Origin of the sequence: Streptomyces natalensis ATCC 27448, from assembly GCF_000935125.1 — a bacterium.
GTDB lineage: Bacteria > Actinomycetota > Actinomycetes > Streptomycetales > Streptomycetaceae > Streptomyces > Streptomyces natalensis.
In genome coordinates this window covers 1-57,671 of record NZ_JRKI01000031.1, presented here as the reverse complement: position 1 = coordinate 57,671, position 57,671 = coordinate 1, and the positions used below count along the sequence as shown (strand labels likewise).

Sequence of the window (57,671 nt, the reverse complement as noted above, 5' to 3'; positions counted from 1 at the left end):
CAAATGGCGCCTGACGGAAGGGCGGAACGCCTAGCGTGCAGAAATGGCAATCCCAGCGGCATCCCAGTGTTGGTACCATCATTGCGAAATCTCCGTCAGAAATCGGAGCTGTAAAGTGAGATGATGGCAAATCTGGGACAGAAAGATATTGCGGGAGCACCTTTTGGGGGACCTTTGGAGTGTGGGGGCGAATTTCCGTAATTCCCCCGCCTTCTCTGTATTCCACGTCGTACATATGCGGAACGTAAAGCCCGGGTATCTGTGCGATATGCTCTAGCATATCTTCCCGTTTACCGGTTGCGCGCGCCGTCGGCAGCTCTTCGATTAGACGTCGAACGGATACTTCGGCCTCTCCCAAGGCAATCACGTCAATGTAGTCGCCAAGCACCTCAGGGTTAGCAAAGCCGGCACTTCCCCCGACGATGAGTGGATGCCGACCGGGTTGACGATCCTCTCCACGTCGAGGTATGCCTACTAGATCCAAAATCTTGAAGGCTGTAGCTAGATTTCCAGCGTTTGTGATGCTTAGCGCCAGGATGTCAGCATCAAGTACGGGGGCGGGGTTTTCTATCGTTCTATAGGTACTTTCCCCTTCGGGCAACTCCAGCCTGTTTCCATCACGCACGAGAGAATCGTAAACCAAGGCACGTTCAGCAACCGCGCCGAGTTTGGCGTCGCGGTTTATCATGTCATACAGTGTCATTGTCCCCAGTGAAAGCAATGAATATGCGTGCCCGTAGGGCATAAAGAAAACGCACCGTAGTGGATCAGATGGCTTCTCGGAGAGGGGATATGCGTCATCCAAATGAATCTCACGACTGATGATTTGATGGATTTCATTAATGAGAGCCGACATAGCAGTACTCCTCAATTGGCGGTTCGGGAGATCGATTGAACTGTTGCAATAATCGCTTCACACATGGATTCGTTCTCCTCGTGCTCCATCAGTGGATGGAGGGCGGGGCAAAAGAGGCGCTCGGCAACAGACTCAGCAAGGGGGAGTGAATGGCTTCCGATGTGCTCACGAATCCACGGATGTGTTAAGTAGGTGGGGGGGTCGGCAACGATGCTGCCAATTCCGTGGTTTCGATTGAGTGTGAGCATCACTTCGTTTCGAAGCTCGCCTGCCCACGCAGGAGGGACCAGCAGAGCGTAGCGATAATATACGTGCTCTCTCCCTTGGAATTCGGGCGGTAGTGTCAGTTCTGCTACGTGACGTAGCAATTCATTGCGTTGCTGTGCCAACTTGATGCGCTTCATATTCATAGCGTCAAGACGCCTGAGCTGCACCAGGCCAACAGCAGCCTGAAGCTTCGTCATTTTGTAGTTGGAGCCCCACTCTTCATTCTTCCCAAATGAACGGAGACGTCGAAGTCTCTTCGCGAGATTTACGTCCTGAGTGGTGACCATGCCTCCTTCTCCGAGCGTGGTCATAAGCTTCTTTGACTGGAAAGAGAAGATCGTCGCCCAACCGCGAGAACCTACGGGTCCTTCACCATCTTCGGCCCCACAGGCGCGTGCGGCATCTATGATCAGCTTAGGCGGGCCAAAAACCGGATGCTCGTGCCGGGCAGCCAATCGCTCTAAAGCCTTCATGTCTGCCGGCATACCATTCATGTGCGTGACAAGAATGGCTCGTGTTCGATCGCTAATGCGACGTTCCACATCCGCTGGATCGAGGTTGAGAGTAGCCGGATCGATCTCACTGAGCACCAGCTTTCCGCCCTGTCTGATCACCGATACGTGAGCACCAACGAAGTTCAAGGCACCTGAGATCACCTCGTCACCTGGGCGTAGATCCAAACAGTGAAGCACCATGTCCAGGGCTGTCCCTGCCCCGTTATAGGCAATCGCGAACTGAGCCCCACAATAGGCGCCGAAAGCATCCTCGAAGATCATCTCACGGTTTTTGGCGCGGAATCCTATGTGCGGATCCATGGATTCATGCAGTGCAGCCAAAACCGCGTCAACTTCCGCTTGTGTGTATACGGCTCCTAGCGCCGGCTCGTTCGCCCAAATCTGATTTTTGCTGACCACATGTGGAGGAAACAAGTTGAATCATTCTCTCGTAAAGTCACACTCTTTTGAAATCTGATTCCAACGGGCCGACTTTAATTGTCTTCTGGTATTCACTAAGCGAACCGTTGAGGACCTCCGTCACTGATACTGTCCGTCCAGCAATTGCTGATTCGTAGAAAGCGAGTGACGTGGCAAGAGTATTCAATGCTGTATCCGCGCCTATCTCAACTTGCGCACCGTCACGGATGGCTAGCAAAAACTCCGCGCATTCAATTGCGAAACCGTGGGTCAATCCAAAGGGGAAGTATTTCTCGTGCTCGCGAGGTGACAATGATGCGAGGAAGTCCTTGTGGAAATCGCGCAGCGAGCGACGATTTCCGCCCCTGGCGTGAACTCGGGCTTCAGGGAGGGGGGCATGGAATAGCTGCCCTCCATCGTCCACTATTGCCCCTGTGGTTCCTCTAAGGGCGAAGCTGAAATCGTCGGCATGAGGGAGCGAACTAACGCAGGAGAAAATTCCTGTGGTGCCGCTCTCGAAGGTCATTAATGCTGAGAGAAAGTCTTCTCTCTCGTCAATTCTGGTATCTCCATTGGCATGAAAGACAGGCGTATTATGCAGTCTTTTAGCCACAGCTGTAACGCTGCTAAGTGGACCTACAATGTAAGCCAAGCTGTCAATGAGATGGGCGCCATTGTCGATAGCCCAACCGCCACCTCCCAATGCCCTTTGCGTTCGCCATCCCGTTCTCGTTGGGTTTGGTTCGTAGCGCACTCTCTGGGCTTGGATGAGTTCTGGTGTTCCGATAAGCCCAGTCTCATGAACCAACCAGCGTGTGGTCCGGATTGCGGCAGTTCTTCGGTGGTCTTCCGCCATGCTCAACACTCGGTTGGCGCGCACTGCGGTATCCCTCATCCTCCGTCCTGCTTGGATAGTCATGGCTAACGGCTTCTCAACCATGGCATGCACACCAGCATCGAGGGCTGAGCATGCGACTTGCTCATGCAGGTAGGTAGGTAGACAGATATCGACTCCGTCGATTGATCCGTCCAAGAGGTCTTCGTAGCTTGTGTGGACAGTGACTGGTGTCGTCTGCCATCGGCGCACCTCTAGAGCGGAACTCTCGGCCAGCGCCCCGTTGCTATCGCAGACAGCAGCTATCTCGAAGTGCTTACCTGCCACGCGAGCAACAGCTCGCCATGCTCGGAGATGTTCTGCACCGATAAGTCCACAGCCAACAACTGCAATTCGGACCCGTGAGCTCACCTTCCACCACCATACGCAATAGCATGCAGCTTAAGAGAATGGCGTACTGCGTCGCCGGCACGGAAGGCAGTCTCCGCGGCGGCCAATGCGGGCATGGCGTGCAGCTGTGGATGTTTTAATTCTATGGAAGCAGGCCCTCTATAGCCGAGACCAAGGAGAGCATTGAGAAACCCTGATAGGTGAATAACCCCGGAGCCCGGTAACTCGCGCATAGCATCCGTCAGGCTCCTGCGGTCTCCGGCTGGAGCATCGTTGAGGTGAACGAAGAGGGGAATGTCAGTCGGCATATCATTGATCTCGTCCAGAGTCCCGCCGGATGTGTACCAATGGAAGGAATCCAGCAGGATCCCTAAATTTGCGCGCCCTACTAGACGCACTACACGAAGTGCCCCCGTTAGCGTCCGATACGAAGCGGGGAGTGGTTTTTCACTACCGACGCCCATAAACTCGATAACCAAGGATAGCCCAGAGCGCGATGCGAGGTCGGCAGTCCGGCCGATACGTTCGAGCATCTCCTCCTCAGTCATGCCATGGTTTACTGTAGATAAAGAAGGAGGAAGTACCAATGCCCCGCTGCGACTTCCCCATTGGGCAGCGAAGTGCATTTCTTTCTCAGCTACTAATAGGCCCTGTTCGAACTTTTCCCTCGACCAATTGAGTCGCAGCGACCATCCCCCATGTACGGGGATGATCGCGCGATCTTCCAGGAGATTTCGGGCTTCTTTGTCCGTCTCAATTGTCTGGATTAGCCGTTTGGCCGACATCTCCACATATGTAAATCCTGCAGCATGCGCTGATCGGACTACTTCAGCCGGCGGTACGCTTGGATTCAACACGGCCCTATTTAGGCTGAGCTCAATCACGTATCCCCCTAGTTATGAATGTGCGCATGAATGCGACGAGAGCTCGACCGGGATGAGCGCGGTGTCGTCGATACGCGAACGGCTTTATCCATGGCAAGCGGCTACGCATCCACATCGTCCCGTCCGAATGGCGCATTTTGAGCCACTCGGTTAGCCTGGGTGCCTGATTCTGAATGAGATCGCCAAGCAGCGGACGGTGACCTGCGAGCGATGCGAACGCTATTTGTCCGCGGGTGCTGCGGTGACCGCCATTTGTGTAGGCAGGTCTTGGTATTGTCGAGTCGTGACTGGTGATCGCCGATGACCGGGGCTGAATGTTTACTGTGTCTGTATCGCGATCGCGCCGGCGCCGGCGAGAGTAAGTACGCAGTGCCAACTCGGAGCGGGGTGAACGGGCTGGCCCCGCCCACGGCCTGGTTTTGAGTATCTCCCCCGAGGCGGGCGACCAATAGAACTGGCGAACCAGCCAGCGTGGTGGGCTCCAAGGGTTTCGCACTCGCCACGTTCCACGACCGTGTTCTCGCGCTCCTGCGGAGCAAGCAGGTCGGGCACTTAGAGAAACCCAGTAGGCGCGTCGACGAATTCCCGCGCTGGGTGCCAGGGCCCTGCGCCATCCGCCTGACCTGGCACGCCGCTCACGGCTGCGAGGAGGGGAGGGACGTGGTTGGGATGCCGGCCGCCCTCCACTGGCATCTTGATTGCCGACGCCTTTACTCCCAACACCCGCTATGGCTCCGCGCTCTTCCTCGGCGCCTTCACCCAGGTAGCGTGACGTTCTACGCGGACCCGCGAAGGATTGGTCGCGCTGTAATGGAAGTTTTCCTAGACGATGCGTTACAGCATAGCTGTGGACCTTGACCCTCGCCAGGGAAATCAGGGAATATTCATCCAGATCTCGGCGGGTTAACTTCCGGTCCGTTCCGGCATCCTGAGCTTCGTGTGCGACCTGACGGCGTTCTTCACCGACAACCAGACTGAGCAGGAATTTAGCCTGGCCACAGTCCAGATAAGGATCTCCAACAGTTAGCTCATTGGGCGCTCGCAGCTGTTCCCCCCGTAAACACGGCATCAGCCTCTCACCGTCCTCCGCGACTTCTTCGCCGGAAACGCCCTGGTTGCCTCCCGATCACGTGCACTGAATCATGATCGTAGCTTTATCCATGCAACCTGGCCCTGTAGTGAATGTCAAGTGAACTCGGACAAGCGTCCGTTTTGCGTGGCTTCGCTATCTTGCGTGAAATTAAGGTCGCGTGATCACTGTTGACAGATCGCCTGCTTGTTGATCTGCTACTGCAGATAACGGTTAGGGGGAGCGGTAGTGGTCGTGTTACCGGGGTTCAATGCTTGGTCGCTGATCGAGGTTCAGGCGGCATTGAGTCCGAAATTATCGGCTGTTCTTAGCTGTCTAACGTCCGCCTTCGCCAGCCTTGTTCAGGCACCTCCTAGTTTTAGCCAAAAGTATTTGTCCCGCGTCCCGCTCGGACCTATGGTGACGCTCAATGCCCCGGATCCCGAAACTGAGGCTGTCGTCATCTTCCTCCGGCTCCGTGGAGGCATTGGGCCAAAAGCACGTCTGGCTCGGGTGCGTCGGAACTGCCGGTCCCAGGGACGTGGGCTGGAACTCGATGTGATTCCCCGAGGTCAGGTATCACTTCTACCGGGTGACCAACAGTGATGGGCGAGGGCGTCCCGATGGCACGGACGCATCCGCTTGTACTCGACTGGCTGTCTGCGGCCGCGGCACGGCGGCCGGAGGCCATCGCCGTCCGGGATGAGTGGGGAGCCTGGACCTACGGCCAGCTAGACGCCTACAGTTTTCGCGTGGCGCGGTGGTTGCACGCACGCGGAGTGTCACGCGGGGACCGCGTCGTGGCGCAGCTACCTAACTCCCGCCAGGCTGTTGCCCTCTTGTACGGGGCGTTGCGCCGAGGCTCGGTCTTCGTTCCGCTCAGCCCGGACCTGCCACCGTATGTGACACGGGGACTGCTAGCGGATGCCAAGCCGGTGCTCGTTGTCCATGACAGCGACTCAGAGATTCCAGCCGCCAAGGCGACCCACGAGTCCGCCGAGGGCGTCGGTGAATCCTTCCTCCGGGTCTCCGTCAGCCATCTCTTCGCAGACTTAGGTTCCGGCGGGTGGCGAGATCAAGATGATCACCGGCAGGAGCAGTCCCCCCAGCCCTCTGACACAGCGCTGATGCTGTACACCTCCGGCTCGACCTCCACGCCCAAAGCGGTGGTCTGTCCGCACGCCCAGGTGGCGTTCTCTGCCGGAGCCATCTCTCAACGGTTGGGCTACGAGGCCGACGACATCGTCTACTGCCGGTCGCCCTTCTCCTTCGACTATGGCCTATATCAGATCTTTCTGTGCGCCATTGCCCAGTGCGAACTGGCACTGACGGGCCGACAGCCCGAGGTAGCCCTGTTACGAGACGCTAGCTCCTACAGAGCAACGGTCCTGCCGCTGACTCCGTCGCTGGCCCGGACCGTGATCCGGCTATCGCGCCGTGGGGCGGTTCCGGCACAGATCCGTTTGGTGACCAGCACGGGAGAGGAACTGACAGCCAGTACTGCTCGTGCACTGCGATCCGTGCTGCCTGGGGCTCAGGTCGTCGCTATGTACGGCATGACTGAATGCAAGCGTATCTCCATCGGGACACCCGACGCCGATCTTCACCACCCGGGGACGGTTGGCACCCCGCTAGCCGGCACCAAGGTGACGATCATCGACGAAATCGGGCGCCCGCTGCCTGCGGGACGTACCGGTCAGATCGTGGTGAGGGGCCCCCACGTCATGGCCGGTTACTGGCGGGCTCCGGACTCCTCGGCCCAGCGATACCGCCTTTGGCCGGCGACGGACGAGCTGGCTTTGTACACAGGCGACTATGGATGGCTCGACGAGAAGGGCCTGCTGACTGTCGTGGGGCGACGCGACGACATCTTCAAACGGCGCGGCGTCCGGATGAGTACCGCGGAAATCGAAGCGGCGGCACTCGACATCCCCGGCGTCAGCGAGGCAGCGGTGGTGGCGCCTGACGGTTCGGGTGAACTGCGCATGTGGGTCGTCAGCGTGCTCAGCGGCCCAGGGGTGCTCAAGGAACTCTCCAAACGGCTGGGACCGTTTAAGGTCCCGGACCGTTGCACCGTGCTGGCCAGCATTCCTCGCACGGTCAATGGAAAGGCCGACAAGCAGCGACTGGCTGCCACCGACAACACGGATGCGTTATGAGAGCACTGGCCAGAAAGTTCGGCACCCCCCTCTACGTCTACCAGCTAAACCAGATCCGGCGGGCGGCCGAACTTCTGCTCCAATCGATCCCCGAAGAGGCAGTCCTCTTCTACTCACTCAAGGCCAATCCGCACCCGCACCTGGTGGCCGAACTGGCCTCGTTCGGGCTTCGCTCGGAGATCAGCTCCCTGGGAGAACTGAATGCTGTCCTGCGCGCGGGGCTGTCGTCCGCGGGTTGTCTGTACACGGGGCCGGGGAAGTCCCCGCATGAGATTCGTACTGCGCTCGCCGCCGGCGTCCGGTTATTCTCCGTGGAGTCACCGACGGAGTACGAGCGGCTGGCAGAAGCAGCAGCCGAGAGCGCGGCGGATGTGCGGTACCTCGTGCGCATCAACGCCCCGCAGGCGGGGGGTGGAACCTCCGGGCTCCGCATGACGGGAACTGCCTCGCAGTTTGGCATCGACCTGGAAAGTGCGCTGGCCAGCCCGCACCTGTTCCAGGCTCGAGGACGGCTCACCCCCATCGGGCTTCATCTCTATCCTGCCACCAACATCGCGGACCCCAACGTCTTGGCCCGCGAATTCGACATGAGCATCGCGACCGCCGCTCAGGTGCTGTCCCGGACGGGGCTGCAGGCATCGCTGGTGGATGTTGGAGGTGGGTTCGCGGCGCCCTACGCCAAGCCGGGAGCGCTGCTGGACTACCGGCAACTGCGGGCGAAGCTCTCAACGTCATTGGACACCCACCTGCCCGGCTGGAGGCAAGCGCGGCCGCAAGTGGCCTTCGAATCGGGCCGCTATTTGACTGCGCACAGCGGCACCCTGATCACGACGGTGCTCGACGTGAAGCAGAGCCAAGGCAAGACATTCGTCGTCCTGGACACGGGCACCCACACCCTGGGTGGCATGTCAGGCCTGGGCCGCATCATGGCTCCCGGTGCCCAGCCGTCGGCGCAGGAGTCGTCGGCCACCGGGCGAGACCTCCAATTCAGCCTCGTTGGACCGCTTTGTACACCGCTGGACGTACTGAGCCGTTCCGCCTCACTTCCCGAGCCCCGCGTGGGCGACGTACTGACCATTCCGAACGTGGGTGCATACGGGCTGACTGCTAGTCTCCTCGGCTTCCTGAGCCACCCCGTGGCTGCTGAGGCGGTCGTCGACGGGGAAGCTGTCCGCACCGTGCGTCGACTGATCCTGCAGGAGACAGAGATTGAGGGAGATCGGCATGAGTGACCCCTGGGATGCCCAGTTCGAGGACATGCTGCGACCCGTACTGCAGCATCTGCCTCCGGGCGAGCCGCTGCGGCCTGACACCGATCTGGCCCAAGCTGGGCTGGACTCCATGGGCACGGTGGAGCTATTGCTGTCTTTGGAGGACCACTACTCCATCTCGCTGCCGGACGAGATGCTGCAGAGCAGCACTTTCAGTACTCCCGAAAGCGTGTGGAAGGCCATTACCGCCGTCCGTGACCAGGGAGCGGAGGCGTGAGCACATCCCGTCCGGACCACGAAGTAGCACTGGATCAAGTGCTGCCAGTGCTCCGCCGACACGCGAGTGAGGTCGACGAAAACGCCAGCTTCCCTTCGGAAAGCCTGACTGCGTTGCGGACCTCCGGCCTCCTGGGCTCTGTCATACCGTCGCAGCACGGCGGGTGGGGCATGTCGTTGTCGCAGTTCGTGGAGACAGCCCAACTCCTCGCAGGCGCCTGCCTGACCTCTGCGTCGATCTGGGCCATGCACTGCCAGCAAGCAGATGCCTTGGCGCGCTACGGGAACCAAGGGTTCACCGATGAGATACTTCCGCAGATAGCTGCCGGCCAAGTCTATCTGGCCTCGGTCACCACGGAGCCAGTCAAGGGCGGGCACGCGCTCTCCGCCCACTCCGCCGCTCTCCACAGTGATGAGTACTTGTCGTTCGACCGGAAGGCACCAGTTGTCACCGGTGGCAGACACGCCGACGGATTCCTCATCACGCTCCGGGCCTCGGCGACAGCGCCCGAGACCCAGGTCTCCCTCATCTACGCCGATCGGAGTCAACTGCGGATTGAGCAGTCTGGTGACTGGCGGACCCTGGGCATGCGCGGCACGGACAGCGTCTCACTGCATTTGAAGGGAAAGGTACCCGATCGCCAAGTGATCGGCGGCCACGGAGGCTTCCGGGAGGTGGCTGTGGAGAGCTACCTCCCGATGGCCCATATTGGTTGGTCAGCCTGTTGGCTGGGGGCCGCCAAGGGCGTCTTCGCCGAGCTCGTCCAGGAGCTCCGGCGGCCGGGCCGACGCGGAGGCCCTCAGCTGTCGTCGGATCTGGTACGGGAACGCCTGGCCAGAATCAGGCTAGATTTGGAACTCGTGCACAGCTATCTCCAGCGGGTTGTGTCAGAAGTTGAACAATGCTGGCGTGCAGGGCAGTCGGTCGGTGAGCCTGTGCAGCAGATTCACCTCAATTCTCTTAAGCTCTGTGCTTCTGAGTTGTGCTACCGGGCGGTCGACCGCATGATCGAACTTGCCGGGCTGTCGCTGGGATACTCCAAGGATTCGGTGGTGCCGCTGGAACGCTGCCTGAGGGATCTGCGTTCGGCCAGTCTGAATTACTCCAACGAACGTCTGCTGACCGTGACCGGTGCCATGACCCTCATGGATCGTTCGGTGCGACTGGCCTGAGAGGACTCCGGAACGGGCACGGCCGAGGGTGGCCAGATGCGGGCCTGCCGTCGGCGACCGTTGATCAGGAGCTCCGGTGCTCGACAACTCCTCGGAACGGGGGATGCGACCAGACGTTGCCCTGATTCGTGCCACCCAGATGGAGCCGTCCGGCTCGTTCAGCACGACCGGCATTGCGGACAGCCAGCTACCCGCGGCGAATCAACATCTTTGGGCGTCCCAGTTCATTGCAAACCTCGGCCCCACCGGCAGCCACCACCTTTCGACGTTTCGCCGTCGGTCTGCCGGCCGCCAGGCTCACCCGGCGGTCGGCAGCATCCAGCGTCAGATCGGTTCCTGGTTAGCCGAGGGAGCCTTCTCCGTGTCCGAGTAGCCGTTGGCCTGCTTGGCGAAGAGATCGGCATACCGTCCCTGGTTCGCCATCAGTTCCTGGTGTGTTCCGCACTCGGTCACGCGTCCAGAATCCATGACGACAATTTCGTCCGCCATGTGGACTGTACTGAAACGGTGTGACACCAGAACAGTGATTCTTCCGGGGCAGGCGCGGGTCTCCTTCGTAAACCGCTCGTACAGGTCCTGCTCGGCTTGGGGATCGAGTGCGGCGGTCGGCTCATCCAGCACGAGCAGTAACGCACCGGTACGTACCAGAGCTCGGGCAAGCGCGATCCTCTGCCACTGGCCGTGCGATAACTCCACACCCTCGTGCACGAGGCCGAGTTGAGTGTGAATACCCTCAGGCAGCCGTTCGGTGAAGTGCGCGGCACCGGCCCGTGCCAGGGCATCGTCGATCACCTCTGGGCTCACCGCCGGGTTGAGACGTCCGATGGCCACAGCGTCTCTCACGGGCACCTCGAACTTCACGAAGTCCTGGTATGTGGCTGAGGTACGGGTACGCCAGGCAGCAGCATCCAGTGTGTCCAGGGAGGCACCCTCGACAGTGACGGACCCCTGGTCCGGCAGGTACATTCCCGTCAGCAGCTTGACCAGGGTGGTCTTCCCAGCACCGTTGTCCCCGACGAGGGCGACGGTCCTTCCGGGGCTCAGGGTGAGGTCGATTGCGTCTAGCGCCGGCTTCTTGGCCCCCGGATAGGTGAAGCTCACGTCCTTCAGCACGACCCCTTCCCGCAGCGCCGACGGAGGCTCATCGGCCGCGGCGTTCCTACGCTTCGCAGCATACGAGGTGAGCCACCAGAAGTGATTCGTGGCCTGACCCGCCTCTGCGAGACGCATGAATGTGTCGACGGCGACGCGGACCTGCCACCGCATGCGCATGCCGAGTGCCAGAACCAGGGCCAGGTCACCGACCGACGCCTCGCCTCCAGCTGCCATTTTGACGACGAGGGCCAACGTCATCCCGAATCCGCCTGCATAGCAGAGCCATCCGACGAGCTGCCACATGGTTGCTCGGAGTTCAGCCGTCGTCCGGAGGAGGTTCCGCTCCTCCCAGGATGCGGCTGCCTCGTCACTCAGGATGTGCCCCGCTCCCGCTATTCGGATCTCCTTGTTCCGTGCAGGGTTGACGAACAGGTCGTGCAGCGCCTCCTCTCTCCGTTCATGCTGTGCGCTCGCATCGCGCGCCCGCCGTATGATTCTCTGCCCGCGGCTTGCAGCCCACAGAGGGGGCACCGCAAGAATTGCGAGCAGCGCGAGAGTCGGATGCACGCCGATCAGCAGCCAGAGAGACAGGAGAATGCTCGCAACTGCTGCGGCGGCGTCCGCGAGCCGCCAACCCACCGCGGCGAGGGAGTGGGTTCCTCGCCGCAGCACGGAGATCCGGTCCAGATAGTCGGGCCGTTCCAGGTGTTCGATGGTGGGCACGTTCGCCACCATGTTCAGGACGTCTTCATTGACTTTGACGTCGACTCGGTCCGCAAGGTCAGACTGCAGATTGCTTTGATATCGTCCGCCCGCCGCCATGACGGCGTGAGAAAGAGCGCCCACCAACACCGCCGAGAAGAGGCCTGTCACGGTATCGAGACCGGCCGAGTCGATGAGCCAACGCTGGCTGAGGCCGTTCATGGCTACTGCCCCGGCCTGCAGAACCCCTAACGACGTCACGAGCAGAGAAGCTCGCTGGTCTACCCGCCATGTCAGGGATATCATGAGACGCAGAAGTTGTTGCTTTCTATTCATGCTTCCTCTAAATCTGCTTTCACCAGCGAGACTTGGACGTCTCCCGCCCCTTTGCGTCACGAGGACCGGGCCGGCGCCTCGGAACTTTCATGCCCCCTGAAACGTGCTGCCTGCAGTTTGAAAAGGCGGGCATACTCTCCGTCAGCGGCCATGAGTTCCTGATGGCTTCCGCTCTCCGCGACCTTCCCATCGCTGAGCAGGATGATCCTGTCGGCGTGGCGAATGGTCGACATGCGGTGAGAGATGAGGACCACGCTCCTGCCTCGCACCTCGGTCACTACCCGTTGGTAGAAGGCGGCCTCCGTCTCCACGTCGAGGTGCGCAGTCGGCTCGTCCAGGATGATCAGGTCTCGACCATGCTGGGCAGCGAACATCGCTCGTGCCACAGCGATCTGCTGCCACTGCCCCCCGGAGAGGTCAACGCCATCGGGCTGTTCCCCCGAGAGCACGGTGTCCGGGCCGAAGGGGAGTGATCCTGGCAGCGTGCCACCGCTGATCCGGGTCATGGCTCGTACGGCTCCTGCGGTGTCATGCATCGCCTCTGGTGCTCCCAAGGCCACGTTCAGAACCGCGCTGAGCGGGTAGCGATTGAAGTCCTGGAAGACGACGGCGAGCCGACCGCGCCAAGCCTCTGCGTCGATCTCCGACAGGTCTGTCCCGTCCACGGTGATCCGGCCCTCATCGGTTTCGTACAAGCCAGCCAGAAGTTTGATCAGCGTGGTCTTCCCCACTCCGCTATTTCCGACGATGGCCAGGACTTCTCCCGAGCTTATGTGCAGGTCGAGTTCGTCCAGCACAGCCTGGTCGGAACCGGGGTATCGGAAGGTCACCTTCTCCAGTCTGACCTCCGCCGGTGCGGTCCGGCCTTTCTCCGGCATGCCGCCACTGAAGGCTAAACCGTCTCGTCTGCCGCGATTTTCGAGGCGCTGCAGGGCTTGAACCGCGTCAAATCCATACTCGATGTCGAATGCTTCCATGCCCATGAAGCTGACTTGGAAGATCACCCATGCCGCCGTGAGACAGGTCATGAGCTCGCCGGCACTGATCTCGTCCCTGCGGAAGGCGAGCGCAGGGAAAAAGAGGGCGGAGGCGGCCGAGCCCAGAGCTATCCCGATCGTCCACCACTGCTTCCCCAACACTTCGGCCCTGGCCTGCCACAAGTCGGCCGCCGACTCCAGTGCCTCACGGGTGCGACGCCGGACCGCCCACGCGACGAGCCCGAAGAGGCGCACCTCTTTCGCCGCCTCCCGGCCGCCTGCCACGTCCGTCCAGTACCGGACGCGACGCGCACCGCGTTCGCCGGCGCTCATGACGGAGGCGAGGTACATCCACTGCCTGCGGATGATGGACCGCATGAGAAGAGAGGCAGCGAGCAGCCCAAGAGCAAGCACGGGAAAGTAGAGGGAAAGGAGAATAGTCGCTGCGCAAGCCGAGAACACGCGAAAGGTCAGCAGAATCTGTCCGACCGCGGCCTTCCCCGGTGAACGGAAGGTACCGGCACCGATGTTCGAGGCGCGACTGACGTCATCTAGGTACTCGGGGTCTTCCATGTGGCTGATGAAGCGCGGCTCCATGACGAGTGCACGGACCCGTCTGCGGGCACGGCCGTCCAGACGCCCTGCGACGACCAGTTGGAGCACATCCCGGAAGGCCACTGCCAGCTCTTCGGCGAGCATTAGGAGGACGAGGACAGCCAGGGGAACCGTCATCGTGCTCGCATCGGCGCCTCTGCTGACAACGGAGCTCAGCCGTGCGGTGAGCCAACCAATCGCCATCGCATTGACCGTGGGCAACGCTGCAGCCAGCAGATGAGTACCCAGCAGGCCAGCCAACGTGCGACGCTCCGCCCGCACTAGTTTCAGCAGTTCCATCCGCTCACGGCTGATACGACCACACCGCGCCACCTCACGAACGACAGGGCTTAAAAGTGCCGCCCACTTCACCTGCATACCAATTCCTTGCTCATCTCTCTCGCGCCGAACAGCTGCCAGGGAGGGGAAAGCCACTGGCTCATAGCCCCCCGTCTCGCGCGCCCCTTGTAGCCGACCGACGACCAGGTCCGAGAAGCGACCCTGAGCCACCCACCCTTTGTGACCGAAACCGTCCATGCGGGTGACGGGGTATTGCTTCGCTAGGCGATTGCGCGTCCGCCGCCACGCACCCACTGGGTGTGTGGCGGCGGACGGCAACAACCATACCTGCGCACTGCGTTGCTGTTCGCGTCATCAGGAGAAATCTTTTTGCGCTCCAGGCAGGCACATTTGGCGCTATTGAGAACATGGCGGGCGATGTGACTCCGTCCATAGGCCAACAGCGAAATAAGGCTGCTGATTAGCCGATACGTCGGGATCCCCCATTCCCTCTTGGCGGCATCGCAATGGGGGTCTGGCCTCTGGAGGTGGCGTGACATTCAGCCCTGTTGAACGCATGGCCTGGAGGCTGCGTCATCGGTCCGGACGCATCGATTGACCGCCGATTGGGGGCATGGCTACCGGGGTCTCACCTTGGATGATTGATTCCGACGCGTTGGCAGCTCGTGGACCAGCGGTTAGCTTATCCGAGCGGCGCGGCTGCTGTAAGGGCGCCGGACCGCGCCGTCGGCACCCTGCTTCTCCGTGAAGGTCGAGGGTGAGTGTCGCGAGAACCTCGTCGGTCTCAGCTAAGTAGCGGTAGACCGTGGCGATCACAAGGCTGAAGCCAGCCACGATCTGAGTGCACGGGTGTCGACGTGCCGATGGGCCAGGCCAGGGCCTGCCGGCCCGATGGGACGTGCAGTAAACCGCACCAACGGCACCAGAAGTTCAGCAGATCAGACGGGAATCAAAGGGTGACTAGACAGGTTGGGCCCTGATGGGTAGACAAGCACGCGATGCTTCATGCGGACAGGTCGATCTTGTGAACAGCCCATCCAGCAGGAGCTTCACTTCTTCCAGCGGTCGTTTTCACGGCAACTCGACTCGGCGGCAGTCGAGCTGAAACACCTCGCTAACGCCAAGGCGGGCGAGGGTTGGATATTGCGGCCATTACAAGAAAGGCCTCCTGTAAGAATGAAATACCGTCAAGCTGGAGATGCCGGTCCACTTCTCCCGGTCGTTTCGCTTGGTTTGTGGCAGCGGTTTGGGGAGGATGGTGATCCGCTTACGCAGAGGGCAATTATTCGGGGCGCACTCGAACTTGGTGTAAATCATTTCGATTTGGCAAATAATTATGGACCACCCCCGGGGGGTGCGGAAATTAGGTTCGGAAAGGTGCTGCAGTCGGACCTAAAGCGTCAGCGAGATTCAATAATTATCTCCACTAAGGCCGGGTACCCCATGTGGCCGGGCCCTCATGGTGCAGGAGGGACGAGGAAGCACCTCCTGGCGTCGCTTGATCAGTCACTTGGCCGCATGGGATTAGATTATGTCGATATCTTCTATTCACATCGACGCGACATGGATACCCCACTCGAGGAAACGATGAGTGCGCTAGCTCTTGCCGTTCGTCAGGGCAAGGCTAGGCATGCCGGTATTTCATCTTACAATGTTGCGGATACGCACACTTGCATTCAGATTGCGCGGAGATTGAATATGCCAACATTGATCCATCAACCTTCGTATTCAATCGTAAACCGCTGGATCGAAGAAGACGGGCTACTCGACGCCTTAGGTAAGGAGCGCGTAGGGTGCGTCTCCTTTGCGCCGATGGCTCAAGGGCTACTCTCGAATAGATACCTCCAGGGAATTTCACGTGATTCCCGTGCAGCCCTTGGCAAACACCCCAAACCTAAAGTCATTACTGTGGATTTTCTTGATAGATTGAGTCTACTTCAAGCATTGGCGGATAGGCGAGGTCAAACCCTTGCGCAATTATCTATTTCCTGGGCCCTCAAAGATCAACGCGTGACCTCGACAGCGATTGGGGTCTCAAGTGTTGCTCAATTGCGCGAGAACGTTGATGCCATCAACTCCGTTCAGTTCACCACGGGTGACCTTTCCGAGATAGACGATCTGTTCCTCGATTGGCAGATGAACATGTGGCGCCCGTAGCCGGAGACCCGCTCTGGTTCCAGTCCCGCAGCCGACGCCAGCAGGTCATCCCGGAGCCGAAGCCGAGCTCCTGCAGCCACCAGTCCCGCTGCATATCCGTGTGCAGCGGGAATAGGACACCTTGCAGGCACTTGCTTGGCTCCCTCCCGAGTGCGAATCGGCAGCAGCGGTTCGATCCGACCCCACATGTCATCCGTCACCAGCCGCGGCGGGCCCTGTTCCTTCCCTATCCAGCACTTGCACGGCTCGTCCCCGTCTTCGGGCGGCTGGGCTATCAGCCGGCTCAGACCGATCGTGCCGTCCGCGGCGGGTTTGAGCCGACGTCCGGCAAGGCTGACGGCACCAGCACGAAGGGTGAGCTCATTGCGGCTTTGGAGCCCTTGCGCCAGGTCAGGATCCGTCCCTGGCCTTGTCCTGTGCCCAGCATGTGGTCACGCAAGGACACCGGCCGACTGCGGTAACGCGGAAGGGACCTGGGCTCAAGTCCGTTGTAGGTGGGCTGGTGGAGTTCGGTGGCCTCACCATGGGCAGCAGCCCCGCAGATACCAGGCGCCTTTCTCACTCTGATCCCGCCGCACCAGCTGCGCGAACACCTCCCCGGCAAACTCCTCGAACCGGCCCTGACGCGCAGCAAGTTCCCTAGCCCTCACACAACCAGCGGACTACCGTGGCGGGGATGATGACAGCTCAGAAGCCAGAATGCGGCTCCGGCCGCGGTGCTGTCCGTCGTCGTGAACAATGGTCGGCGTCGGCCGAAGCACCTGCCCTCATCTGATCGGACGGACATCTCCGGCCGGCGTCCTCACCCTCCGCGCGATGATGGCCAACGGAGACTTCAAGGAGTACTGCCGCTTTCACGCAGCCCATAAACGGAAGCGGCTCTATCCTTGCGCTGAGCAGGGTGATTGAGCACACGGCGCCTGACTGACAAAGTCACTCGAAACGAGCCGACCCAAAGGCCCTCAGCAGAAGCCTGGTGGGTCCTCTCGGGGCCGCTACCCAGGGCAGCCGGGATCGTGCGGGGTCGGCATCCCACCGCAGAACGGCCTGTCCCCTTTGATCCGTCGCTCGTCTTTCGAGCCCGGAGTCGCGTAATCGCCAAGGCGCTCGACGTCCACGACAAGGCTGCCACCGCGCGATTGCCGAAGCCTGTGGAACGGAGTTGATAGGGAACGTGTTCGGCCGTTCTCAAAAGTTCCTCCTGCGCTGGTGGTTAGGCTGCGGCCGACGATCTTCAGAGGATTGGTGGGCGGCCCAACCTGGTCATCTGCCACACGGTGCGCCACCTCATCGGCTCGCGCGGGCCGCACGACGTGCGCATGCCCTCGATGAAGCCGCCCCACCATGCTTTCAGGCCGAGGAGGGACCGGATACGTGCCATGGTAAGGAAGATCCACACTCCGAGATAGATTGGAATCAAGGGAAGAGGAAGCCGGCGGCGGGCGAGCCATACACGGTTCCGGGCTGTGAACCGGTAGTAGGCCGGATGCCGGGCTGGTGATGTCTTTGGGTGCTGAAGGACGAGTGCCGGCTCGTAGAGAATTTTCCATCTTGCATCGAGCGCACGCCAGGCTAGGTCGGACTCTTCGTGCCCGAAGAAGAACTCCGACGGCCATAGACCGATCTCGTTGAGCATGTGCATCGAGAAGGCGTGTCCGCCACCGAGGAACGCGGTCACCAAGCCACGGCGCATCGGATCGTCAGCGCGCAGGCGGGGCACCCAGCGTCGCTCTGTGTGCCCGTGCTCGTCAGCAACCCTGAAGCCGATGATGCCCAGCTTGGGGTCCTCCGCGAACAAGTGCTGGACCTTGCGGAACACGTCGTCGGCAATGAGCAGGCCGTCGTCGTCCAGCTCGACCACAACATCGACGTCGCCCGACTCTTGCAACATCTTCAGACCAACGTTGCGGCCGCCGGGGCAGCCCAGATTCTCATTCAGCGGGATCTTGGTCACATCAGCCGAGATGTCAGTGAGGGGCGTGGCGTTTCCAACCAGCACTACTCTCGCGGCACGCATGTCCTGCTTCTCCACTGAGGCAAGCAGATCCTGGAGCTCTCGCGGGCGAGTGCCCATCGTCACGATGACAACTCCGAGGCGTGGCAACGACATAGCAGTGAACTCCAGTAGTCGACGAAGATACTGATGCTAACCGCGTACGAGGCCCCTTCCGTATGCCACTCACGGGTGATGGCAGAGTTGTCACTGGGACCGGAGCGAAGGGCGGAACTTACAACGTACTGTTCAGGTTGGCTTCGAATGCTCGGAGCAGGCCCCTGACCTTCGCCAAGCAGCCGGGCAAGGCCGCGGGCATCCGACTGGCCGTGGCTCTTAGACCGTGTCCTACATGGTGAGGCGGACGAGACGTTTGTAGCAGCACATGGCCGCGGCAAGTTCGAGAAAGGCCAGGTAGTTGCGGGGATTGCGTTCGTAGCGGGGACTGAGGCGGCGGTAGCCGGACAGCCGCGACATGGTCGGTTCGATGACCCAGCGGCGTCGCCCTAATCGTTCACTGGACTCGATGCCTTTGCGGGCGATCCGTACTCCGATGCGCTTCCACTGAAGCCATTTGCGTAGTTCAGCACGGTCGTAGGCTTTGTCCGCGTGCAGGCGCCGGGGCTTGAAGTACCAGCCGCGGTGAGGGTCGTGTCTCGTTTGGTGACCCTCGACCATGGGCTCCAGTCCTTCGGCTGTCGTGAGTGTTGCCAGCCGAGACGCCGACGAGGAGGGGCAGTCCGTTCGCGTCCGACAGGATGTGCATTTTGGAACCCGGCTTGCCCCGGTCCACGGGGCTCGGACCTGTGTGTTCACCCCCTTTTTAGCCCTGACATGGGCGGAGTTGAGGACCACGCGGGTGACATCGATCAGGTCGGCATCGTCGAGCCGGTGCAGCACCGCTTGGTCAGACGGCCCCAGACACCAGCTCTGGACCAGATCAGGAACCGGCGGTGAGCGGTCGACTTCGAGATCCCGAAGCACGATGGCAGGGCCCGCCAGGCACAGCCGCTGACCAAGACGTAGATGATGGCCGCGAACACCGTCTCATCAGGCGTGTCCTGCGTCCCGCCGCCTTGCGGCCGCACCTTCGACGGTGGGATCCTGGCCGGCCTCCACTTACGTGCCTCGATGATCTGGATCAAAGACCTCACGCAGACCACCTCCTGATCACAACCCGATACGCGCCCTAGTGCAGAGAAGCACGGTCCGTTACGTCGGGCTGTTCTTGGAGGACCCTCACCGTGCCATGTCTGGTGGTCGGCCCTGGCCGCGCAGTTGGGCGTCGAGGATCCGTCGTGCGTGAAGCGGTACGCGGAGCGGTCGAAGACGGCGTACGAGCACGCGTGGGAGATGCGGGACTCGTACGGCTACCGTCCGTATGAGGACGCCGAGTGGGGCTGGAGATTGTGTACGTCCTGCATAGGCGGGCGTGGATGCACGCCGAGTGGCCGGTGCCCCTGTTCAGCCAGGCGGCGGGCCGGCTGCGCCGTCGTCGCGCGCTGTTGCCCGAGGTGTCAGTGCTGACCTGGCAGGTGTCCGAGGCCCGGACGGTCGCAGGAGAGGCGCCTACACGTCACAGTCGCCAAGGCCGCTTGCGGCGTGCGGGACATCTATCCGACGAGCGCCTGGGTGCCGATCTCGGTGAGCAGGGCGAGGCGTTCGGCGTCCTCGGTGTCAGGTTCGGCCGTGTAGACCAGGATGCGCAGCTCGCTGCCCGCGACGCTGAGCAGGTCGCAATCCAGCGTCAAGGCGCCCACCTGTGGGTGATCGACGGTCTTGTGTGCCGCCACGTGCCGGCCTACGGCTCCGGAAACCGGCGACTGTTCGCGCGTAGATCCCGCGACCAGACACCGCAGCCGCTGGTCCGACGGATATCGACTCATCGCCGAACGCGACTCGAAGACCTGAGCGACCTCGAGCTCGCGCCGGTCCTGGGGAGTGTGGCGAACGCGGCCGCCCGAGCCGAGGAAGGTGCGCCACACCGCGTTGCGCTCGTTGCCGTGAACTGGCCCATCAATGCCGTGTACAGCAGGTTGGCCAGCGGCAGCGTCCACGCCACGTCGGAGACCGCGACGGGCGTCCGGTCAGCCTGCCCAGCATCCGCCAGACAGACCTTGGCGACGACGGCCACGCGCCGGATTCCCCACGTCAACCGTGCCTTCGCATGCAACGGCTCAAGAACCAATCGTCATCCCCGGCAGCGCCGCCGACAGCGATGCCATCCGCGCCGACCTCGGCCCGGCCGACAACACACCTACGGCCTGACCTACACCATGCAACCCGTGCACGCAGGACGTCGACAGCGAGTGACGACGCCGGTGGCGGTACGTGGGGAATCGTCACCGGGTGCCCAACCCGTCGACTGGACAGCAGTGAACATGGTAACTACCCACCGCCCGCCGTCTGCTGCGGCTGTTATCGGCCCGCCACGAGTTCGCCGAGATCGCCGACCAGGCGGCCAAGGACCAGATGGCCTACCGTGGCTTGCTCGCGGAGCTGCTGATGGCGGAGTGCGACGAGCAGCCCGCAGGGCGACGCGTGCCGGGCCGATGCCAGACAAATCGCCACTCACACCGTCTCCCAGGCGGTGTGTGCGAGCACCAGGTGGTGGGTGCCTGTCAGGCGCTGTACCTGGTTGACCAGTGGGTGGGTGAACAGGCGCTTTGCTGAGGTTTCGCCGTATGAGTCGATGTGGTCGAACACCACCTGGTGGTCCTTCATTGCCCGCACCCGCCAGGTGCGGATCTGCTCGGGGGTCAGGTCCTCGAGGACGAGCCGCTCCTGGTCTGCGTCCTCGGCCTGCGGTTCCGGCACAGCCGCCGGGCGCGGCGTGGACAGCACGGCCGAGGCCACAGGCGTGTCCAGCTTCGCCACGGCATTCTGACGCGTCTGGAACTGCTCCCGGTACCGCGCCTTCGCATAGGCCTCCGCGGCGACAACCTCGTGCAGCCGCCGCTCGGTCTCCGCCTGGCGCTCCGGCTCGGAGGCATGGGGCATCGCCGCGTCGACTGTGGCTGCGACCCGGTGCCGTCGGGCGCGGCGGTAGCTGATGACGTCCGCGCAGGTCACGCACTCCCGGCCCGAGTCAAGCAGCAGGCCCTCGTCGCAGCGTGCGTCGCCGCAGGACTGGCGCTGCGGCAGGCCCCGGCGGATCATCCAACCGACGGGATCAGCCACTGCCGTCGCCCCGCCCTGGGCCACGAGGCGCCCCGCCACTACCGAGGTGGGCGCACTGCTCCCTCTCGATCATGCCCACGAGCGGGAGCTTGAACTGCCTGCTGGCCAGGATTTCATCCACGGCCCGGCATTGCTGCTCGCGAACGTCGTTCGCATCAGTCATGATGCTGTCCCCCGCATCTGAGTGTTTACCGAAGTGTGCAGGTGTGGCCAGCATGCCCAACCTAGCTGGCCATAGACAACCACTGCGGCGGTGGCTTCGGCGAAGCGAGGACGCGGCACGTTGACCGACAGCCCTAGGTCGAGCCGCTTGTCCACGTCGAGACGAAGCGCCTGGGCACGCGGGTACACCATGCCAGATCGTGGGCTAAGGCCGGATCGCCGCTGGTGGGAATCTGACGGGCTGTTGGTGCCGGGACTGTGGTGTGGTGCGCGCCAGCCGCGTCATGCGGTCGTTGACGAAGAAACTCCGTACGACTGCTCTTCTGTTCCCCTGGGGATGGCGCGCCCACCACTGCTCACGACGCTTGTGGTCGCTCGCTGCACGTCGCTCCAGGGCCCTTGCCTTCTGTTTCTCCCAGCGGCGCCGCAGCTTCTCCCTGGTGGCTTCCCAGACGGTCGAGAAGGCCCTCCGCTCCTTCTCGATCCGGGCCGCCGTCGCTGCCTTCCTCTTCTTCATTGACCGCAGCTCCCTCGCGGCCTGTCCGGTCAACTCCCACCCGTTCTTTGTCGACCGCGCTACGCGGAGCGTGCGGAGCGTCTGAAGGCCCGTTTCTACGTTCGCCAGCTGCTGGCGGGTCGGGTGGGGCGTGGGGGTGTAGCCGCTGAGGTGGAAGAGCTGGGTGACCGTGTGGGGGCGGGGGTGGAGGGCCAGGGTGGTAGCCAGGCTGAACCAGGAGCGGCTGCGGGGGGCGGGGGTGTGACTACAAGGTGGTTCAGAAGTTTCAGCACGGAAGTCGAGGGTGAGCAGGTTCAGGCTGAACTCGTGCGATGCCTTTGGGCCCATGCTCTGGTCGTAGGTGCGGGTGCGTATGAGCACGCCAGCCGCGGTGAACGCCTCCAGGGCATCCCGGATCGTGTTCCTGGACTTCCCGGTGTCGTTCTCCAAGTCCCGCTCCGGCAGCGGGCGGCAGGCCAGGCCCTGCCGTGCCATGCGGTCACCGATGGCCGCCAGGATGTGTTCCCGGCTGTGCCGGGTGCTGGGCGTCCAGTTGTCCCAGAAGAGCGTGCGTACGCCCGCCAGCAGCGGGCCCGTGAGGCTCTTCCAGCGCGCGGCCGGCGACTTTCCGGTACGGCCGCGGTTGCTGTCGACGTACTGCACGGCCGGGTTCCAGGCGTGCTTGACCCACCAGCGGTGGCCGCGCTGCCGGGCGCGGGCGAAACCGCGGTGCTGGGGGTTGGCGACGACTTTCCAGGCCGCTTCGTTGTCGTACCCGGCGACGATCAGCCGGGCGGTGGAAAGCAACTCGCTCAGCGAGCGGTCCAGGTAGTAGTCGGCGCCAGGGGTGCGAAGGCGGTCCCAGAACTCACCGTTGGGGATTGCGGACAGGCGCCGCTGCCTGGGAATGGCAGGAGTTACCTTCCCGAGGGTGGCCGGGCGGCTGACGCGGGGCATGTTCATCGCCCATGTCGGCAATGCGTCAGCGGCGCCCTCGATGGACTCGGGAAGGTCGACACGGCTGGTCTTGCGATGTGGTGCAGACAACGGCCGCAGAGTGCGGCGCCAGTCGATCTGCCGGGCCGTCGCACCCCAGTGGTCCCGGATGGTGTCCACGGTCGCCTTGAACGCGTCCCGCGCGGCCTGGCTGCGGAGGCAGGCAATGAGGTGCCAGCGCCCTGCGCCGCCGCCGGACCGGCGCTTGATAGACCAGCCGCCGAGTTCCTCGGCGTGGTTCGTCAGGTGTTCGAGCGCGGAGATGCTCCAGTCCTCGTCCTCGTCCTCGTCGTCGCCGTCGATGTCGATGGCGACGACGCTCTCTCGGAGCGTGGCGACGTAGGACGCAGCCTTGCCGGTGCGTACGAGGTCAGCGGCCTCACTGAGGAACCTCAGCGGCCGGTCCGTGACGACCTTCGAGTTTCCGCTGTCGATGCAGAAGACCGGAGCCGCGAAGAGCAAGTCGTCGAGCAGGAGGGCAGCCACCCGGGCTCGCTCCTTCGTGCTGTCTGCCGAGCGCTCTGCCTGCTTCGGCGGGGCGGTGACTGTGAACAGCGGCTCGGTGACCGCCGTCTGGTAGGGGACGGGCGCGGCTGTGAGTATGCCGATGAACGGTGCGTGATACACACCGTCTTGAGGCAAGGATGTGCCGGCCCGGGGACCTGTGGCTATGATGGTCTCCAGAACTGAATGACGTCAGGCAGCACAAAGCCCGCATCGGGCGATACCGCCGACGTCAGTGGAAGAGGCTCTGGTCAGCTCACTGGCGACCAAACCGATCGCTGACAGTGCCTCGGATTCAGTTTTCGTATGGCCCCGCGGGGTGCCCCCCCGGGGTGTGTATCAGTGACTCTTCCGCGCGTCACGAATCACGCGGGTCACCCTTATTCTTGATCACCTCTCACAGGTCATGTCCAGTTTGTGTAATAGGGTCGAGGGCTCGGTTGGGGGGTAGAGATTGGCGCTGGGCGCACCCTGAGGGAGGCACGCCCAGCCTCCTCGGTGGGGCTCCTGAGCGAGGCGTGGGCGCAACACGCCTGGCGGAGCGCCTGTTGGTGCATTGGGATGGGTGTTGCATAACTCGGGCTGAGCCTGCGGTGGCTATTGGAACCACCACGTCTTACTTGCGGTGCCTGGCCGGGACTGGTCGCAACAGTCCCGATGCGGGATCGGTGTTGTTCAGTGCCCCACGCGAGCGCCTCCGTTCATGGGAACGATTACCTCGGTGGTCGAGGTACTGGGAGTCGGGAAGTAGATGCCCTGCGTTGCTTCGGAGGGCATCGCGAGGCGTCGTGGCTGGTTCCGGTGCACGATGTTCGCCTGTTGATCTTCAGGCAAGCTCGTCGCCATACCGTCCTCCTATCGACGAGTGGCTGTCGTCATCTGTGGTCAACGGGCAGGTTTACGGCCGACGGCCGCGTACTTCGAGTCCTCCAGGTCGCTGATCTGGAAGGTCCTGACGCGCGACATCACGGGTGTGCCCTCGATATGCGGCACCACGATGTCCTGTCGCCAGGAGTGGCTCATGACCAACCCGGGGCCTGTCAGGTCAAGTCCGCTGTCTGTGAAGAACCGCAAAATTTCGTCGCGGCTTCGTAGGTGCAGGGGGCCTTCGTCGCTGTTGGCGTTGTAGACATCGACCACTTTGCCCATGTCGCGCAGATCGCCTGTCGGATGGTTGAGCGTCATGTAACTCCCGGGCGCCAGCGCGTCCACGTAGCGGGCCACGAAATCGTGGGGCTGGGCGGAGTCTGGGATGAAACACAGCACGTTGTTGAGCAGCAGGCCGATGGGCTGGCTCAGGTCCAGCATCTGGGTGACCTGGGGAGAGGTGAGGACCGCCTGTGGGTCGGTCACATCGGCGTACAAGAACGTGACGTGCTCTGCTGGGCTCGTGCTCAGCTCGATCTCCCAGTAGTCACGCACGAAGGGGTCGGAGTCGACGCAGACCACCCGTACATCGCGGGACACGTGTCGGGCGATCTGATGGAGGTCGGGCTCTATCGGGTAACCGGCGCCCAGGTCGAGGAACTGTCGGATGCCGAGGTCCTTGGCGAGGTGGTACATCATGCGCTCCGAGCAATGACGTGCCGACCAGGCGCTGGCCCGGGCGTCGAGCCCGTGTTTCGCGTAGTCCTGGATGATCCCCTCAGCGACCGCCATATCGTCGCGGAAGAAGCCGGGGGTCCCGAGCAGCGCGAAGTAGACCCCTGCGGGGCGCTGTGTTCGGGGCGCTCGCGCCTCGTTGTCGTCTGCGGATTCGTGGCCGCTGCTCGTCATATTTCCTCCCGTGTGTGCCCGTTCCTCCTCACCTCGTCAGCCGTCACCCGTCCCACAGTTCGCGCTGAATCACCCGCAGGACGTCCGGGGTGTCGCGGAAATCGGTGGAACGGCTATTCGTGCGGTCGAGATGTTCCAGGTAGGCGCTTGTGATCTTTGGTTTCTCAAGGTACTCACCTCCCTCCAGGTTGAAGCGGACGACGACGTCAGGAAGGTCGTACAACCGGAACCGGAACAGGTAGAAGGGCTCCCCCGTGCCGAGCGACGCGCCGGCGTTGTGAGGCAGGACCCGAAGGCGGATGCTTGCCTTGGCCGCCTTCTGCTCCCAAGCCCCTTCCGCGAGGTCGATCAGGTGCTGAAGCTGCGCCCGCATGACCTGGCGGCCGCCAACTGCGCGCCGCAACACCGTCTCATCCAAGATCAGATACAGGACCTGAGGTTTGAAGTCGCCCTTCTCCTCCAGAAGTCCGCGCCGCCCCTCTCCCGACAGGAACCGCTGCTGACGCTGGACGTTCAACTCGACACGGCGCTCGACCGCTTCGGCGTCCAAAACCTGATCTTGAGCCTGGAGCGCGGCGCGGGCGTAGTCCTCCGTCTGGAGCAGATCCGGAACCGTTTGCGGGGCATATCCCCGGATGGTCTGCGCGGCTTCTTCCAGGCTCAGGAGGCGCGTGCAGGAGGGGGGAACGACGTCCTTGTAGTCGTCTTCCCACCACTCGGGTTGCCTTGCCGCGCGCACGTCTGCAAGGAACTCGGCAGATTCTTTCTCGTTGAGGCCATACCGGGCCAGCAGGCTAGCGACGTAGGGGATCTTGAAGGCGCTTTCCGCGTTTTCCATCCGGCGGATGGTCATGTGGCTGGTGCCCAACAAGGCTGCGGCTTCTGAAAGGTCGACGTTCGAGTGCTCGCGCAGGGCCTGGAGCCGTCGCGCGATCACCGTCTGCGCCACGGTCGCCTGGTTGCTCATCGGCACCTGGTGTCCCCCTTCACGATCTCCGTGCACCCGCGAGTGTGCCACGGGCATGAAAGTGAATACCAGAATGTTAATCACATTTTCCGTGTGGGATAGTAGGCATCGGTTCCACCCGGACGCAGAAGGCGCGCTGACGGTGGTCCTTGCTGGGCGCCACAGACATGCATCGGACAGCTCCAGCACCCAACTCCACTGACTCCCGCGGAGCTTTCGTGTCGCTACCTGATGCCGGCGGAACCGGCCCGCACCACATACGCGACATCGCCCTCACCAAGGCGGTGCATGACGTCGGCCCCCGTTTCGAGGAGTACGTCACACAGCTCGCCGACGAGTTGATCGACGTCGTCGGCCCGGCTGGCCGGGCCGACCTGATAGCCGACTACGCGACACGCCTGCCGCTTTTGGTCGCCATGGGGCTGCTCGGCATGGACGAGCGCTACGCCGCGGCGGTCCAGCACAGTGTCCGAGACATATGTGATCGGCGGCCGCGTGCTGCCCGTTCGTCGGCAAAGCTCAATGATCGCCTCCGCCAGCTCGTCGCCGAGAAGACGTCCGTGCCGGGGCCGGATCTGGTCTCCTGGATGCTGCATCATTCCCCGGCTGCCTCTGCGGACGAGATCACCTGGCAGGCCCGCACACTCTTGATGACGCTCAGCGCCGATGCGACAACGTGCATCGGGCAGGCTCTCGACGATGACCTGGTCGACGAGACCGCGCGCGGCGCCCAGCAGCCTCCGACGGAGACAACCACCACCCCACCGCGCAGCCGCCTTCAACCGACAACGAGCCAAACCACGGCCAACCGGACCCACCATCATGACCAGGCGGAAGAGGCAGCGCACCGCGCCTTGAGCTTGCTGACGGAGACGACCGTTGAGACGGCGGTCTGCGCACTACGCAACCGCCTCCGCCACCTTCGCCTCACGGTTCCTCGCCGTGAACTGCTCTACGACCCGACACGATGGGGGCCCTGCCCCCGGAACCTGCCCGTGCGGTTCGTGCCCGCGAAACCGATCGTGACCGGCCCCGTACGCTGGCTCCCCGATCCCATCTTCACCACGCAACCACCCGCTCCTTAAGCCCTGCATCCGCACATGCATCACCCCTTCGTTCCCGAGCGCGCCGCGCATGGTCGAGCCCTGCCTCCCTTGCGAAGCCGGCCCCCCAACCCCCCATACGGAGAGACCTCCATAACCAGCTCGCAGTCATGCCCCCATCTGCTCGATCCGAGCATCGGCGAGGTGCACGCGGAGACGGCGCGCCTCCGTGAGCACGGACAGTTCGTCCCCGTTGAGCTGCCCGGCGGAGTGGCAGCGTGGACAACTACCGACGAGGAGACGGCCCGCCTCGTCCTCGGCGATGACCGACTCGCCAAAAGGATCGAGATCTGGCGCGCCGTCCAAACGGGCGAGGTGCAAGAAAACTGGGAGTTGTTCGGCCTGGTCGGCGGGCGGGGGATGCTCTTTCAAGACGGCAAGGATCACCAGCGGATTCGCTCCCTGGTCCATCCAGCCTTCACCACGGCCCAGGTCAAAACGCTCACCCGACCGCATCACATACGTGGCCGACGGCTTGCTGGAACGCCTGGCCATCGCATCCGCGCAATCGCCCGGCGTCCCCGTCGATTTGCGGGAAAGCTTTGCCTATCCCCTGCCGGTGCGCGTCATCTGCGACTACATGGGCGTCGACGACCGCTCATCGACCCTGATGCGCGGCCCGTTCGAGGCCCTGCTCTCGGTACGCACTCAAGGCGAGGCCGCGTCCGCGATGGCATCCATCCGCCAGGTGCTGGGCGACCTGGTCGCCCAGCGACGCCGCGAGCCAGGCAACGACCTCACATCCCGACTCGTCCGGGCACGCGACGACGGCGACGGCTTCCGCAGCGACGAGGAACTGATCGACAACCTACTGCTGCTGATCAGCGCGGGGCACGAGACCACCGTCAATCTCATCTGCAACGCCGCCTACGCCCTGCTACAGCGCCCGGACATGCTCGCGCTGGTGCTGGACGGCACACACACCTGGGCCAGGGTGGTGGAGGAGAGCCTGCGGCACACCTCACCGGTGCGCTACGCGCTCATGCGGTACGCGACTGAGGACCTGGTGATCGCGGACGCGCACGTACGCCGCGGGGATGCGGTGATCGTGGGTATCGCGGCTGCCGGCTACACCCCGGACGAGGAAGGCGCTGACACCTTCGACCTGTCCCGCGCCGACCGGAGCCATGTGGCGTTCGGATCCGGGATACACCGCTGCCTGGGCGCGGAACTGGCACGAGCCGAGGCAGAAATCGCGCTGCGCCGGTTGTTCACCCGCTTCCCCACCATGCGATTGGCCAAAACGCCGAAGGCGCTCAACTCGATCGCCTTGCAGGGCATTGACAACCTCTCCGTCCATCTCGACACCACAGTCTGAGGCGCCGTACAGGGGTCGGCACCTCATATGGGCCGTGGCAGGTGACGGACGACTCATCACCTGCCACGGCCCCGTTGTTGCTAGTGATCGCGGGCGACGATCCGCATGGGTACACGGTCGGGGTGCGCCATGGCGGAAGCGGCCTCGCGGGTGGTGTGCTCCCCGGTCGGCCGCAGTTGCCAACGGGACAGGAGCGTCGCCAGGGTGATGGTGGCCTCGGTCCAGGAGAAGGCGTCGCCGATGCATTTGCGGTTGCCGCTGCCGAAGGGCACATAGGCATGGCGCGGCAGGTCGCTGTGGCGCTCGGGCTTCCACCGGTCGGGGTCGAAGCGGTCCGGCTCGGGGTAGAGGGCCGGATCACGGTGCAGGGCGTAGAGGCTGAAGGCGATCTCGGCACCGGCGGGCAGGCTGTGGCCGCCGAGATCCACCGGTTCGACCGTACGGCGCATCAGCAGGGTCACACCGTGCAGGCGGATCGTCTCGTCCAGCACGCGGCGGATGGTGTGGAGCTGGCTGACGTGCTCGATGGTCACGGGTCCTGTCCCGACGACGTCGTCGATCTCGGCGAGAACTTCCTCCTCCACCTGCGGAGCGTGCGCCAGCTCGTGCAGCGCCCAGGTGAGGGTGGAGGCGGTGGTCTCGGTGCCGGCGAAAAGTATCGTGACGAGTTCGTCGCGGACCTCCTCGTCGCTCAAGCCCTCGCCTTCGTCAGTGCGCGCTTCCAGGAGCAGAGACAGCAGGTCGGTCCGTTCGCCGCCCTGGGCCTGGCGGGCGGTGGCGATGACCTCGTCGATGACCTGTCGCATGGTGCCGGCGGCGCGGTCGAAGGCCCGGTTGGGGCCGATAGGGAGCCAGTCCAGGAATGTGGGGGATGCGGCGCGTACGAGCATGGTGCGCAGGATGACGGGCAGGTCGCGGCGGACCGATTCCACGGCCGAGCGGCCTATGTCCGCGGAGAACATCGTCGCCGCGAGGGTCTCGATCGTGAAGTGCCCCATCACGTCGAGGAGTTCGATCCTCTGGTCATGGCTGAGGGATTCGGACAGAGCGCGGGCCCGGTCGCTCATGATCTCGGCGTAGGCGGAGATGCGCTCGTGGTGGAAGACCGGCTGTATCAGCCGCCGGTGGCGGCGGTGAGTGTCGCCGCTCGCTGTGGCCAGGCCGTTGCCGACCAGGGGCTGGACCCGGTCGTAGAGGCGGCCCTTCTCGAAGGAGCGGGCCTGGGTGGTGGTGATCTCGCGGATCAGGTCGGCACTGGTGGCGACGTACATCGGCATCGTGCCCAGATCGACGCGTACCAGGTCGCCGTTGTCACGCAGCGAGCGCAGGAACGGCAGCGGACCGCGGGCCAGCTTGAGGGTGTGGCCCAGCAGGGGCAGGCCGCCCGGGGCGCGGGGTACGCCCAGTGCGTCACGTCGTGACACCGAAGAAACCTTCCTGTTGATGGTGGGTGAGCCGCCCGGTCATGGGGGCGAGGTAGGCGGAGACGGTCTCGTGCGAGGTCGCGGGCAGCAGGGACCACCACTCGCGGATGACCGGGATGTCCAGCGGGTCGTCGCTGTCGTCGGTGGGTTCGCTGCGGAAGGCGCTGGGCAGCGGCGCCGGATCGTCGGGGGTGGTGTACCGCAGGGAGGTGATGCCCCAGTCCTGGCTGGCGCGGATGAACTGTCCCAGGCTGTCGAGGTATTGGCACAGCTCTGGTCCGGCATGGGCTTGCAGGTGTGTGCGCAGGCGCAGGAAGAGGCGCAGCACGCGGTCGCGCTGGGCCACCGCAGTGGCGAGGGCCTGGTTGGTGGTGCAGCCGGTCTCGTGCTCCAGGACGCGGATGACGTTGAGGTAGTAGTCGCCTGAGTGATGCTCCTTGTGGTGGCTGAGCAGGTCGTTGTCCCAGGTGATGACGAAGGAGGCCATCTCGCCGGCGGCGCGTACGGCTGGGTGGTCGCGTTCGTCGGCGTCCAGCGCGTAGCCGTGGCCCATCTCCAGCAGCGGCAGCACTACCGTGGTGGCTCCGTCGTACAGGCGCATCAGGGTGTAGTCGCTCAGGCTCGGGACCGTTCCCGCCGCACGGTGGTGAGCCTCCCAGACCACCGACCAGAAGTACTCGCGCAGCGCATCGACCCAGCGGGTCGCCTGGGCGGGGGTGGCGTGGCGGTCGACACGGCGGCTCAGGTCGCGCAGCGCCGCGGCCAGAGGATCGTCGACGAGCATCGGCGCCTGGGGCTGCTGGGCTATGCGCAGCAGCTCGTGCAGGGTGGCGGTGAGTTCTCCCGGTCTTCGCCCGAGCGTGCCTTCTTCGCAGTGGCCGTCGTCGACGCCGAAGAGCCACAGCACGAAGTCCGACAGCAGCGTGATGACGTTCTCGTCGCCCTGGGGGAGGATACGTGCGGCGAAACGGCCGATGTCCTGGGTGACCAGGCGGCCGCGCAGCTGCGGGGAGCCCACCTTGTAGGCGTGTGCCCAGCGGGTCGTCGCGGCGTTGATGTCCGCGTGCCGGGGGTGGATTGCCGGTGGGATGGGAGCCCACAGGGCGGGTATGAGATCGGGCCCCACGGCTGCTTCCTTCATCTCGACGCCCTGTGGTCTGCTCATGCCAAGGGTGATTGTCCGGTCGGCATCGTACTGATCGACCGGAATCTCAACCACTGTGTCTCACGTGAAGACGCGGGAATCATGAGGCGTCAGATGAACAGGAGGTGTCAGCTTGACGTGCCCATCAGGCGCTTCCACCACGGGCGACGTGCACCCTCGTCAACCCGTGCGGGGGCCGACTGCGCGGGCACCGGAACCAAGGTCCCGGCCGTCGGAGGAAGAGGCAGGCGGGTTTTCGTGTCCTCGGTCTGCCTCGGCGCGAACTGCACCGGGAGCCCCTCCTGGCGCTGAGTCAACCATGAACTCCGCGTGACGAGTTCCCCCTCATCCACGGCGAGGTGCAGGTCGGGAAGCCGCGCCAGAAGCGTGTCGATGGCTCCCTCGGCGATCGACCGGCCGATGTCCCTGCCAGGGCACTCATGCGGCCCGCTGCTGAAGGCGAGGTGCGCCCGGTTGCCGTGCAGCGGCTTGGCCAGGTCGGGACGCTGGGCCGGGTCGACGTTGCCGGCCGCGAGACCCAGCAGCAGAAGGTCCCCCTGCTGAATCTCGTAATTGCCCAGCATGACCCGTTCTTTCGCCACGCGCCCCGGGACCACCGACATCGGCGGGGCGTCCCACAGGACCTGATCCAAGGCATCGGGCAGCGTCATCTGCCCGCCCGACAGGCTCGCCCTGAAGCGCCGGTCGGTCAGCACCATGCGCAGCGTGTTGGCCATCAGGTTGACCGTGGTCTCGTTCGCGGCCACCAGAATCAGCCGCAGGTGCTGAAGGACCTCATCCTCGGTGAGCTCGGAGTGGTGAGCCAGCAGCATCGACGGCAGGTCATGGCCCGGCTTGTCCCGCCGGCGCCTGACCAGGTCACGCAGCGTCTCGACAAGGAACGCGTTGGACTGCATCGCCGTTTCGCTCAGTCGCATCAGGTCCAGGGCCGCACTGACCAGCTGGGGACTGTTGGCCTCCGGCATGCCCAGCAGCCAGGTCATTACCATCATCGGCAGCCGCTCGGCGAACTGGCTGATCAGATCGGCCCGGCCGTCGGCGGCGAACTCGTCGATCAGCTGCCGGGCGTAGCGGACGGTGTAGCGGCGGATGCCGCGCAGCGCGAACTGCTCCAGGCTGTCGGTGACCGCCCCGCGCAACCGCGCGTGTTCCTCCCCATCGGCGAAGACGCACACCGGCTGGGGTTGCAGCGTCGGCCGAAGCGGGGAGTCGGCCGGCACCTGGCCACGCTGGAACATGGACCATTGGCTGGAGTCACGGGTGAACTGGAGAGGGCGGTTCGTCACCTGCTTGAGTTCGTCGTAGCCCAGCACCAGCCAGGCCGGCAGATCCCCATGCAGCAGCACCGGAGCCACAGGCCCGTGCTCACGACGCAACTCCTCGTGCAACGCACGCGGATCGGCTTCGCCCTGCCCATACAAGCGGCGTATGCCGTCCTGTCCCAGATTGTGTGCGGGACATCCCGGAGGCGGAACGATGCCCGTGTTGTGGGGATCCAAGTGATCAGTCACGAGTTCTCCGAGCCCCCGATAGCAGCGGGCGATGCACCGGTGTCTGCGGGCAGACACAGTCTGGTGTCACCGCGCACGCTCCATCGCGGTAGTCATACAAGATGATCAGGTCCAAGGCAGCATAGCGCCGTAGTCTCAGCCCTATTGGCGCCCTTGCGTGTCTCTGACGCCGACGACATGTGCGGGACTTCCGCCGTTCGCGTCACGGTGACGTGGGCGGCTTGGGAGACTGCTGTGCCGCTGGGACGTGCAGGGCCGCGATCTCTCGCACGATCGCGTGGATTGCGTCCTCGTCGCCGGGGCTACCCTTGCGGATCTGCTCCAACAGGCCTGCCTCTGTGTCGACTTCACCACGCTGCACGGCATTGAGATAGGCGGCCGCCATCTGGCACAACGCCTCCATGCCGGAGTTTTCAGCACCTTCTTCCTGGTGTCCACTGAACCGGCGAGTCAGGTCCTGGTAGCGGGCGGGGGGCAGCGCGGCTTCCGGTACCACCTTGGCGTACGGTGTGCGGGCGCTGGCGCCGGCATGGAGGACGATGTCCTCCGCCAGCAGATGCAGCAGGTAGTCAAGGCCCCCGCATCCCCACGCGGACCGTACATTGCGGTGCAACAGCAGCACCACACGATGGTCTCCCGACGCCGTGCAGGCTGCCATGTCCTCCGCCACAGATTGCAGCTGGGAGCGGTCACCGTCGTTCAGTGGCTTCACCAGGTGCTCCTCCTCTGCCTGCGCCGGTCACTTGCGTCAACCCTGCCACATCACGATCGGCCACCGACCTGGGCCAGTTGCCGACGAAGCGTGAGGCCTCGGCTCTGATCCGTTCGACGTCCGCCCACGGCTTATGACTTAGGGAGTGTTATGCCCATCTCCCGCATGGCATCGGACGCCGGGCCGCCTTCGGAGCGTTCGGTCTTGTAGCCCTTGGCGCGGGGACTGACAGTGCGGGGGGCGACGGCTTCGGAGGGCGCGCCGGTGGCGTAGAGGCCGTCGGGTTGCTGGTCACGGTCATGGGGGTAAGACAGAAGACGCGGCGCAGGAAGGTGCCGGACGCGCGGGAGGCTTTGGCGGCGGGGCCGAGGATGGCGTAGCCGACGAGCCGGCCGTCTCGGTGGTAGGGGGATGTCGGCGTCGGCTGGGGACGCGGTCGAGGCTCTAGCGGACGTAGTCGAGGGAGGTCGTGTCCTCGAGCCACACGAGGTCGGTTTCGTGCGTGAGGTCCTCGGGGTCGATCAGGGCGCTCACGCGTTCTCCTCGTTGATGTCCGCGATCAGTCCGATGCCTGGGTAGTACTTCTTGGAGCTGGAGGTGGCCATCTCCTTGGGGGAGGTCATGCCTAGCGTCTCGCGGACGCGGCCGGCGAAGGCACGGGAGGAGACCGTGGTGGCGCCCTCAGCTTCGCACCAGCGGGTGTAGGCGAGGTAAAGGTGTTCTTGTTCGGCACGCAGTCCGGGGTCGGTTTTGCAGTTCTCGGTGAGGACGCGTCCCATGTGGTCCTTGGTCTCCGCATACGCCGTTGTCGCTACGCGTACCCGCTCAGGTCCAGTCAGATCCTTCTCGCCAGCGAGGTAGCGGGCTGCGTCGTTGACGAGCCAGGTCAGGATGCCGGGGCCTTCCAACGGTGATGAGGATGCCGACCTTGCCGGCGTCGGGCACGACGTGTCCGAAGGGGACCAGGTGCATGCGGCGGGCCTTGATGATGTCGCCGCCGGTGAGGAGTTTGACGCGGGATTCGAAGCGGTCGCCTGCCATGAGCTCGGAGCAGACAATGACGCGACGACCGTGGCGTTCTGCCAGGTCGGTGAGGTGGCCGTCGAACTGCTTGGCCATCAAAAAGCCTGGTGGGGCGGCGTCGGCGTAGTCGCCGAGGAGTTTGACGATGACATCGAGCAGGACGCTCTTGCCGCTCTTGCCCAGGCCGTAGAGGAAGGCCAGGATCTGCGCGCCGACATCTCCGGTAACGGAGTAGCCCAGCAGCAGGTGCAGATAGTTGATCATCTCTCGGCCCTCGGTGTCCTCGCCAAAAGTGTCGGTGAGGAACTGGCGCCAGCGTGATGTGGGCGTCTTCTGCGGCGCGGTGCACTCCACCAGATCTCGGTCGGCAGTTGCCTGGCGCCCTCGCTCCGCCGCGCCAACCCTGACCGCGACGGAAGCTCTGTGGTGTGCCGCCCTCGCGGCCCGCTTGCCATCCGGCGCATTGAAGAGGTGGTCGACGAGGCCGGAGGCGGCTCGGCGGCGGTGGTAGTGGGTGATCTGGCCGAACCACTGCCGGGGAATTTGGAACCGTGCCGTGGAACGAAGATCGGTTACGTTGGCCGCGCCGAACACGGCATGAATCCACAGACCCACGCGGGCGCACTCGGAGCGCCCGACCACGTGTTACAGAGGCAGCTGTATGCCGAGTTCCTGCATGGCGCGGGAGGGTGGGCCACCTTCGGAGCGTTCGGTCTTGTAGCCCTTGACGCGAGGTTCGAGGGTACGGGGGTCGACGGCTTCGGCGGGGGCGCTCTTCGCGTACAGCCCTTCGGGCTCGGTGTCGCGGTCGTGGGGCAACAGCCAGAAGACGCGGCGGCGGAAGGTGCCAGAAGCGCGCGAGGCCTTGGCTTTTGGGCCGAGGATCGCGTAGCCGACCATGCGACCGTCGCGATGGTAGGGCGGCTTGCCCTTGCGGGTGGGCAAACGGTCCAGGCTCTGACGCACGTAGTCGAGCTGGCTGACGTCCTCCAACCACACAAGCTCGACCTCGTGGCTGATCTCGTCCACATCGATCAGGGAACTCATGCGCCGGCGTCCCTCTCCTCGTCGGTGAGCAAACCGATGCCCGGGTAGTACTTGCGCTGGTTGGATACTTTCATCCCCTTGGGCGAGGCCAGCCCGACCAGCTCCCGGGTGCGAGAGGCGAAGGCGCGCGAGGACATGACCAGTGCGCCTTCATTCTGGCACCAGGCTGTGTAGGCGGCGTAGAGCGCCGTCTGCTCGGCGCGCAGGTCGGGGCCCAGGCGGCAGCACTCCTCGTAGAAGCGGCCGGTGTGATCCTCGGTCTCCGCGTACGCGGTCGTCGCGATCCGGACGCGCTCGGGGCCGGTGAGGTCGCGGTCGCCGCCGAGGTAGCGGCGGGCGCCGTCGATGAGCCAGCCGAGGATGCCGGGGCCTTCCTCCATGACGAGGAGGTCCGCCAGGTTGTCGATCTTACGGTCGTCGGGGACGACGCGCTCGAACGGGATCAGGCGCATGCGACGCCAGAAGGCGAAGCCGCCCGTGCCGACTTCGGGCTTGTGGTTGCCCAGCAGCCAGAGCTTGTGGGTGGGTCCGAAGCTGAAGGGGTCCTGCCTCATGCGCCGAGCCTTGATGCGGTCGCCGCCGGTCAGCAGTTTGACCCGGGCCTCGTCGAACTTGTCGCCGGGCTTGATCTCTGAACAGACATAGACGCGCCGGCCGTGGAGTTCGGCAAGGTCGGTGGGGTGGCCTTCGAACGGCTTGGCCATCAGGAAGCCGGGCGGGGCGGCGTCCGCGTAGTCGCCGAGCAGTTTCATCATGACGTCCAGGAGAACGGACTTGCCGTTCTTGCCCGTTCCCCACAGGAAGGGGAGGATCTGGGCTCCGACGTCACCGGTGATCGAGTATCCGAGCAGCAGGTGCAGGTAGTCGATCATTTCCAGGCCTTCGGCGTCGTCGCCGAAGGTGTCGGCCAGGAAGCGCTGCCAGCGCGGGATGGGCATCTGCTGCGGGCCGACGGTGGTGGAGCGGGAGTGGAAGTCCTTGTTCGGGTCGGGGACCGTCAGCAGCCCGGTGCGCAGGTCGACGACTCCCTGCGGGGTGCACAGGGCGTAGGGGTCGGCGTCCAGGCGGTCGGGTTTGAGCACCATGCCGGGCGCCGACCTGGCCTGGGCGAGCATGGCGTTGATGCCGGAGGTCGACATGGCACGGGTGCGGTGCTTGTGCAGGGCGGTGCTGGTGACCAAGCCCCGGGGGTCGTGGGTAGCGATGCTCTCGGCGAGGTCACCGGCGGCCCACTGGACGGTGTCGTCCTCGTCGATCTGCCAGCGGGTGGTATCCCACCGGTACCAGCCGATCTTGGGGACGTGCCGGTAGTCGTTGGCGTAGAGCTTGACGAACAGCTTGGCGTTGCCGCGGTCGGTCAGCGTGTCCGGCAGCAGACCGTTCGCAGTGGCTTCGCCCACGGGCCGCTCGGTGGTGGACTGGGCAGGCAGCGGTACGCCGGCCGCCTGGTTGCGGATCTGGGCGGCGACAGCTTCGGGGTCAAACTCGAACAGTGTCTCGTTGCCCGGGGACGTCATGGGCGCCTCCCAGCGGCGTGAAGGGGCTTTGCCAGGCCCGCGGCGATGCCGCTGCGGATGATCTGCTCGATGCGCAGTTCCTGACCCGGGCGGGCCACGGCCGCGGCGTCCTTGAGGGCCTGCTCGGCTTCCTGCTGGGAGAGACGGCCCGCGGCGATGAGCCCGCCGAGAGTGTAGGCCGCGCGGTTGAGGACGTCTGAGAAACCAGCGCCCTCGGCCACCTGGCCGCAAGCCTCGACCGGCGCGAGGACAGCGGCGAGGGTGCGCTCGGCGCGGCCGCCACCGGCGGCAAGAACTGCGTGCTGGGCGCGCGGCGGGACAGGGCGGGGAGCGGGAATGGTAGGTGCAGGGAGGTGGCCGGTGCGGTCGAGTTCCTGGGCGAGCCACAGGGGAAGCGCGGCGGGTTCGCGGACCTTGCCGACGGGAGTGTAGGTGCCGTGGTGGGTGGTGGTGCCGGGAGCGATGATGTAGCTGCCGTGGGCACGGACGTCGACCTGCCAGGCCAGGGCTCGGCCCGGGCTGGAGCCCGCGGAAGACTTCCACTGGCGGTTGCCGGTTGCCCGGTACCACACGTGCAGGCCCCCGGAGGGGGTGCGCACCCGCAGGGTGGTGGTGTCGTCGGCGGGGCTCTGCTGGCTGCGCAGGGCTGCGAGGACGGCGAGGGTGTGGAAGCCGTTGGCGAGTCCGGTGAGATCGACCTGGTCGCCGATGGGGATGCCGGGGAGGATCCGGTCGCGTGCGGGGGGCTCGGTGTGATGGGCGTCGATGTCGATGACGACCAGGCCGGCCGGACCGCAGGAGACGCCGGTGCCGAACTCAGGGTGCTGCCCCCACCAGTGCTGGATGCGGTGTTGGTTGAGGGTGGCTGCGTGGAAGCTGTGGCACCAGCGGCCTGCGCGGATGCAGGGGCAACTGGCTGGCGCGTGGGAGCTGGCGCGGCACTCACTGCAATTCGCGGCTGGCGTCTTGCGCCCTGAAGCCAGGGGATGCACGGGCCAGCCCCGGCGGGCACACGCCTGCGCCACGGCAAGGGGGGCAGCGGCTGAAGACGCGGGGACGGCAGGATCCCTTGAGTCGCTGCGGGAAAAATGCAGCTCAGCAGGCATCTGCACCCCCCATCAGCGACCGAAGCGACTCAACAACGGACACAGACTAGCGAACGTGGCCGGTGTGGTCGTGGAGCACATGCGAAGCATCGGTGACGCCGTGTCGATGATGGGACCGGCGAGCATTCGCTGAGCGACCGAAAAGAGGGCGCAGCGACTCAGGGGCGTTCGGTCGCTGCTCGTTGGCCACGGCAAATGCACAGGTCAGACCGGGGTTCCAGCCTGAAAAGCGACTGAAGCGACTGAAGCCTGCTGTATATCACGCACACGTGCACACCGTTATGGCACTCACATATGCGCGCCGTGAGTCGCTTCGGTCGCTACTCCCCTAGAGGTGATGCGGTGACCTGCAGTTTTCCTCTCTGGCCCGGCAGCGACCGAAGAGTCGCTTGGGTCGCTGACTGTTCGTCGCTGCCCCAGATCCAGGGCAGCGACCCAAGCGACTGAACCTCGGACACGGCCACTAGGTCGACGGCGATGAGGGCCCGCCAGGCGCTGGGCGGCCCGAGCACGCTGTGCGATCTCTTCGGACTCAGCGTCGTCAGCCCCCGCACCGTGCGCCCCAAGCTTTGACAAGCCCAGTGCACAAACGCCGCACCCCGCTGCTGACTGTCGGTGTGGTCTGCTCGCCTGTCATGCCGATCCGGAGATCAAGGCCGCCGAGCCCGAGCGCTTCACCGAGCAGCGACGGGCCCGGTATGCACCCACAGGTGGCCAACCTCGCCGCCAAATACTGAACACCCCACCCGGGCCGTCCAGCAGGCTCCTGGACGCGAAGCGTCCATCCCCAACCCCAGGCGCTGCACCCCTGGTGCAGCGCCTTCTTCGTGCCCGCCCTCGATCAAGGCCGGTAGCACTAGGTAAACCGGCTTGTTCTGGAAGGGCAGAACAAACGAAGGGAGCGGCCTGTGGCCGACGTCGACCGCGAGCAGCGACAGCCGGTGACGGAGGACAAGGCCGCCAGCTTGGCGTAGGATAGCCGCCGGCGGCGACGTTCCTCGCGCAGGAAAAGGGACAAGTCTCCCCACTGCCGAGCCCGGAAGCGGGACCGGCTTCTCCGGCCGTGCCATGCTGCGCAGATCCCGACTGAAGCGCTGGTGCCTGTAGGGCTCGCAGTCCGCGCGCCACGTGCACCAGGCTCCGGCCCGCGAGCCCAACGAGCTCGACAGCGATTCCACCGGCCACAGCCAGCAGCTGAGTGGTCCCCGTCGGAGACACCCCGCCAGTGACAGGTGCTCGATACGCCAGGGCAGCCTCGACGAGGCCGCCGTCTGGTGCCGCCCAAGGCGGGCGTTCTGCGGGACCGGGGTAAGCCGCGAAAAACGGCGACGACCAGCATGTTCGGCTTCCTACCCGTACACCGGCGAGGGGGCCGGACGTTCGTCGAGCCCCCTGGGCGTTCGCTGCGGGCAGCAGGTGGCGCTACCGCTCGCCAGCCCGTTTCAGGGCGAGTTCGGCGTAGTGACGGGCGGTTGGAAATCGGCGATCTCCGCGGTGGCTTCAGACGGCCCGCATTTGCGATCACCCTCCGGGCGGTGAAGCAGAGTTCTCTGCTGCCCGGCTACCGCGTGTCTAACCGGCCGTCAAAAGACCGCCGCTAGGATGGCCGAAATGCATTCCTCGGTTGTCTTTTCGCTGGGCATCGTGGGGGCGCTGGCGCCGGAAATCGTCCGGCTCTACGGAATCCGCGAGGATCCCGCGCGCTTCACGTGGTCGTGGTTCTACCTTGTGGTGACGGCGGCCTTCGCGGCGCTTGGTGGGGTGCTGGCGCTGGTGATGCCCGCTACCACGTACTGGGGGGCACTGTACGTCGGGGCATCTACTCCCGTGCTCGTCAACTCATTGGTGCGTAAGGGCCGTCAGGCATCCCAGCAGCAGCTGCGGTCCGGTGAGAGCACCCCGCCGCCTTATGGCGGTGCTCCGGCGCGATACGCCCCCGTCGATTCGTACCTGAACGGGTTGTAGCGTGAACCTCGGCGCGGTCCACGGGACCCGTATCGGCGTCGGCGACACGGTAGTGGTATGCCGCCCCGACCAGCTGCGCGAGGCGGCAATCGTAGTGTCGTGCCTGCCTGCCGACCGCCTGACGCCCGTCGTCACCGTCGAGCCGCCGCCGATGTCGGAGGCGGAGTACATCGTGCTGTACGCCCGGATGCGCGAGTCCCAGAACGGCTTGCAGCAGAGAATCGGTACGAAGCTCGGCAAGGCCGAGGAGTTCTCCCGCGGCGAGGGTGCGCGGCGCTTCGCCACCGACTTCGCCACGACCCAGGAGCTGGGTCAGGCCGTCGCGCCGTACCGTTCCTGGCTCAAGCGCAATGGGAGGGTCGCGTCCCTCCTCGAGGAGCTGGGCATCCAACGCGCCGCACTGCTGGGTGACTTCGCGCCCGGGGAGCTGAACTCCTGCGATCCCGCGCTGCGCGCGGAGTATAGGCGCGCAAAGGCTGCGCTGGCGGGCGAGGGAGACGTTCCCGATCGGACCTGTCCGGGGATGCTCGACGATGTGCCCGTCCGGCTGCATGTGCCGTGTACGGACCTGGCCGGTCTCACCTCGTCCGCGTGGCGGCTGCTCCGCGACCCGGACGGCGCACCGGAGCAGGTGATCGAGGTATCGGCCGGTGAGCGGGCGGGCTGGGTGGCTGCACTGTTCACCGCCCTGCGCACCGGGGCGGTGCTACGTGCCGTCGACCGTCCGGTGGCGGGGTGGGGGCCGTCCTTCTCGGCGGCGAATCCCGACGGAGAGGAGGCGGTGCTGGTCGAGGAGACCGGGCACCCCGACTCGCTGCTGGGGGCGGTCTACGCCCACCACCGTGCGGCGCGCCTGGTGATCACCCCGAGGCCGGAGGTGGAACCGGTCCGGGCGGCGGTCGCCGAGCAGCAGCGCCGGGTCACCGCGGCGGCCCGTTCGATCGGTGAAGGGGTGCGGGGCACCGCGTTCGCCGACGCGCTGTGGCGGGTGTTGTCCGGGGGCGGGCGCGATCCGTTCGCCGCGCTGGAAGCCGCAGTGACCGCGCAGGTGTCACCGTCCGCCGTCGCTGAGGTGGGCGAGCGCAGGCTCACCGCCTTCACCACCGGGCTCCCGTACTCCTTCGTCCGCACCGAGACGGCCGATTGGTCCCGCAAGCCCATCGGGCATGTGGCGGCGGACGCCGTGCTGATCATCCTGAACGAGCTGTACGGTGCCGCGGTGCCGCAGCCAGAGGCCGCGTTCAGCCTGGTCTTCGACCCGGGGTTCTTCCGGGTGTCGGAGACGGACGACGTGATGCGCACCGTGGGCGCCCACGTCACCCATCCGATCCTGCTGTCCGGGCCGGCGGCCACGTGGGAGGGACTAATGCTGCCAGCGAGCCTGCCGGTCGAGCTGATCTTCTTCAACACCCATGGTTCGGACGACACGATCGTGCTGGGCGAGCCGTTGCCCAATTGGCGCATCCCGCAGTGGGTGACCCTCAGCCACCGGCCCATCATCTTCAACAACTCCTGCCAGTCCTGGACGGGTGTGGGCCGGGAGTTCGTCCGGGCGGGTGCGCGCGGATACATCGGCACCCTGTGGTCCATCCGCTCCGACCTCGCCGCCGACTTCGCCCGTGTCGTGGTCAGCCGGCTCGCCGTGCAGGAGATGCCCGCGTGCGAGGCGATCGTGGACACCGGGCTGCGGGCCGGGATCGAACGCTCCTACCTCTATGTAGGAACCGCCGCCGGGCGGCTGGACCGGTCGCGTGGCCGGGCCGTCACCAGCGGCGAGACTGCGCTGGCCGCCTGTGCGATGCTCGCAGACGCCGCTATTGACTCCTCGCGCGAGGTGGCGCGCGTACTCCTCCGGGAGATCACGGTCCTCCGGCGGGCTGCCGAGGGCACTCCGCACCAGGACGCGGCAGCGTATGTGGATGCCCTACTCGGCGAGTTGGGCACGCTGGCCGAGCATCCACTCGACCCGGACGGCGACCGTGCGGCGGAGAGCGAGCTGACCGCACGGATCGACGAGGCCCTGCACCGGCTCGACCTGCCGTCGGAGGCGGTCGATTCGCGCTGGGCCGACAGATTCCGCCTCACCGGCAACCTGCATCTGCAGCGCGACGAGTGGGCGGCCGCGCTGGCGGACTTGGGGCGCAGCGTCGGCTACGGCGAGGCGTGCGAAGACCGAGCGGACCTGCTGGCGCGGATGGCCGAGATCCATATGCGGCTCGGAGACTGGGCACAGGCAGAGCATCTGGCCCGCTCCGCGCACGACCTGTGTGAGGAGCAACACGACACCGGCGGAGCGATGCGTGCGCTCGGTCTACTCGGGCAGCTGAGCAAACGCCACGCTCGGTATGGCGAGGCGATGGCATACGCCGAGGAGGGTTACGCCCTTGCGGTCACACTGCGTGACCGCAAGGAACAGGGCATTTTCAAGCTGGACCAGTGCTCGCTCCACCACCTCCTGGGAGACTTCGACGCCGCGATCGCCGCGGCCACCCGGGCCCTGGAACTTTTCCGCGTCGTTCATGACGAGCGGGCAGAACTCTTCGCAATGGGCCAGCTCGGTGGGTGCCACCTCCTGAAGGGTGATCTTGCCGCCGCCGAGCGGTACGTCGTTCAAGGTCTGGCAGAGGCCCGCAGCTTGGGTGTCTCCTCCGAGGTGGTGAGCTTCGCGTCCGACCTTGGCGAATTGCTCTTGTTGCGCGAGCAACCCGCCGACGCGCTGCGTTACTACCGTGAGGCGGTGGCCGTGGCGGTGGAGATCGGTTACTGGGACCTGGGCACAACGCTGCTCGCCGAGCTGGTGGAGTGCGCGAGCCGGCTGGGAGACCCGGAGACGCTGTGGTCGGCGGCCATGTGGGGGAGCCGCATCTGCCGCGGAGCTGCTGACAAACGGCTGCAGTCCCAGGTCCTGCCGGTCTGTGTCGACGCCCTGAAGAACGCGTTGCGGACCGGATCGGCAGACTCGACCGCACAGGGATTCAACCAGGTTTTCCCACTGGCGGTCCTCGACTCCGAGACCGAAGAGACCGAACCATCCCCCCACGAGCAATTTCTCAGCAACGTTGTGCTGATGCTGGCCCAGTGGACAACGAACACGGAAACCGGACAGCTCGGCGCATTTGCCCGCGACCTGGACGCCCAGACCGGGGGTGCACTGGGCCTGGCAGAGTTTATCGCTGACCCGTACACGGCTCCACGGTCCGGCGGCCAGCGCCGTGGGCGGTGGTGGCGGCAGGGGTAGGCACCATAGCTGGGTCGACGCCGAGCACGTTGTATCCGAGATCATGAAGATGCTTGGCGAAGCCGCCAGTGCCACAGCCGATGTCAAGGGCGAGGCGTCCGCCCCCGGGGGCGGTGCGCCGAGCGAAGGCGGCGGCTTCGTCGTCTGTGACGGGCCGGAACCCGCGGCCTGCGGCGTAGTGGGCGTTCCACTCGTGTGCAGCGATGACCTCACGCATGGTCTTGTCCTCGGTGTGCTCGGGCGGTTGCTTGGCGGGCGGCTTTACGTACCGCTGGTGGGTAGCCGAGTTGTTCGGCGACCTGGTCGAAGGACAGCTCCGGGGCAGCCGTCATGACGTCGGCGATGCGGTCGCCGCGCACCTGGGCAAGGGCATGCTGTGCCGTGCTGTAGGCGATGCCCAACTGCCTGCGGACTTCGTTGATGGTGATGGCTGGCTCTACGTCGAGCAGTGAGGCGATCTCGTCGCGCAGTTGGTTGCGGGGGATGGCGTTTCCGCTGCCTTTGGGGCGGCCGGTCGCGGCTTGCTTACCCGGCCGGCTGTTCTTGAAGGCATGGATGACGGCGCGCGGACAGTGCTCGACACCGTGTACCACGATCAGGTGCGGGGCGATCTGTGGCCCCGTCTTGTAGTCGTCCCAGGTCTTCGGCGTGACGTTGAGCTCGCTCGCGGCTTCCTGGCGGTCCAGGAGGTCGTCGTCCGCGCCGGCTGCTGGAAGGTCGGGCACCGGCTCGCCAGCCAGGAAGGCGCCGGTCTGCTCACCATCCCACAGCATCACCCGTGCCCCTTTTGGGCTGATGGGCGCAGGGAAGCCCGCTGCCGCGTAGGGCTTTTTGTTGCGGAAGGTGCCCATGGCCATGCCCATGTCTTGCGCGAGCTGTTCCCGTGTCCGTACGAGGTGCGTTCGTCCGGCGCGGATCATGTGTCGTGTCCTCTCAGCTTCGGCGCGGGGCGGGGTACTGGGGTGGTCGTCGGCACCGGGGCGGCACGTCTTGTCTTTCAGAACGAGACATCGAAGTAGTCGATATCCGTGAATTCGACTTCGAGGTGGTCGGCGCGGCGTCCGCCGTCCTTGAAATAGATTTCCTGGAGCCCTTCCGCAACGATGTCGCGCATCTGCTGGTCGCTTGCACCCTGCTCGCGGGCGTCGAACAGACGGCGGGCGTACTCCGGCGGGAGGTGGACGGTCAGGCGGCGAAAGCGCCCGTCGTCGGTGGTACCGATCGGCGCGGTGTAGCCGAACCGGGCCCTGGTTTCGACGGTGATGCCTGTGGCGGTGGCGGCCTGCTTCTGGCGCCGTTTGCGGACCTGCGGCTGCCAGCGGGCGCGCACCGCCGCGTCGATCCGGTCCGTGATCTCCTTGGGCGGGTGCTTGCGCTCGCCGGTGCGGTAGCGCTTCACCGACCGTTGGCTGACCCCGATCTCGCTCGCGACGGCCTTGGTCGTCTTGAACTGCTTGACCAGGAAATTGATCCGAGCCTTCAGGCCCTTGGGAGGTTCGCGGGTGAAGATCTCCTGGTCCGCACGCTGCAGGGCGTCGTGGACGTCTGTCACGGCTTACTCTCCTTCGTCCATGACGGCGTCGCCGCCTTTGATGTGGCGGGCAGGGTTGAAGCCCTTCTCCATCAGGTCGACCGCCCAGGCCATCTCCTGGACGCCCTCCAGCTTGGCCAGGCCTGGCGTCGGTCCGAGGCGGAACCCGCCCGGCTGCGGCTTGCCGGAGGCGGCGTACGGCAGGAAGTCCAGCGGCGAGGGCCCCGGTGAGGGGTAGACGACGCAGTCGGACAGCACGGCCAGCGGGAACAGGCCCGTCATCTTGGCCATGTTGGCCAGCTTGCGGTGCATGTTGACCCGCGCCTTGGAAATAACGGCGGCGCGGATGTCGGGGCGCCAGGTCGGGCGCTCCAGGGCCGGCCACCGCTCGCCCTGCTTGTAGTGCCGCCCCTGCGGGCGCTCGCGCAGCTTGCCCACGCCGCCCTTCACCGTTGCTGCTCCGAAAGCGAGTACTGCTCTACAGGTGACCGAGGCGTCAGGACGGCTGTCCCACTGGCTCGTACCTCTCATCGATTCGGCGAGGAGCAACTCCGAGAACCAAGTTCTCCATGGCGTGAGGCATCTGGCTCTGTCGATGACGAAGAGCAGCGTTTCTCTGGCAGTTCGGGAGGCGCTGCCCGCGTCGAATATCGACGGCTTCGGACAGCAGCTCGGTGCCGACCGGCAAGACGACGTGTGCCGCTCGTCCGGAGCCCGGGACAAAAGCGCTGGCTACGGGCGCAGGTGGTGGCCGCCATCGCGCCGTTGCCGAGTGCCGGCGGGTGCCTCCCGTTCTCATCGACATCGAGATCCGGGTGCGGTGGGTGCCTTCCGAGGACGTCGACAACTGCTGTCGTGTGACGTCGATAGAGCCAGGCATCGGTCCGAAGCTGGCAACCCAGGTCTCGACGAGATAGATCACGCCCACTTCATCGATGCCCAGGAAGAACCGGCCGTGGTCCAGCTCGCCGAGCGGGTAAAGATGGCGCCCGATCGCTTCGCCCCACTCCGTGAATCGGTCATCCTCGCCCCAGGCCAGCTCGGGGTCCAGCTCGAACGGCGTGCGTGCACAGCTGATCCCTGGCCCACTGACGTTCACAGTCAAACCACCGAACTCTTGCAGGAAGGCTTCCGCAGCGTCGTGCATGGCAAGGCCGACCGCTTCGAACACGGACCGCCAGCGAGCCGTGTCTACCTTCCGTCCAGGCGTCCATCCCGACGCCTCCAACACCTCATCTATCTCTGGCGACCAGGTTCTCATCTGGGGCCCCGGCTCCTCAGCTATGGGTAAGCAGCGATCATCTCAGCGGCCGACGTCACTGAACAGCGTGTGATCACTTCACGGAAAGCGAGCCAGAACCCGAGTTTCGACAGCGCCGATGAACGAGCCGCTACCGAGTGCCGTTGCAACGTCTCCGGCACCCGGCTGCTGAGGCAGCGGCTTGGCACGCCCGCAGGCGGCGCTCAACTAGGCATGAGGGGCCCAGAACGCGACCAACCGCCCGATGCCATGCTCAACGGCCTGCCAGGAGCCGTTGAAGGTGAGTACGGCCACTGCGGAGGTGGGAAAGCCACTGCGGTTCACTCGCGGCAGCAGGTCGCCTTCCGCCTCGCCTGCGAGGGCATCAGCGAGAGCGTGCATGCCTGGGTTGTGCCCGATGAGCCCCAGGTCTTGGACCTCGTCGGAAACCTCGTTCAGGACAGCGATCAGTTCACCCACGGACGCTTCGTAGATGCGGTCGTCGTACACCGTCCTGGGCCGCTCCGGCAGCTCGGACACTGCCAGCTTCCAGGTTTCGCGGCAGCGTACAGCCGTCGAGCACAGAGCCAGGTCTGGGGCGATGCCCGCGCCCGCAAGCCACCGACCGGCGACGGGCGCGTCCTTGCGACCGCGTTCCGCGAGCGGACGCTCGTGATCATCTACGTCGAGCCAGTCGTCCATCGCGTGGCGGAAGATCACTACGCGGCGGGGGATGTCAACACTCATAACGCCCCACCCTGGCGCAGCGGCGGCCTCCAGCCAGGGCGAACCGCACCGGGTTCAGCCGAGTGGGGTACGCCCAACGTCGCGGCCGGTGTCGCCGCCGCGGTGAAGGCATCTCGGCAGCACTTCCGCCCCGCCCGTTACGACACCCTGGCCCGCACCCTTCCCGGCCAGGTCGCCCAAGCCCAGGCCCTCCATGCGGGCGGGTACAGCCTGAGAGTTTCGGTGATGACACGTCTGGTGAACTCCAGGTCCTCCAGGTGTGCGTACGCCGGCGGTGATCCGGCCAGAACGTGGTCCACTTCCGTGTGCAGGCGTTCTTGGAAGCGCGGGTACTGAGAGAGCAGGTGCAGCGCCCAGGAGATCGTGTTTGCCGTCGTATCGGTGCCGGCCAGGAAGAAGGTGACCACCTGGTCGACCACCTCCGCATCCGTCAGCGCCCCGTCGCCACCCTGGCTGTCGGTGTCCACAGCGCCCAGCAGCGTCGACAGCAGATCACGAGAGTCGGTTGCTGCGGTGCGGCGCTCGGCGATGATGTTGCGGATGGTGCTCCGGATACGGCTGCAGGCTTGGCCGTAGCGCCGGTTTCCCGGGGTGGGTAACCGGGTCAGCTGTGGAGGTAGCACCATCCGCGAAAAGATGCCTTCGAGGACAGTCGCGAGGTCACTGGTCGTGCGGTACCGGGTCGAGGATGGCAGGGCGGTGGAGAACATCGTCTGCACGAGCGCCTGAGCGGCCAGTCCCGTGACCTCCCTGTTGACGTCGATGACGCGGCCGTCACACCAACTTGTGGCAGTCGTTTCGGCCTCTGCCGACATCACCGCCGCGTAGTCGGAAAGCCTCTCGGGGCAGAATGAGGGCTGACACAGCCTCCGCTGGCGTCGGTGCTCGCTGTGCGGGCATGTCGTCAAGCCGTTCCCCAGCAGCTCCATGCCCCGCTCGATCGCCGGCCCTCCCTTGTCGAAGGTGCGGTCATCCCGCAGGACCTGCTGGGTGATATCCGGGTCACAGACCATCACCACCGGATGCGGCCCGAGACGGATCTGCACCAGATCGCCGTGAGCGCGCGAGGAGGAAATAAATCCCAGCGGGTCACGGAACAAGGCGGGCCCATGGCCCAGCAGCGGCCAGGCCCCAGGCGCGTGGGGAATGCCGTTCAAGGTGCTCACAAACTGCTCCCGAGACAGAAGGGGTGCTGAGGACGGCGGGTGGCTCAGGTGCGCCACCAGCGGGCTGCCGCGGGCACGGGTGGTCCTTGGTCGGCGGGGGGTGTGTCCTGCGTGGTGGCGGTGATGGTGACGGCGCCAGGGTGTTTGCCGTCGGGGTTGGTGTAGCGGGGGGTGGTCAGGTGCCAGTCGAAGCTGCCCCTGATCGTCTGGGCCACTGTGCGGAGGTAGTAGGCGGTGGCGGGATCGGCAGCATCGTTCATCTGGGTGTAGAGCCGGTGGAATTGACCGGTCAGAGCGCTGGTGAGGTCAGCCGCCCTGCGGAGCGCCTCGTCCAGCGGGATGCCGTCGGTCTGTGCGAGCTGGGCGACGGTGCTGAGGCTGGTGGCATCTGCGTGCAGCGGGTATTGCTCACTGAGCCACAGGTCCTTCCCCAGCGAGACCATGTGGTTGTAGACCTCGCAGAGGGTGGCCATGAGCTCGACGAGATCGCGCATGTCCCGGGAGTCCAGGACCTCAAGCGACACCGGGCCCGGGGTGAGGAAAGGGAAGAACGGCGTGAACACCCCGTGGCCTGCGATGTCCGTGGCACGTTCGGTGATGCTGTTGAGATCGCCCAGACGCCTGCCATCGGCGAGATCGGCACTCTGCCAGAAGCAACTGGTGAACCACTCACGGACGTCACGGGTGAAGCGCAAGAGGTAGGGGTGGTTCCCCAGCTCGTGCACGCGCCGTGCGATGTCGCGGACGGCGGGTCCGAAAATGCCGAGTTCCCGTATCGCGCGGGAATCGGGGTCTTTGAGGATGTGGAGGAAAGCGTGCCCGACGCGCACAAAGGTGCCGAGATCGCGACCGGAGCCTTCCACCGTGACCGATCCGTCGATGAAGTCATCGACCAGAAACATCAAGTGGACCATGTCCACCATCAGCTGGAAGGGCTCGCTCCATGAGGTCTCGAGGCAGACGCGCGAGGCGAAGTCCCCCACGCACGCATCCGCCGCGTGCTTACGCATCTCCTCTGAGGCACACAGCCCATGCCGGGTCACCCAAGCCATCGCCTTCTCCTCCGCCTCAGCGGCCAGTGGCGCTGAGGACGGCGGGTATGGCATGTACAGCGGCGGGAGAGTGATGTGGATCGTGTCCCCCTTCCGCCATGGATGATCAGGCGGGAAGACCGTGTGCGTGAAGTTGGGCTGCGTCAATTGCATCGCACCTCCTGGTGATCGGAGCCATTCACGTAGTTCTCGCGACGACGGCGTCGGCCAGACCGCGCATAGCCTCAGCCGCCGCGGGCGGGAAAGGCACCCGCTCCAGGGCGCGCACTGCTTGTGCGTACCGGTCGCTGATCATCTGCTCGACGGTGTCTCGGGCACCGGTAGCGGCGAAGATGCCACGCACGCGGGAAGCGTCGTCCTCAGTGAAGCTGGGATCGCCGACCACGGCATCGAGCGCTGCGCGCTGGCCGGGGTCCGCGCGTTGCAAGGCGAGTGCAAGCAGCGCGGTGTGCTTGCCCGCGCGCAGATCATCGACGACGGGTTTGCCAGTGCAGTCAGGATCGCCGAAGACGCCCAGCAGGTCATCTCGCAGCTGGAACGCTTCCCCCAACGGCCGACCGAACTCACTGAGCACCCGGTGCAGGGTGGTTGGGGCATCGGCCAAGGCGGCCCCGATCCGTAAGGGGTATTCAATGGTGTAGGAGGCAGTCTTGTGCCGGGCGATCCGCACCGCCGCCTCGACATCCGCACCCGAACGGCCCCCGGCGACCAGATCCAGGAACTGCCCGTACATCACCTCACTCCGCATGTCATCCACCAGCGACAGCACGGCCGACAGCCGGTCCTCGCGTAGCCCGGCAGTGTGCAGCAGCCGGCAGGACCAGGCGAAGACCAGATCACCCACCAGCAGCGCCGCACTGGCGCCGACCTCCTCCGCATCAGCCGTGCCGTGGGCGTGGGCGGCAGTCAGGGTGTGCTGCAGGGTTGGCCGGCCGCGGCGGGTCTCGCTGCGGTCCATCACGTCGTCGTGGATGAGGGCGAAGGCGTGGAACATCTCCAGCGAGGCCGCCACACGGAACACCGGCGAGGTATCGCCGCGGCCGCCTGCAGCCGCCCAACCCAGGACACACAACAGCGGGCGCAGCCTTTTCCCCCCGGCCGCCAGAAAACCCCTGACCGCCTCGGTCAGCTGGGCTGCCTCGGCCACAAGCCCCGCGTCGGGCGGATGATCGCGCTGTTCGTCCAGGAACTGGGTCAGGACCGCATCAACAGCCTCACGGAGTGCTGTCGAGTCGAGACTGCTGAGGGCAGGGGACTGCGTGGTGGCGATGGCGCATCCTCCATGTTCTGCTCCAACAGTCCCGCCATCACACCAGCGGGGACCGTTGCGGTCAGCGGCGCATCAGCGGCTCGCTGAGCCCGGCGAGGCAGTCAGCCTCAGCACCTCGCCCCCAAACCACACGTTCGATCGGTTTCCCGCCGTAAGAAGGGTGTGCCGGACCCCTCGTGCACCCGCTCACCGCCCGCGGCATACAGGCCACCGCAGCCGCACTGGCCGCCAACCTGCGCCACTCCCCCGCCGCGGGCCGCCTGGCCGCCGTCGCCGCCGTGCCCGCCGCGGCCTACCTGGCCGGCGGCTGGTCCGGACTGGTCTGCGGCGTGCTCGTCCCGCGCCTGCTGCTGTAGCCGCAGCTTGCCTGGATGATCCTGCTCAGCACACATGGTTTGACGCCGAGCCCCGCACCGGTTCCCCGGCCTGGGTGGAGGCGGGCCGCTGCCTGCGCCTGTACCCCCGCAACCGCGTCCTGGCCCACCCCAGCGTGCGCTGGAACTACCTGCCCGCCCTCGAACGGCACCTGGGCGAGCCGCACTTCACACCCGACGGTCTGCTCCTGGGCCCCGGCTCTGTCACCCGCCGGCACTTCACCGCGCTCCAGGCCGACGGCCCCGCGTCGGTACCGCGGCCCACACCGGCCACCTGACCGCTCCACAACGAAGGCTGCCCGATCTAAATCAGGTCCAGGCAGCCTTTTGCGTCTGGCGGCAGGCGACGGCCCGCCCATCGCCCCCCGCAGGGCCTTTCTATCCGTAGGCGGCGAGCGCGGTGAAGAAGATGATGAGGGTTGCGCCTGCGGCGCCGCCGCCGTACATGATGGCGCGGGCCGTGGAGAACCCGGTGCTGGCAGCGAGGAGGCCGGCTATGAAGGCGATGTTGAGGGCCATCGACAGGCCGAGTAGCAGGACGGCAATCTGGGTGCTGGTCACGGTTCTCCTAGGTGTGCGGACCCACCGGTCTGGTCGGCAAGTCGCTGGGGCCGTCGGCTGGGTGCGGCCGGTCGAGGGTCGTGCCCACCTTCGTGATCAGGGAGTCAGCCGGTAAGTCGTGACGCTAGAGCGGAGTTCGTAAATCGGGCAGGGGCGTCTGGCGCCGCATCTCCCGGCCCAGCGACATACCGACTGGTCGGTCAGCTGGGTCGCTGACCGAGGCAGGCCCACGAACCTGCCCACCCTGCAGTGACTGCCAGCGCCCTGGGCTGGGCGATGCGCGCTCACGACCATCAGGCCATACGCAAAGCAGACACAGGTGTACAAGCGTGCCCTCCGCCGTGGCCGGCACGACTGCCAACTGGGTACCGCCGGGTGCCCGGCGGTACCCAGTTTGATTCTCGGCAGGGGATAATCGCTCCATGGCCTCGCAGTCCGCACCCACCGCCGCACCGTCCACCGCCCACGTGCTGCGCCAGCGGTACGCCAGCCGCCTGCCGGCCTCTCTCGACGACCTCACCGGCCCCACTCACGGCCGTATCGAGCTGCCGCTGCACGTCGCCTGGTCCGGCCTGCGCACCTACAACCTGGACCAGCCACGCCAGCGCATGAGCTACTACCGCACCGTCCTGGCCGAGGGACAGCACGATGACCTGACCGCCCTGCTCGATGCAGGGCTGCTGGTCTCGCTGTGGCCGGTGCTGCGTACGCTAATCAGTCGGCACATCCGCGAGGTGTGGGAAACGGCCTTCCCGGCCCTGGCCGACGGGGCGTCCGCAGCCGCGTGAATCTCAGCGCACTCCACCGCCGGCTCCTGGCCGACGTCCTCGCCATCGGCAGCCCGTACCCCCTGGTCATCACCGGCGGCTACGCCGTCCAAGCCCACGGGTTGGTCGATCGCCTCAGCCAGGACCTCGACGTCGCCACCGAGAACCCCGCACCCATGGCCGACATCGCCCGCAACCTCGAAGACGGCCTGTCTCAGCGGGGCTGGCACGTCACGGTGATCAGCACCGACCCGCTCTCCGCCCGCCTCGTGGCCACCGACGCCGATGGTGCGGCATGCGAAGTCGACGTCCTCAAGGAAAACCTCTGGTCGCCGCCGCGCGATACCGAGTACGGCCCGGTCTTGTCACTCGACGACGTCATCGGCACCAAGGTCCGCGCCCTGGCCGACCGCGGCGCCGTCCGGGACCTCATCGACGTCCATGCTGCCGCCGAACACCGCACCCCTCCGGAACTCGAAGGGCTCGGTCAACGCCACGGACGCGACGCTTTCTGCCTCGAGGACCTGCGCGACCGACTGGTCGGCGCCGAGTGGTACGACGATGAGGAATTCGCCGCCTACGGCCTCACCCAGGACGCCATCACCGAACTCAGAAGCTGGGCCCAGCAATGGGCGAGCGATCTTGACGAGCGGCTGGCACGAGACACAGACGAGTACGAGGACTGACCCGCTTCCTGTCCCACATCTCGTACGTGCCGTACGACTTCCGGGAACCTCAGATATCGACTCGGGCCCTGCTCACCACCGTCGCCACGTGGCCTGGCCGTCGGTGGCGTCGTCCAGGAGTTGGGGGCCGTTGTTGCGTACGTTGTTGACCGCGGTGGACACCGCGCGGGCATCCAGGTGACCTGCGGCAGGGGCTGCCAGCAGGGCGCGGAGCTCGTCGGCGTCCTGGTGGGCGGGGTCGAGCCAGGTGCTCCAGTCGTCAGGGGCGACGGCCAGGGGCATACGGGGGTGGACGCGGCCGACTGCATCGGTGGCCTCAGTGGTGATGATCGTGCAGGTCGTCCACCACGCCCCCGGGTCGTCGTCGGGAACGACCCGGTCGCGCCAGAACTCATACAGCCCGGCAAGCGCCATGACCTGCCCGTCCTCGGGGCTGATGAAGTAAGGCTGCTTGCGGGCCTTGGTCGCCTCGGTTGCCGCGACGGCCTGCCACTCGTAGAAACCGTCCGCTGGCAGCAGGCAACGGCGCTTGGCGAAGGCCCGGCGGTAGGCCGGCTTCTCCGCGACCGTCTCCACCCTGGCATTGATCATTTTCGCACCGACGTTCAGGCTCTTCGCCCACGACGGCACCAGGCCCCAGCGCAGCGGCCGCAGCTGCCGCGTAATCTCGCCGGTGTCGCGCTCGACGCGCTCCAGGACCGACCACACGTCGTCGGTCGGGGCAACATTCCAGCTCGGGTCCAGCGCCTGGTCGGGATCCCATCGCGTGACGTCGAACAGGTCGACCAGATCCTGCGGACGGCGGGTGGAGGCGTATCTGCCGCACATGGCCCCACCCTGCCACGCCGTCGGCCGCTGGTGGGGCCGGGCGGTAGGTGGTTCGAGGTGCGGTCAGCCCGGGTGGGCGGTGCGATGGGATCATGGTGCAGACCATCGCAAGGCTGTCGATCACCTGGGGCCTGGTGACGATCCCTGTGACCGTGCACGCCGCGACCGCCCCGCATTCCCTCCCGCTCCACCAGGTCCACGCCCGGTGCGGAGGCGGCCGGATCCGGCTGCGCCGCGTCTGCGAGCGAGAGGGCGTCGAAGTCCCCTATGAACAGGTAGCCCGCGGCTGGGACGCCGGCGACGGCCGGGTGGTAGTGCTCTCCGAAGACGACCTCGCCGACCTGCCGCTGCCGAGCTCACCCCGCACCATCGACGTCCTCGCATTCATCTCCGCGGACCGGATCGACCCGCTGCTCCTGCACAAGCCCTACTACCTGGGCACAGACCCGGCGGTGACGCGGCCGTACGCCCTGCTGCGTGATGCGATGTACGAGAGCGGCCTGGCCGCCGTTGTGCGGGTCGCCTTGCGCAGCCGCGAGTCCCTCGCCCTGCTACGGCCCCGCGGCCAGATCATCGCGATGCAGACGCTCCTGTGTTCACTAGTCAACCCGCTTGTCGACAACGATGGTGTCGGCTCGACTCGTGTAGGTTCCGCGGCTTGGCGGAACCGCACGGTCCCCTTGAACGCGCGCTCGCCTGGCGATCTTCAGAAGACGATCGATTGTGGGGGCTGGCCAATGAAGAACCGTGTGCGCCGGTGTCGTCACCGGGGTCGCCGAGCGCAACGGGACGCCGCGGAACACAAGACGACGGCCCGCCGCACCAAGAAGAAGCCGGCGACGGACGAGGAGGAAAACACGCATGTGCCCGGACAGGTCGACATCGACGGGCACGAGCGTGACGAGTGACAGCCAGCCGGGCCGGTACCGGGTGACGCTGCGGTTCACCGCAGACGACAACGGCCCGGCGGCATCCGGCTACTGGACAGACCCGCACACCGCCCAACGTGCCTACCGGTCGTGGATCGGCACCCACGGCAGCACGACCGTCCGCATCCAGCTCACCGAGCAGACCGCAAGACGCTCGCTCGTTCTGGCGAGCTGGACCAGGTCGACCGGCGAGGTAACGGGCTGCCCAAGGGGCCACCAGCGTGCGGGGAGCGGGTGAGTGGACCCGTACGGGCTGGCGACGGCCCGGGAACGGGCTGGGACCTGCACGAGTACCGGCATTCCGGCCTCTCGCACCTCGGTGAGCAGGGCGCGTCCCTGCTGATGCTGATGGCGAAGTCCCGGCACAAGAAGCCGGAGAACGTCCGGCGGTACTTCAAGCCATCGCCGGAGGCGATCGCCGAGGTCACCAGCCTGCTCGCCCCCGGCGCCGCCCGGCGCTGAGTCACCCGGCCGGGCGGGGCTGCTGGAGGCCATCGCCTGCAACAGGGTCAGCCTCAAGCGGATCGCCACGCACTGGCCGGACATGCTCCGGGTCACCGGGTCGCTCATCACGAACCAGGTCCGGGCCTACGACCTGCTGCGGATGTTCGGCCGCGAGGGCCACCCCATCCCGCTCGGGGCGGCGTTCGCCGAGTACGGCCGGATCGACAAGACCATGCACCTACTTGCCCTGGTCGATCCGGTCGACGACACTTACCGGCGGCTGATGAACCGGCAGCTGACCGTGCAGGAGTCCCGCCATCGCCTGGCCCGCGCGATCTGCCACGGCGGCCGGGGTCAGATCCGACAGGCGTACCGCGAGGGTCAGGAAGACCAGCTGGCCAGTCTGGGTCTCGTTCTCAATGCCGTCGTGCTGTGGAACACCCGCTACCTGGACGCTGCTGTTGCCCAGCTCCGATCGGCGGCTGCGCGGTGCCCTCGCCCGGGCCGGTTGCCTGCTCAGGCGTAGTAGAACGCGTACATGCGTCCCTTGTAGGTGACGATGCCGGGGGCGCCGAGGACGGTGGGATGTGTGCCGTCTCCGATGGGGACGGGGGTGCTCCAGGTGCCGGCGGAGGTGCTGGTTACATTGATGCGCCGGCTGAGGTGGGGCTTGCCGCCGGCGTCGGTGTACGCGCACCACAGGTTCTGGCCGTCGAAGTACAGGGCGGGGTTGCTGCTTCCTGCCTGCGGGCCGGCCTCTGACTGCCATTGCGCCGTGTCGGGGCTCTGCCCCCTGGCGCTCCAGTAGGTGCGTACCTGTCGGTCCTTGCGGGCCGTTACCCACATGCGGTCCAGGCCGTAGGCCATCGAGACGGCGCCGAAAGCGTGGGAGGACGTCGCTAGCTCTTTTTCGTTGCCGAAGTGGGCGCCGTCTTCTTGCGTGCTGCCACAGATGACCAGGGCGTTGCCTTCTGTTCTGTTCCGGTGGGAACTGCGGGCCACCCAGAGCCTTCCGTCGCGTTCGGCCAGGCCGGGACCGAATTTGGTTTCCAGGTCAAGCAACTGCTTGGGGCCGTATCCCCAGTGGTCCTTGTCCCACGGGGTGCCCCAGATGGCGGTATTCGCGGGCTGGTACCAGTAGCTCCACAGCTTCTGGTTCCATACGGCCAGTCCCGCCGGCTCTGGCGTCATGCCTCCAGCACGTGTCGGTGCCTGCCACGCGGTGCCGTCGTACCATCCCGCGATCACGGATCCCTGTCCCTGCGCGCCCGCGTAGAGGACATGGAGTTTGTCGTCGTGGACGGCCGCGCGGGGTGCGTTCTGCGCCTGCCCGCCGAGCGGCATCGGTGTGCTCCACTCGCCGCCCTGCCCCAAAGAGCCGTCCTGGTCTCGGAACGTGCAGTAGACGCTGCCGGTGGGGTAGGTGGGGCGCTCGCCGGTGTAGCGGACGCTGAGTTTGTGGTGACCGTCGCCGTTGAAGTTCCATTCCAGCTCGCGCCCGCCGTGCAGGGCGGTCATGTCTTCGCGGGTCAGGAGGAAGGTGCGCGAGCAGGACAGGTCGTCGTGGTTGCGCAGGGTGTCCATCAGCGCGATGAACAGCTTGGCGATCTCCCAGCCGATGGCGAGCGTGTCGGGGACCGGGACCAGGTTGTTCATGGGGTTTTTGTCGATGTACTCGTCGACCATCTCAACAGTGCTTTCCAGGGCGAGCTGGAGTTTGTCGTACCAGGCGGAGTTGGACTGGTCCGCCTCCCAGACCTGGATGCTGGTCAGTACCGTGCCGCTGGAGCACTTCTTGTCCAGGAACACCTTGCAGCTGTCGGAGAAGGTGCGGGTCTGGCCCTTCTCGACGGCGCCGAACTCCTCGGAGATGAACGGCTGCCCGACACCGCCGCCGACGCCGGAGGCGGCGGCGAAGTAGATCTCGTCGCGGCCTCCCCATTGATCACCGACCGCGCGCTCGACGTAGACTGGCCCGCGGTGATGAGCCGCTCGACGACATCACGCAGCTGAGTGGCGGTGACTGCGGTGGCGTCGTCGGTCGGGCCCAGCCGGACCGCGTCCAGGATCTGCGTCCAGGAGGTGGCCCCATCTCCAGCACGGCGACGAACGAGTACGGCCATCCGGGGATGAACTGCGAAGCTGTCTTCGCGCGGCCGTAGACGTGGCAGAACAGCCGGTCTGGTGAACATGGCGCATCCGACCGCAGCCACGGCGAGACGTCCACCGCCAGCACCAGCCGCCCGTCCGCAAACCGCGGCAGCGGAAGGCCGGCCAGCACCGACCGAAGCCGGTCGGTGTCGATCCGGCCGTGGTTGAGGCCGTCGTACATCGCGCCGTGCCCACGCCGGTGTTCGGGCACGAGCGTCAGCTCCACCGCTGAGCGCACCGCACCCGGCGCACACAACATCGCGTCCGCCAGCTCGAACAACTCATCGCCCCGCACGGTCAGACACGCGTACAACTCGTCCCGGAAGCGTGACGCTTCCGCGAACGCTTCCCCCACAGCGGCTTCAGGCAGCAGACTCACCTTCACGGCCTTCGTTCTGATCGGTGCACCTTGGTCGGAGCACATGATCAGACGAAGGCCGCTTCCGTAACCGGCGAATGCCCATCCGAGCGATCACGTTCGGGGCGGTGTTCGAGGCCGTGAGTCTGCGGCTTGAGCTCAGAAAGGG

At 65.3% G+C, this 57,671-nt stretch carries 48 protein-coding genes and 8 pseudogenes (1 of these 56 running past the window's edge); 20 read left to right on the top strand and 36 right to left on the bottom strand.

The annotated features are described in order from the left end of the window. The 4 genes in view from SNA_RS23925 to SNA_RS40305 are tightly spaced (at most 37 nt apart) and all read right to left on the bottom strand, a layout consistent with a single transcriptional unit that may run on beyond the window. A protein-coding gene (locus tag SNA_RS23925; RefSeq protein WP_037788521.1) for a B12-binding domain-containing radical SAM protein crosses the window boundary here: on the bottom strand, positions 1-856 show its 5' end (the start). The gene continues 971 nt to the left of window position 1, outside the view; only the first 856 of its 1,827 coding nucleotides appear in the window; it begins with the start codon at positions 854-856; the stop codon falls past the left edge of the window. A gap of 11 nt (positions 857-867) precedes the next feature. Further along, a complete protein-coding gene (locus tag SNA_RS23920; protein ID WP_037788522.1) occupies positions 868-2,037 on the bottom strand; it encodes a DegT/DnrJ/EryC1/StrS family aminotransferase in 1,170 nt (389 codons plus the stop codon). Positions 2,038-2,074: 37 nt separating this feature from the next. Next, positions 2,075-3,283 carry a Gfo/Idh/MocA family protein gene (locus SNA_RS40310; RefSeq protein WP_078970144.1) on the bottom strand — a complete coding sequence of 403 codons (1,209 nt, stop codon included), beginning with the start codon at positions 3,281-3,283 and terminating at the stop codon, positions 2,075-2,077. After that, positions 3,280-4,119 carry a sugar phosphate isomerase/epimerase family protein gene (locus tag SNA_RS40305; protein ID WP_275042028.1) on the bottom strand — a complete coding sequence of 280 codons (840 nt, stop codon included), beginning with the start codon at positions 4,117-4,119 and terminating at the stop codon, positions 3,280-3,282. Before SNA_RS40305 ends, SNA_RS40310 begins: the two co-directional genes overlap by 4 nt. Positions 4,120-5,820: 1,701 nt before the next feature. On the opposite strand from SNA_RS40305, the gene SNA_RS23910 reads away from it, so the two are divergent. The 4 genes from SNA_RS23910 to SNA_RS23895 are packed head-to-tail and all read left to right on the top strand — an operon-like array spanning position 5,821 to position 10,034. Next, complete coding sequence (locus tag SNA_RS23910; RefSeq protein WP_044366773.1) at positions 5,821-7,374, top strand: AMP-binding protein; 1,554 nt, start codon at positions 5,821-5,823, stop codon at positions 7,372-7,374. Then, on the top strand, positions 7,371-8,606 hold the full coding sequence (locus tag SNA_RS23905; protein ID WP_044366747.1) for a type III PLP-dependent enzyme domain-containing protein: 1,236 nt from the start codon (positions 7,371-7,373) through the stop codon (positions 8,604-8,606). Before SNA_RS23910 ends, SNA_RS23905 begins: the two co-directional genes overlap by 4 nt. Beyond that, positions 8,599-8,862 (top strand): phosphopantetheine-binding protein, encoded by a 264-nt coding sequence (locus SNA_RS23900; RefSeq protein WP_037788526.1) that lies wholly within the window; start codon positions 8,599-8,601, stop codon positions 8,860-8,862. The genes SNA_RS23905 and SNA_RS23900 overlap by 8 nt, the downstream gene beginning before the upstream one ends. Further along, the gene (locus SNA_RS23895) at positions 8,859-10,034 is read left to right on the top strand and encodes an acyl-CoA dehydrogenase family protein (protein ID WP_044366746.1); all 1,176 of its coding nucleotides are present in this window, start codon (positions 8,859-8,861) and stop codon (positions 10,032-10,034) included. Before SNA_RS23900 ends, SNA_RS23895 begins: the two co-directional genes overlap by 4 nt. A 324-nt stretch (positions 10,035-10,358) precedes the next feature. Here the strand turns inward: SNA_RS23895 and SNA_RS23890 are convergent, their stop codons facing one another. Both SNA_RS23890 and SNA_RS38525 read right to left on the bottom strand, forming a co-directional pair. Continuing rightward, complete coding sequence (locus tag SNA_RS23890) at positions 10,359-12,053, bottom strand: ABC transporter ATP-binding protein (protein ID WP_051877066.1); 1,695 nt, start codon at positions 12,051-12,053, stop codon at positions 10,359-10,361. Between the two features lie 170 nt (positions 12,054-12,223). After that, positions 12,224-14,116 carry an ABC transporter ATP-binding protein gene (locus tag SNA_RS38525; RefSeq protein ID WP_052808969.1) on the bottom strand — a complete coding sequence of 631 codons (1,893 nt, stop codon included), beginning with the start codon at positions 14,114-14,116 and terminating at the stop codon, positions 12,224-12,226. Between the two features lie 927 nt (positions 14,117-15,043). Here SNA_RS38525 and SNA_RS40300 point away from each other — a divergent pair. After that, the gene (locus SNA_RS40300) at positions 15,044-16,195 is read left to right on the top strand and encodes an aldo/keto reductase (RefSeq protein ID WP_338059817.1); all 1,152 of its coding nucleotides are present in this window, start codon (positions 15,044-15,046) and stop codon (positions 16,193-16,195) included. A 1,234-nt stretch (positions 16,196-17,429) separates the two neighbouring features. On the opposite strand, the gene SNA_RS23880 is transcribed toward SNA_RS40300, so the two are convergent. After that, on the bottom strand, positions 17,430-18,305 hold the full coding sequence (locus SNA_RS23880) for a glycosyltransferase family 2 protein (RefSeq protein WP_030063343.1): 876 nt from the start codon (positions 18,303-18,305) through the stop codon (positions 17,430-17,432). 231 nt (positions 18,306-18,536) lie between these two features. After that, a pseudogene (locus SNA_RS41565) lies at positions 18,537-19,291 on the bottom strand (IS5 family transposase); the annotation flags it as partial. 92 nt (positions 19,292-19,383) lie between these two features. Between SNA_RS41565 and SNA_RS45310 the strand changes: the two are divergent. After that, a pseudogene (locus tag SNA_RS45310) lies at positions 19,384-19,784 on the top strand (DUF4158 domain-containing protein); the annotation flags it as partial. A gap of 17 nt (positions 19,785-19,801) precedes the next feature. On the opposite strand, the gene SNA_RS23865 reads toward SNA_RS45310, so the two are convergent. Beyond that, positions 19,802-20,173 carry an MmyB family transcriptional regulator gene (locus SNA_RS23865; protein ID WP_051877068.1) on the bottom strand — a complete coding sequence of 124 codons (372 nt, stop codon included), beginning with the start codon at positions 20,171-20,173 and terminating at the stop codon, positions 19,802-19,804. Positions 20,174-20,759: 586 nt separating this feature from the next. Then, on the bottom strand, positions 20,760-21,347 hold the full coding sequence (locus SNA_RS38520) for a hypothetical protein (protein WP_051877069.1): 588 nt from the start codon (positions 21,345-21,347) through the stop codon (positions 20,760-20,762). Between the two features lie 67 nt (positions 21,348-21,414). Here SNA_RS38520 and SNA_RS42685 point away from each other — a divergent pair, with 67 nt between their 5' ends. Further along, positions 21,415-21,552: a hypothetical protein gene (locus tag SNA_RS42685; protein ID WP_157880057.1), complete on the top strand. Its 138-nt coding sequence runs from the start codon at positions 21,415-21,417 to the stop codon at positions 21,550-21,552. A gap of 183 nt (positions 21,553-21,735) precedes the next feature. Here the strand turns inward: SNA_RS42685 and SNA_RS23855 are convergent, their stop codons facing one another. From SNA_RS23855 to SNA_RS23845, 3 genes are all read right to left on the bottom strand, one after another. Continuing rightward, positions 21,736-23,649: a hypothetical protein gene (locus tag SNA_RS23855; protein WP_030063346.1), complete on the bottom strand. Its 1,914-nt coding sequence runs from the start codon at positions 23,647-23,649 to the stop codon at positions 21,736-21,738. A gap of 762 nt (positions 23,650-24,411) precedes the next feature. After that, complete coding sequence (locus tag SNA_RS38515) at positions 24,412-25,302, bottom strand: SAM-dependent methyltransferase (protein ID WP_051877070.1); 891 nt, start codon at positions 25,300-25,302, stop codon at positions 24,412-24,414. 43 nt (positions 25,303-25,345) lie between these two features. Beyond that, entirely contained in the window at positions 25,346-26,269 is a 924-nt protein-coding gene (locus SNA_RS23845; RefSeq protein WP_030063349.1) for a DUF5753 domain-containing protein, read from the bottom strand. 284 nt (positions 26,270-26,553) lie between these two features. Between SNA_RS23845 and SNA_RS23840 the strand changes: the two genes are divergently transcribed. After that, complete coding sequence (locus SNA_RS23840; RefSeq protein ID WP_157880055.1) at positions 26,554-27,354, top strand: cytochrome P450 family protein; 801 nt, start codon at positions 26,554-26,556, stop codon at positions 27,352-27,354. A gap of 126 nt (positions 27,355-27,480) precedes the next feature. On the opposite strand, the gene SNA_RS42680 is transcribed toward SNA_RS23840, so the two are convergent. Continuing rightward, complete coding sequence (locus SNA_RS42680; protein WP_051877071.1) at positions 27,481-27,783, bottom strand: hypothetical protein; 303 nt, start codon at positions 27,781-27,783, stop codon at positions 27,481-27,483. A gap of 52 nt (positions 27,784-27,835) precedes the next feature. Between SNA_RS42680 and SNA_RS23835 the strand changes: the two genes are divergently transcribed. Beyond that, positions 27,836-28,690 carry a cytochrome P450 gene (locus SNA_RS23835; RefSeq protein WP_051877072.1) on the top strand — a complete coding sequence of 285 codons (855 nt, stop codon included), beginning with the start codon at positions 27,836-27,838 and terminating at the stop codon, positions 28,688-28,690. Positions 28,691-28,770: 80 nt separating this feature from the next. Here the strand turns inward: SNA_RS23835 and SNA_RS23830 are convergent, their stop codons facing one another. The 9 genes and pseudogenes from SNA_RS23830 to SNA_RS23790 all read right to left on the bottom strand — a co-directional run bounded on the left by SNA_RS23830 (position 28,771) and on the right by SNA_RS23790 (position 38,081). Beyond that, positions 28,771-30,114 carry a cytochrome P450 gene (locus tag SNA_RS23830; protein ID WP_241779804.1) on the bottom strand — a complete coding sequence of 448 codons (1,344 nt, stop codon included), beginning with the start codon at positions 30,112-30,114 and terminating at the stop codon, positions 28,771-28,773. After that, positions 30,101-31,279, bottom strand: a complete 1,179-nt coding sequence (locus SNA_RS23825; RefSeq protein ID WP_241779803.1) for a selina-4(15),7(11)-diene synthase — start codon at positions 31,277-31,279, stop codon at positions 30,101-30,103. The genes SNA_RS23830 and SNA_RS23825 overlap by 14 nt, the downstream gene beginning before the upstream one ends. Before the next feature lie 107 nt (positions 31,280-31,386). Beyond that, positions 31,387-32,790, bottom strand: coding sequence for a cytochrome P450 family protein (locus tag SNA_RS23820; protein ID WP_044366740.1), 1,404 nt, complete (start codon positions 32,788-32,790; stop codon positions 31,387-31,389). 202 nt (positions 32,791-32,992) lie between these two features. Next, positions 32,993-33,502, bottom strand: coding sequence for a hypothetical protein (locus SNA_RS23815; RefSeq protein ID WP_030063221.1), 510 nt, complete (start codon positions 33,500-33,502; stop codon positions 32,993-32,995). 131 nt (positions 33,503-33,633) lie between these two features. Next, positions 33,634-34,036: pseudogene (locus tag SNA_RS23810) on the bottom strand (DUF6009 family protein). Further along, positions 34,033-34,867, bottom strand: a pseudogene (locus SNA_RS44245) (DNA primase family protein); the annotation flags it as partial. The pseudogenes SNA_RS44245 and SNA_RS23810, both read right to left, overlap by 4 nt. Before the next feature lie 303 nt (positions 34,868-35,170). Beyond that, positions 35,171-35,572: a DUF6009 family protein gene (locus SNA_RS23800; protein ID WP_030063222.1), complete on the bottom strand. Its 402-nt coding sequence runs from the start codon at positions 35,570-35,572 to the stop codon at positions 35,171-35,173. Beyond that, positions 35,569-37,089 (bottom strand): DNA primase family protein, encoded by a 1,521-nt coding sequence (locus SNA_RS23795; RefSeq protein WP_030063223.1) that lies wholly within the window; start codon positions 37,087-37,089, stop codon positions 35,569-35,571. Before SNA_RS23795 ends, SNA_RS23800 begins: the two co-directional genes overlap by 4 nt. Continuing rightward, positions 37,086-38,081 (bottom strand): bifunctional DNA primase/polymerase, encoded by a 996-nt coding sequence (locus tag SNA_RS23790; RefSeq protein ID WP_030063224.1) that lies wholly within the window; start codon positions 38,079-38,081, stop codon positions 37,086-37,088. The genes SNA_RS23795 and SNA_RS23790 overlap by 4 nt, the downstream gene beginning before the upstream one ends. Before the next feature lie 1,716 nt (positions 38,082-39,797). On the opposite strand from SNA_RS23790, the gene SNA_RS23785 reads away from it, so the two are divergent. Next, positions 39,798-40,160 carry a hypothetical protein gene (locus SNA_RS23785; protein ID WP_157880054.1) on the top strand — a complete coding sequence of 121 codons (363 nt, stop codon included), beginning with the start codon at positions 39,798-39,800 and terminating at the stop codon, positions 40,158-40,160. Between the two features lies 1 nt (position 40,161). Then, positions 40,162-43,398 carry a tetratricopeptide repeat protein gene (locus tag SNA_RS23780; protein WP_030063226.1) on the top strand — a complete coding sequence of 1,079 codons (3,237 nt, stop codon included), beginning with the start codon at positions 40,162-40,164 and terminating at the stop codon, positions 43,396-43,398. On the opposite strand, the gene SNA_RS45305 is transcribed toward SNA_RS23780, so the two are convergent. The 9 genes and pseudogenes from SNA_RS45305 to SNA_RS23740 form a co-directional block, all read right to left on the bottom strand. After that, positions 43,328-43,615: a class I SAM-dependent methyltransferase gene (locus SNA_RS45305; RefSeq protein WP_107070881.1), complete on the bottom strand. Its 288-nt coding sequence runs from the start codon at positions 43,613-43,615 to the stop codon at positions 43,328-43,330. The two genes, SNA_RS23780 and SNA_RS45305, sit on opposite strands and share 71 nt — an antisense overlap. After that, complete coding sequence (locus tag SNA_RS23775) at positions 43,608-44,318, bottom strand: hypothetical protein (RefSeq protein ID WP_051877048.1); 711 nt, start codon at positions 44,316-44,318, stop codon at positions 43,608-43,610. The genes SNA_RS45305 and SNA_RS23775 overlap by 8 nt, the downstream gene beginning before the upstream one ends. Positions 44,319-44,395: 77 nt before the next feature. Further along, the gene (gene tpg, locus SNA_RS23770) at positions 44,396-44,950 is read right to left on the bottom strand and encodes a telomere-protecting terminal protein Tpg (protein WP_030063228.1); all 555 of its coding nucleotides are present in this window, start codon (positions 44,948-44,950) and stop codon (positions 44,396-44,398) included. 3 nt (positions 44,951-44,953) lie between these two features. Then, positions 44,954-45,406, bottom strand: a pseudogene (locus SNA_RS23765) (telomere-associated protein Tap); the annotation flags it as partial. A 19-nt stretch (positions 45,407-45,425) separates the two neighbouring features. Then, complete coding sequence (locus SNA_RS38495) at positions 45,426-46,190, bottom strand: SUKH-3 domain-containing protein (RefSeq protein WP_078970137.1); 765 nt, start codon at positions 46,188-46,190, stop codon at positions 45,426-45,428. Positions 46,191-46,397: 207 nt separating this feature from the next. Beyond that, positions 46,398-46,916, bottom strand: a complete 519-nt coding sequence (locus SNA_RS23755; RefSeq protein ID WP_030063231.1) for a SixA phosphatase family protein — start codon at positions 46,914-46,916, stop codon at positions 46,398-46,400. Positions 46,917-47,053: 137 nt separating this feature from the next. Then, a complete protein-coding gene (locus tag SNA_RS23750) occupies positions 47,054-48,082 on the bottom strand; it encodes a cytochrome P450 (RefSeq protein WP_157880053.1) in 1,029 nt (342 codons plus the stop codon). Positions 48,083-48,126: 44 nt separating this feature from the next. Then, on the bottom strand, positions 48,127-49,092 hold the full coding sequence (locus SNA_RS41555; protein ID WP_044366737.1) for a terpene synthase family protein: 966 nt from the start codon (positions 49,090-49,092) through the stop codon (positions 48,127-48,129). Between the two features lie 220 nt (positions 49,093-49,312). Then, positions 49,313-50,281, bottom strand: a complete 969-nt coding sequence (locus SNA_RS23740) for a polyprenyl synthetase family protein (protein ID WP_241779802.1) — start codon at positions 50,279-50,281, stop codon at positions 49,313-49,315. 299 nt (positions 50,282-50,580) lie between these two features. Between SNA_RS23740 and SNA_RS43360 the strand changes: the two genes are divergently transcribed. Further along, a complete protein-coding gene (locus tag SNA_RS43360) occupies positions 50,581-50,760 on the top strand; it encodes a hypothetical protein (protein ID WP_030063235.1) in 180 nt (59 codons plus the stop codon). Positions 50,761-50,834: 74 nt separating this feature from the next. After that, a complete protein-coding gene (locus tag SNA_RS43355; RefSeq protein WP_030063236.1) occupies positions 50,835-51,056 on the top strand; it encodes a hypothetical protein in 222 nt (73 codons plus the stop codon). 100 nt (positions 51,057-51,156) lie between these two features. Here SNA_RS43355 and SNA_RS23730 read toward each other — a convergent pair whose 3' ends face one another. Beyond that, positions 51,157-51,339, bottom strand: a complete 183-nt coding sequence (locus SNA_RS23730) for a hypothetical protein (protein ID WP_030063237.1) — start codon at positions 51,337-51,339, stop codon at positions 51,157-51,159. A 422-nt stretch (positions 51,340-51,761) separates the two neighbouring features. Between SNA_RS23730 and SNA_RS23725 the strand changes: the two genes are divergently transcribed. Then, positions 51,762-52,127 (top strand): hypothetical protein, encoded by a 366-nt coding sequence (locus SNA_RS23725; protein WP_030063238.1) that lies wholly within the window; start codon positions 51,762-51,764, stop codon positions 52,125-52,127. Further along, entirely contained in the window at positions 52,124-52,792 is a 669-nt protein-coding gene (locus tag SNA_RS23720; RefSeq protein WP_030063239.1) for a nucleotidyl transferase AbiEii/AbiGii toxin family protein, read from the top strand. The genes SNA_RS23725 and SNA_RS23720 overlap by 4 nt, the downstream gene beginning before the upstream one ends. A gap of 72 nt (positions 52,793-52,864) precedes the next feature. On the opposite strand, the gene SNA_RS23715 is transcribed toward SNA_RS23720, so the two are convergent. Continuing rightward, positions 52,865-53,620 carry an SOS response-associated peptidase gene (locus SNA_RS23715; RefSeq protein WP_030063240.1) on the bottom strand — a complete coding sequence of 252 codons (756 nt, stop codon included), beginning with the start codon at positions 53,618-53,620 and terminating at the stop codon, positions 52,865-52,867. A gap of 92 nt (positions 53,621-53,712) precedes the next feature. On the opposite strand from SNA_RS23715, the gene ku reads away from it, so the two are divergent. The 4 genes and pseudogenes from ku to SNA_RS23695 form a co-directional block, all read left to right on the top strand. Then, positions 53,713-54,528 carry a non-homologous end joining protein Ku gene (ku, locus tag SNA_RS38480; RefSeq protein ID WP_051877051.1) on the top strand — a complete coding sequence of 272 codons (816 nt, stop codon included), beginning with the start codon at positions 53,713-53,715 and terminating at the stop codon, positions 54,526-54,528. After that, on the top strand, positions 54,518-54,787 hold the full coding sequence (locus tag SNA_RS23705) for a hypothetical protein (protein WP_051877052.1): 270 nt from the start codon (positions 54,518-54,520) through the stop codon (positions 54,785-54,787). The genes ku and SNA_RS23705 overlap by 11 nt, the downstream gene beginning before the upstream one ends. A 23-nt stretch (positions 54,788-54,810) precedes the next feature. After that, a pseudogene (locus tag SNA_RS23700) lies at positions 54,811-55,011 on the top strand (site-specific integrase); the annotation flags it as partial. Continuing rightward, a pseudogene (locus tag SNA_RS23695) lies at positions 55,001-55,489 on the top strand (Tn3 family transposase); the annotation flags it as partial. The pseudogenes SNA_RS23700 and SNA_RS23695, both read left to right, overlap by 11 nt. A 20-nt stretch (positions 55,490-55,509) precedes the next feature. On the opposite strand, the gene SNA_RS23690 reads toward SNA_RS23695, so the two are convergent. Continuing rightward, entirely contained in the window at positions 55,510-56,802 is a 1,293-nt protein-coding gene (locus tag SNA_RS23690; RefSeq protein ID WP_044366734.1) for a hypothetical protein, read from the bottom strand. Here SNA_RS23690 and SNA_RS44790 point away from each other — a divergent pair. Continuing rightward, positions 56,789-56,914: a hypothetical protein gene (locus SNA_RS44790; protein ID WP_275042029.1), complete on the top strand. Its 126-nt coding sequence runs from the start codon at positions 56,789-56,791 to the stop codon at positions 56,912-56,914. The two genes, SNA_RS23690 and SNA_RS44790, sit on opposite strands and share 14 nt — an antisense overlap. Positions 56,915-56,957: 43 nt before the next feature. On the opposite strand, the pseudogene SNA_RS40275 reads toward SNA_RS44790, so the two are convergent. Next, positions 56,958-57,568, bottom strand: a pseudogene (locus tag SNA_RS40275) (transposase); the annotation flags it as partial. Positions 57,569-57,671: the final 103 nt, after the last annotated feature.

What these genes read in the sequence shown, in the direction of transcription:
- SNA_RS23900 (WP_037788526.1), top strand. Translation starts at nt 8,599, where the DNA reads ATGAGTGACCCCTGGGATGCCCAGTTCGAGGACATGCTGCGACCCGTA.
- ku (WP_051877051.1), top strand. Translation starts at nt 53,713, where the DNA reads ATGGTGCAGACCATCGCAAGGCTGTCGATCACCTGGGGCCTGGTGACG.
- SNA_RS40300 (WP_338059817.1), top strand. Translation starts at nt 15,044, where the DNA reads ATGCGGACAGGTCGATCTTGTGAACAGCCCATCCAGCAGGAGCTTCAC.
- SNA_RS42680 (WP_051877071.1), bottom strand. Translation starts at nt 27,783, where the DNA reads ATGGACCAGGGAGCGAATCCGCTGGTGATCCTTGCCGTCTTGAAAGAG.
- SNA_RS23880 (WP_030063343.1), bottom strand. Translation starts at nt 18,305, where the DNA reads ATGTCGTTGCCACGCCTCGGAGTTGTCATCGTGACGATGGGCACTCGC.
- SNA_RS23785 (WP_157880054.1), top strand. Translation starts at nt 39,798, where the DNA reads ATGGCCGAAATGCATTCCTCGGTTGTCTTTTCGCTGGGCATCGTGGGG.
- SNA_RS41555 (WP_044366737.1), bottom strand. Translation starts at nt 49,092, where the DNA reads ATGCGTAAGCACGCGGCGGATGCGTGCGTGGGGGACTTCGCCTCGCGC.
- SNA_RS38520 (WP_051877069.1), bottom strand. Translation starts at nt 21,347, where the DNA reads ATGATCCGCCGGGGCCTGCCGCAGCGCCAGTCCTGCGGCGACGCACGC.
- SNA_RS45305 (WP_107070881.1), bottom strand. Translation starts at nt 43,615, where the DNA reads ATGCGTGAGGTCATCGCTGCACACGAGTGGAACGCCCACTACGCCGCA.
- SNA_RS23910 (WP_044366773.1), top strand. Translation starts at nt 5,821, where the DNA reads ATGGGCGAGGGCGTCCCGATGGCACGGACGCATCCGCTTGTACTCGAC.
- SNA_RS23825 (WP_241779803.1), bottom strand. Translation starts at nt 31,279, where the DNA reads ATGAGCAGACCACAGGGCGTCGAGATGAAGGAAGCAGCCGTGGGGCCC.
- SNA_RS38515 (WP_051877070.1), bottom strand. Translation starts at nt 25,302, where the DNA reads ATGACGAGCAGCGGCCACGAATCCGCAGACGACAACGAGGCGCGAGCG.
- SNA_RS38495 (WP_078970137.1), bottom strand. Translation starts at nt 46,190, where the DNA reads ATGAGAACCTGGTCGCCAGAGATAGATGAGGTGTTGGAGGCGTCGGGA.
- SNA_RS23725 (WP_030063238.1), top strand. Translation starts at nt 51,762, where the DNA reads ATGGCCTCGCAGTCCGCACCCACCGCCGCACCGTCCACCGCCCACGTG.
- SNA_RS23800 (WP_030063222.1), bottom strand. Translation starts at nt 35,572, where the DNA reads ATGAGTTCCCTGATCGATGTGGACGAGATCAGCCACGAGGTCGAGCTT.
- SNA_RS38525 (WP_052808969.1), bottom strand. Translation starts at nt 14,116, where the DNA reads ATGCAGGTGAAGTGGGCGGCACTTTTAAGCCCTGTCGTTCGTGAGGTG.
- SNA_RS23715 (WP_030063240.1), bottom strand. Translation starts at nt 53,620, where the DNA reads ATGTGCGGCAGATACGCCTCCACCCGCCGTCCGCAGGATCTGGTCGAC.
- SNA_RS23795 (WP_030063223.1), bottom strand. Translation starts at nt 37,089, where the DNA reads ATGACGTCCCCGGGCAACGAGACACTGTTCGAGTTTGACCCCGAAGCT.
- SNA_RS23775 (WP_051877048.1), bottom strand. Translation starts at nt 44,318, where the DNA reads ATGATCCGCGCCGGACGAACGCACCTCGTACGGACACGGGAACAGCTC.
- SNA_RS23845 (WP_030063349.1), bottom strand. Translation starts at nt 26,269, where the DNA reads ATGAGCAACCAGGCGACCGTGGCGCAGACGGTGATCGCGCGACGGCTC.
- SNA_RS23890 (WP_051877066.1), bottom strand. Translation starts at nt 12,053, where the DNA reads ATGAACGGCCTCAGCCAGCGTTGGCTCATCGACTCGGCCGGTCTCGAT.
- SNA_RS23755 (WP_030063231.1), bottom strand. Translation starts at nt 46,916, where the DNA reads ATGAGTGTTGACATCCCCCGCCGCGTAGTGATCTTCCGCCACGCGATG.
- SNA_RS23905 (WP_044366747.1), top strand. Translation starts at nt 7,371, where the DNA reads ATGAGAGCACTGGCCAGAAAGTTCGGCACCCCCCTCTACGTCTACCAG.